This window comes from Planctomycetota bacterium, assembly GCA_018242585.1.
Taxonomy (GTDB): domain Bacteria; phylum Planctomycetota; class Planctomycetia; order Pirellulales; family PNKZ01; genus JAFEBQ01.
The window spans coordinates 1-57,671 of the sequence record JAFEBQ010000002.1 but is presented as its reverse complement, the minus strand read 5'-3'; the positions used below and the strand labels follow the sequence as shown (position 1 = coordinate 57,671).

The following is a 57,671-nucleotide window of genomic DNA, read 5'->3' as shown; positions in this document are numbered from 1 at the left end:
GCGGCGGCGTGGGAATCCATCGTTCCGGTTCAAGCGTGCTCAATTCAGGCCTCGCTTCGTGCGTGCGTGTGCGGCGTGGCGGTCCAGCGGCCCCGGGGCGTCGCTAGCGGCCCGCCTGGGGCGGACGGCGACGCGCCGGTGACCCAAGGGCCTTTCTATTATAGGTCGGCACGGCAAAACCGGCCCAGGCCGACTGGCGGCCCGGCGGTGACGAACAGAGCAGAAATGCCGAGAAAACGGCCGACATTTTCCGGTTCCCTCACGCCGACCCGGCAGAAATCCTGACCAAAAAATAACCGCGGCCGCTAGCGTCTAATCGGCCTTGGATCACATTACAGGTCTCGATACAATCCCCGCCCTGACTGGGACCAAGGATGGAATCAGTCAGATGCCAGCGGCCGCGGCGCGACGCAACTCGCCCGGCAAATGGCGGACATGGGGGATGGCGCACCGAGGCGTGCTGTCGAGCATGGAGGCAAACGTGGATAAGCTGTTGTTGACCGGCGCCGAGACGCTGGTTGGCGCGAATCTTGCTTTGGCGCTGCGCGATCGTTGGCAGGTGACGACGCTTGGCGCCGACCCCAGCAACTCGGTCGAAGGTTGTGCATTCCAGAGTTGCGATCTGGCCGATGCCGACGAAGTCGCCGCGGTTGCCTCGAACGTGTCGCCGCGCTGGATCGTGCATTGCGGCGCCCTGTCGCAGAGTTCGTGGGATCTGCAAAGCCAGGACTCGTTCGACACCGCCGGCGAGATGCAAATCGTACAAGCCTTGATGGCGGCCGCCCATCGCTCGGGCGCGCAACTGGCCGCGCTCACCACCGACGCGGCCTTCTGTGGGCCGCGAATGTTCCACGCCGAAATCTCGCCCGCCACCGGCGCTAGCCCCGCCGCCGACGCGGCCCGGGCGCTCGAACGAGCCCTGTTGGGGAACGCCTCGCTGGTGATTCGCAGCCATGTTTATGGTTGGAGCCCGGCCGGCACGCCAGCTTCGTTCGCCGAGCAAGTTTACGAACAACTCAGCCAAGGGCTCCCCTGCCCGGTCGATGCCCAGAACTACGCCACGCCGATCCTGGTCACCGATTTGGCCGAACTGATGCACCGCGCGCTGACCGTCGACCTGCGCGGCGTTTATCATCTGACCGGCGCCGAGCGCACCAGTCAGTACCGGTTCGCGGCCGAGATGGCCGTCGCCTTTGGTCTGACCGGCAAGCAAGTCCGCCTGGAACCGCCAGCCCGGCGTTCGACCACGCGGGCATACCATGACGAAACGTCGTTGAACACGGCCTTGGCTCGACGCGAGCTGCGCGTGCCGTTGCCGATGTTGCGCGAAGGGCTGTTTCGCTTTGCCGAGCAAACGGTCAACGGCCACCGCGAGTCACTGCTCACTCCGTCGCGTCACGACTTCCAGCACGCGGCGTAAGCGCCGCTTCGCATTTCGAGAGCTTCGCACTGGGTGCCACTGGTGGGCTAGTCCACCAGTGCGAACCGCCAACCGGCGTCACACCTGGAACACGCCCAGCCGGAACGCCTCGGCTTCGACATGTCGAGTCACGATGTCGAGTGACGTGATCAATTCCTCGCGCGTGCGGGCCGGCTCGATGATCTGGTCGACCCACTGCCGGGCCGCAGCGTAGCGCACGTCGGTCTGTCGCTCGTAATCGCCGCGCACTCGTTCGCGCAAGGCCGACAGTTCCGCCGCGTCGACCTTGTTGCCCTGCCGCTCCAGACTCTTGACCGTCACGTCCAACAGCGTGCTGGTCGCCTGGTCGGCCCCCATCACGGCGCAGCGGGCGCTGGGCCAGGCCAGGATCAAGCGCGGATCAAAGGCCTTGCCACACAGGGCGTAGTTGCCGGCCCCGAACGAGCCGCCAAGCAGGATCGTGATCTTCGGCACCCGGCTGTTGCTGATGGCGCTGACCAGCTTGGCCCCGGCCTTGATAATGCCCGAGCGTTCGCTGTCGCGGCCAACCATGAAGCCGTTGACGTCTTGCAGGAAGATAATCGGCAGCCAGTCCTGATTGCAGTTCATCACGAACCGCGCGGCCTTCTCGGCGCTGTCGACGTACAGCACGCCGCCGAACTGGATCGGGCCGTCGGCCGGGCGGACGTGGCGATGCTGGTTGGCGACGATGCCGACGCTGTAGCCGCCGATTCGCGCCGTGCCGCACACGACCGTCTGGCCATATTCCGGCTTGTACTCGTCGAACGAGTCCGCGTCGACCAGACATTCGAGCACTTGGCGGATGTCGTACTCGTGGCGTGGCCCACCAGTGCAAATCTTGTCGAGTTCCGCCGCCGAGCGTTTGGGCGCGGCGGCAGTGGTACGAGCCAGTGGCGAGACCGGAGTGGTCGCGTCGGCCGGGCCCAGCGCCAGCAGTCGGCGTAATCGCTCCAGGCAACTGGGGTCGTCCGGGTCGCGATAGTCGATCGTGCCCGAGACTTGAGCGTGCATGGCCGCGCCGCCGAGTTCCTCGCTGGAAACCTGCTGGCCGATGGCGCTGCGCACCAGGGCCGGGCCGGCCAGGTACAGGCCGCTCCCCTCGGTCATCAGCAGCTTGTCGCAAAGCACGGGCAAGTAGCCGCCGCCGGCGACGCAATTGCCCATGATGGCGGCGATTTGCGATAGTCCCGCCGCCGACATCACGGCGTTATTGCGAAAGATGCGGCCAAAGTCGTCCTCGTCGGGAAAGACGTCCTCTTGCAGCGGCAAGAAGACGCCGGCCGAATCGACCAGATAGACGAGCGGCAGCCGATTCTGGAACGCGATCCGCTGCGCACGGAGCACTTTTTTGGCGGTGGCTGGAAAGAACGCGCCGGCCTTCACCGTGGCGTCGTTGGCGATGATCATTTGCCGCCGACCGGCAATCGTGCCGACGCCACAAACCACGCCCGCCGCCGGTGCGCCCCCCCACTCTTCATACATACCCCAGGCGGACCAGAGCCCCAACTCGAACCATTCACTGCCCGGGTCGAGTAACTGGGCGATGCGCTCGCGAGCGGTCAGACGACGCTTGGCGTGTTGCCGGTCGATGGCGTCGGGACCGCCGCCGAGTTGAAGCGATTGTTCCTCTTCGGCGATTTGCGACCAAAGGGCTGAAAGGCTGGGGGATGCAGATCGGTCGGCCATGATTCCTCGTGTTCAATTCAAGCGTGGCAATGCGTCGTGTGCAGCCGTTAGCCCCCGGCGGGTCGCCGGGGGCCTTGTGGCGTCTATCATTCTACGGAAAGGAACCAAATCAGCGCGAGTCAGCGAGCCGTCGTGCAACGCGCTGGCCACTAGTGCGAGGTCGCAGCCCGATTCGGCTAATGTTCGCAGATCGTCGCCGCGGCGCACACCACCACCGGCGATCAATTCCACGCATGGGTATCGTTGGCGGATTTTTGCACACAAAGTCGCGACCGCCGGCCCGCGACCGGTGCCGACCTGGGCCAGATCCAATACGATCAGCCGGGCAAAGCCGAGACTGATCGCTTCGTCGGCGATTGACTCGGCGGAAACCCCTTGCCAGTCAGCGGCAGCCAGCGGCTCGCCCTGCTTCAAATCGAGGCTGAAGATCAACCGCTGACGTGGGAGCGCGGCGGCAATCTGTCGCAATGCGTCGCGCGAGGCAATCGATTCCAGGCCGACGATCAGCGAGGCGTTGGCGTCAATTTGGTCAACCGCTGCCAGTAACTCCTTCGCGCCGGCCGCGTCGCGCACACCCGCGTCGATCCAAGGTGTCAGCCCTGCGGCGGCAATCTGGGCGTAAGCGTCGACCGCTGGCGGGCGGCCAGTAATCGCATCAAGATCGGCGACATAGACCGAATCGAAGCCAAATCGCTCGACGAACGCGGCCGCCACTTCCGCCGGCACGCTCCCAGCACAAAGCGCGCTCGCGATGGGCCGATACTCGGCCCGTCGCCCGGCGACGCCGCGGACCACGTCTCCTTCCCGCAGATCGATTACCGGTACGACATCCATCGCTGCCGCCCTGCCTTGCTCGCCAACTCGATTCTTAAAAACTGTCGTTCACGGCCGTCTTGTCGTAGATCGGCAGATACCGGTAATAGACTTCCAAGGTCAGGATCGCCAGGCAGGTGTTGTAGAGCCGGCCCCCCTTGGTGCTGCTGCCGTGGGCGTCGACAAAGTGCCAACTGCCGGTCTCGTGTCCTTGGCGGCCTTGGGCTTGAATCAGGTATTCGCGCAGCTTGTTGTTCCAGTCGTGCCACTCGATGCCACCCCAGTGGTGCATGACCTGCGTGGCGTAAAAGTTGTAATACATATCGTCCTTTGACGGACCCTGGCCGATCAGGTAGCGCACGCCGCGGGCCATGGGCGGGTGATCGCGCCGCCAGCCGTTGTACATCCGGCTCAGCAAACCGACCGCGGTGCTCACGGGTTCGCGCCCGGGGCCTAGGTAGCCGTACGTTGCCCCTTGGTCCTCGCCCATCGTGTCCAGGAAGCCGACCGCCGCTTTCACGTTCTCGGCCGGAACCTTCAGATAGTTCATCTGGCCGCAACGCAGGGCCATCAGTTGCCAGCCGGTCACGGTCATATCGCCGGGCTGGCCCGGCGTGTACCGCCAGCCGCCCCCTTTTTTATCTTGCGCGAACAGGATGAATTCGATCGCTCGTTCGGCCGGCTCGCGCAGCGATTGATCGCCGGTCATGCCCAGCGCCTCGGCCAGACAGATCGCCGCCATCCCTTGCGCGTACATCGTCCCTTCCTGGAAATCCGAGCCGTGCGTGACCTGCCGCCCGCGACCTCGCAAGTAATACAACCCCTGCTCGACGGTCAGTTGGTAATCGCCGGTTCGGTGCGTGTGTCCGGCAGCCAGGAACGGCAACAGGGCAAGCGCAGTGGCCGCCGTGGTCGAGGATGAACTTCCGGGCTGGCCGCACTGGCCGTTGCAGGCGGGGCAGTCGTGGTGATTGAAATGCCAACTGCCATCGCGGTTCTGGTGTGTTTGCAGCCAGCGCAGGCCGCGGGAGACGGCTTCTTCGCTATGGGGCGTCCCCCCTTCCGAGTCGATCAGCCCGGCGCGCTGCACCGGCCCGCGCCCGGCCAGACTGCCAGCCATCGTGCTGTTGGTGCCGCCGACCGAGTGCAACAGCTCGCCGGCCGAAACCAGCGCCAGGGGGTTCGTCTCGACCGGGACCAGCCGGCTCGCGGCGGGCGATACACGTTGAGGGATGGCCACCAGCGAATCGGCCGAAATCGGCACCGAGGTTTCGGTCACGGTCGATTCTTCGATCGTGACGTCGACGGCCATTTGTTGCGGTTCACCGGTCGGGCCGTCGACGCGGGCAATCAGTGTCACCGGCTCGGCCAGCGGTGTGATCGGCGTCGTGGAGAGTCCCAGCAAGATGAACGTCACGCAGTGGACCACGGCGCTGGTCGTGAAGCTGATCAAGGGCGTGTTGCGCCGGGTCAGCCATCGCTGTCGTGCGCGGAACCAGATGCTGGCCTGATTGTTCGCGGCCGCGTCGAGCGAGTCGACTTCCGTGGCGCGCGGCACCACGGTGGGAGGGGCGGCGGGGGCTGCGATTTGAATCTCGATCGGAGGGGCCGTGACCTGGGCGGTCAGGACTTCGATGGGCGGCGCCGCGATGGGCGCGAGGCCGTCCAGTTCGAGGCCGACGTCCAGCGGACCCGGCTGCGGTGACGCCGACTTTGCCGGTAGATGATCGAGTTCGAGCCCCACCTCGCGCGCCGACAACGCGGCATCGGCCGGCATGGCGTTCGAATCTCCGGTGGAGACACTCATCGGACTACCGCGGAAGGTAGCGCGCGGCCGGGCCGTTTTTCCAACCCAGATGGGCCGCTCGCTTTGCCAATTATAGCTCACGGCAACGTGTCGGTCGCCCTGGGGCGGCGAAATAACCGGTTGATTCGTAATGGGTTACGGCGAGGCTGGCGAATGATTTGCGGATCGTCGGGGACAGCCCGACAGCGGCAGTGGCAAGCTAGATTTGCGCTGGATGCATTGCAGGCCACTTCACGAGCGCCGTGATGACCGGTTGGATTGTACCGCTGTTGCTCTGTGCAGCGCTGAGCGGAACGCCCGAGGTGCGCGACGTGGTGGGGCAAATCCAGCGTGTCGAGGTCGGCGACGACGAGCAATTGCTGGTCGTGGCGTTTTTAGGGGTCGAGTGCCCTTTGGCCCGGTTGTACGCCGTGCGGCTCAATGAACTTGCCGCGGAGTATCAGCCGCGCGGAGTGCGCGTGCTGGCGATCGATTCTCATGCACAGGACAGCGTCGCCGAGCTGCGCCGGTTCGCGGCCGAGCATCAACTCGCGTATCCGATCGCCAAAGACCTGGGGACGACGCTGGCCGATCGTTGGCAGGTCGAGCGGACGCCCGCGATCGTGGTACTCGACCGCGGCGGTCAGGTGCGCTACCGTGGCCGCGTTGACGACCAATACCAGCTTGGCACGCGGCGCGCGGCGGCCGAGTCGCACGACCTGCGCCGCGCGCTCGATGAACTACTGTCCGGCTGGCCCGTGACCGTGCCCGAGACGCCGGCGACGGGCTGTTTAATTGCCCACGGGGTATCGCAGGCTGGCGAACAGCGCATCACGTACGAGGAGCATATTGCGACGATCGTAAAATCGCACTGCATGCGCTGTCACCGCACTGGCGGCATGGGGCCGATGCCGTTGAATCGTTACGAGGAAATGGTCGGCTGGGGCGCGATGATCGCCGAGGTCGTCGGCAATGGCCGCATGCCACCCTGGCACGCCGATCCGCGGCTCGGACACTTCGCGAACGACGCCAGCTTGACGGTTGGCGAGCGTGAACAGATCGCGGCTTGGGTGGCGGCGGGATGTCCGCGCGGGGATGTGGCGGCGGAGACTGAGGTGAAGAAGGACGCGGACACAGTTGCGATAGGCAATTGGGAGATCGGCCAGCCGGAAGCAGTCATCGCGATGCCGGTCGAGTTCCGTGTACCAGCGACTGGCATGCTGGAATATCAGACGTTCGATGTCGACCCAGGCTTGGCAACTGATCGTTGGGTGACCGCGGTCGAGGTGCGGCCCAGCAATCGGGCCGTAGTCCATCACTGCAACGTGTTCCTCTGCCCGCCGAGCAGCGACGACGTGGTCGAAGCCGGCGCGTTCGGCTCGGTCTGCCTGGCGGCGATGGCCGCGGGGACTGGCGCGACCGAGTTTCCGTCGGGGATGGCCAAGCGCCTGCCCGCCGGGTGGCGCGTGCGATTCGTCATGCATTACGTCCCCAATGGCGTCGAGCAAACAGATCGCACCGAGTTAGGGCTGAAGTTCTGCTCGCCCGAGCGCGTGACTCACGAGGTTGCCACGCGGCTGGTGGTCGATGAACAGCTAAGGATTCCGCCTGGCGCGGCCGCACACCGCGTGGAACATGCCGCGCCGTGCGAGCGTGAGATGCTGTTGCTGGCGATGTTTCCGCACTTGCACCTGCGGGGCAAGTCGTTTCGGTACGAAGCGGAGTATCCTGACGGCCATCGCGAGACGCTGCTTAGCGTGCCGCGCTGGGATTACAACTGGCAGCATCGGTACGAACTGGCCGAGCCGAAACGCTTCCCGACCGGTACGGTGCTGCGTTGTTCGGCCGTGTACGACAACTCGGCCACGAATCCAGTGAACCCTGACCCGACGGTCGAAGTCCGCACCGGTTCGCGCAGCGAAGACGAGATGTTCAACGGCTATTACGACGTGGCGATCGAGCGTACGTCGGCCGACGTGACACAACCGTGGAGCGTGTGGCTGGCGCGCGGGGCGCTGCTGTCGATGGTGGGCGCCGTGGCGTGGCGGCGCGCGGTGCGCAAGAAAAAGCCCAGGGGTTGAGACCCCTGGGCTTGTATGAGGTAGCGTTCAGGACAACTCGTGTACGAATCGACTTAGAAATCGTCGTCGGTCGAGTTCTTCTTGTACAGCGGCAAGTGCCGGTAATAGACCTCGAGGGTCATCACCGACAGCGACGTGCAATAGAGCCGGCCGCCCGCTTCGTTGGCATGCCCGCCCGCGTAGAACCAGCTACCGACCTGATGGCCGTCTTTGGCCTGGGTGTTAATCAACTGGTCGCGCATCTTCTCGTTCCAGAGCGTCCAGAGTTCCCCTTCGTAGTGGTGGAGAACCTGCGTCGCGTAGTAGTTGTAGTAGATGTCGGTGGGCGAAGGACCGCGTTTCGAGAGGAACTGCACGCCCTTTTCGAGCGCCGGTTCGTCGCGCTTCCAGCCCAGGTACATGCGGCACAGCAAGCCGACCGCCGTCGTCCCCGGGCCCTTGCCCGTGTCCGTGTAGCCGTAGAAAGCGCCGCCGTCGGCCTGCACGGCGTTCAAGAACTTGATGGCGTTCTTCACCGTGTCACCGCGGACACTCAGATGGCTCATGTGGCCGCTCTTAAGCGCCATCAATTGCCAGCCGACGACTGACGTGTCGCCGGGCTGGCGCGGGCCATAGCGCCAGCCGCCGCCCACCGGGTCTTGCGCGTACGAGATGTAGTTCACTGCCAACTGCGCCGCCGCCCCCAGCGATTTATCCTGGGTCAACGCATACGACTCGCACAGCGCGATCGAGCACAGCCCGTGCGAGTAGAGCGAACCTTGCGGGTCCGAGCAGTCGCCGCCGTTGGGCGTGACCTTCATGTTGCGGGTCAGGAAGTCCAGGCCGCCCCGCACGTTCTGGGCGTACTTGCCGGTCTTGTGCGTCTGGCCGGCGCCGAGGAAGGGCAGGATGCCGAGCGCCGTGGCCCCCATGCGGGCCTGGGTGCGGTTACCGGGATCCTTGCACTTGCCGCCGCACTTGGGGCATTGGCCTGGGTCAATGTTCCAACTGCCATCGGGCATCTGGTGCTCGGCCAGCCAGGCCAAGCCGCGGGCCACGGCCGCTTCGCTGGCGTCGTTGCCGCCGCGGGCTTTGACCGACGCCATCTTGTTCTTGTTGTCGCGCGAACCCGAGAGGGTCGTCGCGCCACCACCGGCGCCGATCTTGCCAACCAGTTCACTTACCGCCAACGGTGACCCAGCCACCAAGTCAGGGTTGCCTAGCGTGACGGCCGAGATGTCCATCGGCAAAGCCGATTCGACCACGTCGGTCACCATTTCGGTCTCGACGGGGAGTTCCGTGATTTGATTATCAACGTCCAACGGGACCGCTTCTTCCAGAACGTCGACTTCGCCAGTGTTATCAGCAACCGCGGCCACCAACTCGCGTGGCACTTCCTTGGTCGGTGTCTGACTCTTCACCAGCCCCAGCGCGATCAATGCCACGCAGTGGACCAACAAGCTGACCAGCGTGGCAGGCAGAATCTGGCGCACGCCCAGCGAGCCGGCGGCCTTCATCTCCTCGTACTCATCGAGGATGCTTATCGGCGTTGGGGCTTGTGCCACCCGAGCCTGAACTGGGGCCTGACGTTGCACCGCCGCCGTTTGAGTCGGCGCCGCACCATTGGCGGGGGCGGCCTTGGTCGCCGCTTGAGCAACCGTCTTTGCGGAAGTTGTCGTTGTCTGAGCAGGTGTCTCAGCCATGCGTCTCGATCTCCCGATGTCGATTGCAAAACTGCAGCCCATCACAAGGCTGCCGTCGGTAGCAACGCCCCCGTTCAACGACCCTGCCCGGCCATCGTGGCCTCCGGGGCCTGACGATCGCGCTACAAACCCAATGGTAACCATTTTGTCGCGCGAAACAACACTGTTCCTGGCAAAGTGTTGCGTCGCGGAGCAGGCCGACAAGACTGCTGTTCAGCGACCTTATCTTTGAACGGCAACTCGAGTGCCCCGCGATCAGATTCAGTTCGCGTCGGCAACAAGTGAATCCAGTCTCGCGAAACCGTCGCGAAATGACGGCTTGCCGACGGCAAAGGCCCGCGAGTCAATGGATGGCCGGTCGTGATCAGCCGGTCTATTTCGGTCTCGGGGGCTGTTTCGCTCAGGCCTGTCGCACCACGGTCGGCTGCCAGGCCAAGGCCACTCGGGTCACGGAGATTTCAGACTTTTTAGGTTGAACAACCACCGGTTCGAGTTCCAGTTGATCGGCCCCAAACTGGTCACGGAGCTTGCCGGTCTCGGCTTCCAGTTCCTCGTTGAGCGTGTTGATCTGGCTTTGGACCGCTTCGACGTTTTCTTCGGCCTGAGCCACGTCGCCACGTTGCGCGGCGACTTTCCCGGCCGAACGGATCGAACTGGCGGCGCGGGTCACGTTCGAGGCGCTGGTCAGTTTGCGCCCCAATAGCGCCCCGACCAGCGTCGTGCCAAAGCTGACGGCCGCGTGCATCATTTCCTGGCTCGATTGAGCCTTTTCCTTTTCGACTTTCTGCCCTGCTTTGCGCAGTCGCTCGGCCAGCGCGTTCAGCTTGGGAGCGTACTTCTGGCGCAGCTTGTCGATCGCCGAATCGCGGGCTTCCTTGCCGGCCTGGGCCATGCGAATGCGGAAGTCGGCTTCGGATTCTCCGGGGCGCGACGCCTCGCCCACGGCCGGGCAACGCCACAGCGTCAGCTTTTCGTTCTGGTACAAGTGGGTTTGCACCGCCGTGCCCAGGCTCTTGAAGTTCTTGGCCAGACCGAGCCCTTTGGGAAGCGGCGAGAAGCCCGCGCCCGCGACCGGCGCGGCTTCGCTCTCGGCATCATCCAGCACCTCGGCCGACTCCCAATCGACACTGCCGTCGTCGGCCGGCGTGGCCAGCAACGTGACTTCGCGCCACTGGTCGACGCCTGACTTGGCCTGATTAAAGCGCAGCTTGGCCTGGGCCAGCACGCGCGGCTCGTAGACGACGTTGTCCCCTTTGCCGGCCGCCTGACGCGACAATAAAAAGCACTCGTTGACTTCCGGCGGCAGCATCGGCCGCGGGTGGGAACTGGCCGGTGATGGTGCGATCGGCGCGGCGGGAATAGGCGTCGATTGCGGCGCCGGGGCGCTGGCTGTGACGGGCGAAGCCGACGTCGCGGCCGGCGCGCGTTGCTTGGTCAACTCGTGAATCTGGTCGCGAGACAAGGGGCCGCGCAGATACGACAATGTCCAGCGGGTCTGAAACACGACCGGGGCGTCTTCGTGGACGTTGTTCATCAAGAAGACGCGGCTGCCGAGTCCAGCGAGCGTGGCTTCCATCTTGCCGCGATTGAACGAGTGGCCTGCCGCTGCGCTGGCCCCTTCGAGCCCTTCGAGCACGCGGGCCTTGTCACGTTCGGTTTGCAGCCGGCCCAAGAACCAGGTGCCGGCGTTCGACAGCCCCTTATAGTCGAGATCGACCGGGTTTTGCGTGGCCAGCGCGATGCCCAGCCCGAACGCGCGGGCCTGCTTCAGCAGCGTCAGCATCGGCTGCTTGCTCGGCGGGTTCGCCGTCGGCGGGAAGAAGCCGAACACCTCGTCCATGTAGAGAATCGCCCGCAGGCTCGACGTGCCGGGCTGGCTGCGCATCCAAGCCAGTACTTCGTTGAGCAAGATCGTGACAAAGAACATTCGCTCCGAATCGGACAGGTGAGCGATCGAGATGACCGACAACTTCGGCTTGCCGTTGGATTGATACAGCAGCTTGCTGACGTCGAGCGACTCGCCTTGCATCCAGCCCGAGAAGCCGGGCGAGGCCAGCACGTTGTTCAACTGCATGGCCAGCTCGAACCGTTGCTTGGCCGGGAAGAATGTTTCGAGGTCGATCAGGCCCACACGCTCGACCGGCGGCTGTTGAATATCGCGAATCAGCCCACCCAGGTCCAAGTCGCGTCCTTCGCGCCACGCCCGATCGAGCAACGTGGCCAGCAGAATATGCTCGCGGCTCTTGAGCGGATCGGCCTCGATGCCCACCAGCGCCAACAGCCCGGCCACCGAGCCGTTGATTCGCTCGCGCAGCGCGTCGCCGTCGGCCACCACGGCCGCCGACGGCGCGTTGAACGAGCGCAACACCGTCAGCGGCACGCCGGCGCTACTGCCGGGAGTGTAGATTGTCATCTCGACCGAATCGCGGAACCGCTGGATGCGGGCGCCGTCCTGGCCCCAAGCAGCCAGGCCGTCGCGCCACTGAGTCGCTGTCTTCGCGGCCAACTCGTCAGGGGTGATCCCGCGTCGCGTGGCGTCGGCCGGATCGACCCACGGGCGGAAATCCTCGGGGCGCAATTGCGGAAACGTCAGGAGCAGGTTCCCCAGATCCCCTTTCGGGTCGATGGCAATCGCCGGCACACCGTCGATGGCCGCTTCTTCGAGCAGCGACAGGCAGAGGCCCGTCTTGCCGCTGCCGGTCATGCCCACGCAGACGGCATGAGTGGTCAGATCCTTGGCGTCGTACAGCAGCAACTCGTCGCGCAGCTTTTGGCCGGCCATGTCGTACTGCTTGCCCAGGTAAAACACGCCAAGCTGCTCGAAGTCGGGCATGATACGCCCTCCGCGCATGAGATGAGATCGCCCAGATGCGCGGCTCATTATAGCCGCTGCGGGGGCGAGGGCGAGCAAGTTGCCGGCGTTAGCCCAAATCGAGCTGCGTGCCGATCTGCGGCGGGCGTGAAGCCTGGGGCAGGATCACCTGCCGCCAGGCCTGTGACCCGGTGAGTTGGAAGTTCCACGTGACCGGCGCACTGTCAGCCGACGTGCGATCGCTGCGCGACATCAATCGTTCGACGCGCCGCAGCGCCGGCTGCCACCAGCGGCGGCGGCTGACCTCGTCGGCCCGCAGCCAGGCGTCGAACTTCGCCGTAAATGTTTCCACGTCTTCGGCAAACCGCACCGGCACCGGCCCGCGACAACCCACGGCAAAGACGGTCAGCGGACGATTCGCCCGGTCGACGCGCCAGCCGACCAGCAACCCATCGAGCGATTCGAACAGCCGGCACAGACAATGAGGCGTCAACCGCCAATAGTCCCAAGGGTAGCCCGGCGACGGGCCGCTCATGCTGGCCGCCACGAACACCAGGCCGCCCGGGGTGAGAATGCGGAGCATCTCGGCCACGGCGGCTTGCACCTCGAAGATACACTCCAGCCGTTCCAGGCAGACCACGGTCGCGGCCGATCGGCTGGGCAGGCTGAGAGCCGCGAACTCTTCCACGCGATCAACGCCGTGACCTTGGCGATCGTCGATGCCCAGGAACGTGCGACCGGCGAAAAGCTCGCGAACCGGCGTCAGGTGGTCCTGATCGACTTCGCGGCGCGAGCCAAGTTGGCAGACGGTCCCTTCGATGGTGAACACGCGGCTGGCCAGCTTGATAAATGCGTCGACGTCGGGCTGCATGATGCGGTCGTCCTTGACCAAAATGCGAGGAATTGCCCGGTGCCCCAGGGCGAATGCGCGCGATGCATTCAGCGGAGGACGAATTTACCGATTTCCGCACGAATCGAGCAATGGCAACCGGCGCTGCTGGCGGTGCTGGCGTTGAGATTGCGGGTCCGCAACGCCGACATGGAGTCAGCGCGGGCAAATGCCGAAGTCAGAGAAGACGGCAGTCGCGCGATGCACCCGGTCAAGGATGGCCCGGTCGGCGACCCCCCGAGCGCTCCGGCAAACTCCACGCCCATGTCGTTTTTTGGCGGTTCTTCCAACGACGATCGACGCCGACGTGTGTTGACCGACGAAGTGATCGGTGCGCGCCACGAAGTCAACGAGGGGGCGACGCCGCGTCGTCGGGCCACCGATCGGCCCGCCGCCCCCGGCACGCATCCGAGCGTGATCGACCTGATTCCCCAGCGCTACAGCGTGATCGCGCTGTTCACGACGCTGGGGTTGCTGGCGGTGGCGGCGCTGGCGGCGGGGCATTATTTCATGCCCGAGATCGCCGCCTTTGCCGGCACCACGCACTTGCCCGCGTTTGACATCGACGGGGCTAATAGCCTGGCCGTTTGGTTCTCGTCGTTCACGCGCGGCGCGGCCGCCGTCGTGGCGCTGCTGATTTACATTGTGCGACGCCACAAGGCCGACGACTACCACGGCCGGTACCGGATTTGGTTGTGGGCGGCGGCGGGCTGGCTGCTGCTCAGCGTCGATGCCGTGGCCCATCTGCACGAGACGTTCGAGATCGTCATGGTCCACCATGCCGGCGACCTGGGGCCGGGCACTGGCTTTATCTGGTGGGTGGCGGGCTATGCGCTGTTGCTGGGGCCGATTTGCACTCGGCTGGTGCTCGACATGCGGCGCTGCCGCTCGTCGACGACGGTGTTAACTTTGGCCGTGACTTGCTATCTGGCCTCGACCGTGGCCAAGATCGGTGTGCTGTTCCCGCAAAGTGACGTGACGGTCATCCTGGTCGAAGGGGCCGGGCAGTTGCTGGGGAACGTGTTGCTGCTGTTGGCCATGACGCTTCACGCCCGGTATGTGATCCGCGACGCCTTGGGATTGCTTCCGCCGGAAACGAAGACAGCCAAGGAAAAGAAAGCCGCGGCCAAGGTCAAAGCCGACACTTCGGCCAGCTCGTCGTCGAGCGCGGCCAAGCGAAGCGATCTCGACACGCCGAAATCGGCGACAGCCGCCTCGTCATCGAGCCGCAGCCATCGGGAAGAAGATGACGACGACTACGAGGACGACACTCCCCAGCAGGGCCAGCAGCGCTACCGGGTCGACGACGAGGACGACTATTCCCCGGGGCGCAAGTTGAACAAGTCGGCCCGCAAGGTAATGCGCCGGCAGAAAGAACAGCAGCGCCGCGGCGACCACGACTAGGTTTTCGTCGAACTGGTCAGCACACCCAAGTGACCACCTCAGGGGCTTCCGGCCACGCCCAGTTGCCGCAGATTCCGCCCCAGTCGGAAGTGTCGCGCCACTCGGCACTCTCGCGTGCGTTTCGCATTCACGGCCAACGACTTGCGCGCGGTGGAAGGGGCCATATGGTTCCTTGACAAAACGCAGGTCGGAAGATACTAACAAGTCTGGGGGGACGCTTCTCGGGTGACATTATTGACGCTCGGCAGGTTCGCCTTCTTGCCAGCCCGCATGGCCGGCATTCGTGGCGCGGTCTCCAACGTCGTACGCTGTCCAGGGTTTCGTGGCGTCGGCAGTATTCAACGAATCGAGGATCAAACCGATGGCGTCACACGACGACGACGATGACGATCTGGAAGAAACGACCAGCGAGCCCGCGGCCGAGGGGGCCGCTCCGGTTCGTCGTCCGCCGATCATCAGCGAACCTGATGCGCGCAATGATATCGAAGAATTTGAAGTCGCCGAGTTTGACGAAGAGTTTGACGAAGATTACGAAGCCGACGACTCAGACTTCCGCGACTTTGAAGAGCAGTTGAACGCGCCTGAAAAGGCCGACACGGCTACCGGCGAGGAAGACGAAGACGGCGCCGACTTCGAGGACGAAGAAGATTTCTAGTAGCGAAATCGCTCGATCAGGCTAGGCTTAAGGTAGGCGCGGTGAAGTGCATACCAGCGGCGCGTGGCGTGGTTTTTCCTCGATCGTGGTTTATTCTCGATACTGTGGCGAGTGCGTTTGATGACCCTGCCCGAGAATCCCGACGGCGCTCATGACTCGCTCGGTCGTTTGCCCGAGAGCGTCTTGTCGCGCGCCGGCCATCGCAGCCAAGTCGATTTCGATATCGCGTTCTACGGCGCGATCCTGGAGCGTTCGCCCAGCTATCTGGACGTGCTCCGCTGCCTGGGTGAATTACTCGCCCGCAAAGGACTGCATCAGCGCGCGTTGGAGATCGATCGTCGACTGGTCATCTTGGCGCCGAACGATCCGGTGGTGCATTACAACCTGACTTGCAGCCTCTCGTTGAATGGTCAGGTGGACGAGGCGCTCAAACACCTGGGTCGCGCGCTCGACTTGGGCTACGACAACCTCGAGCATCTGCAAGCCGACACCGACCTGGATCCGCTGCGCGAGCACCCCGGCTTCGCGGCTCTATTAGCGCCATATTTGGCCGAAGCCGGCGAAGAGTAAGCGCCCAGTCAACGGTGCGCCTCTTTTTCGCGGCCCCTGCTATCTTCAGGGTGCCACGGGTGGCTTGCCGACCAGTGCGAAGCTCTTGCGACTTTGCACGCAATTTGTTCTTTAGGCGTGCAATGCTTACCGCATTTCCATTAGCCTCCGGTCAATGACCGGGGGCGAGTGATACCGCGCCACGGAAGCGATTGACCGCATGTTGGGCGGCGCTTAGGGAGCCCTTGCTGCGGCAATGTCGCAAAGCGGTGCGGCGCGTGAACGAAATGGCAAGCACAAGGCCCCCGGTCATTGACCGGGGGCTAATGATCGATATTCGCAACTCACAATAGTGCAATCACAACAACGACATCACGCCCATGCTTCACCTGCACGATCAAATCCAAGCCGCCGCTCAGCACATCCGCGGCCAGTGGCGCGAGACGCCACGCGCTGGCATCATCTTGGGGACTGGCCTCGGCGGCCTGGCGGCCGAGATTACCGACGCGGTGAAGATCGACTACGGCTCGATTCCCCACTTCCTGAAGTCCACCGCCGTCAGCCACGCGGGACAGTTGGTCTGTGGCCGGCTGGCGGGTGTGCCGGTCGTGGCCATGGAAGGACGCTTTCACGCCTACGAAGGATACTCGTACCAGCAGATCACGCTGCCGGTTCGGGTGATGAAGGCACTAGGGGCCGAACTGCTGATCGTGTCGAACGCTTGTGGAGGATTGAATCCTCAGTTCCGCGCCGGCGACATCATGGTCATCGACGACCATATCAACTTGATGGGTGGCAACCCGCTGGTTGGCATCAACGATGACCGGCTGGGACCGCGCTTTCCCGACATGTGTCGACCCTACGAGCCGGCGTTGATCGACGAGGCCTTGTCCATCGCGCGGCAGGCGAATTTTGCCTGCCATCGGGGCGTGTTCGTGGCGGTGCTGGGGCCAAACTTGGAAACCCGGGCCGAGTATCGCTTCTTGCGCCAGATTGGCGCCGACGCGGTCGGTATGTCGACCGTGCCCGAGGTGCTGGTGGCGGTTCACGCGGGCCTGCGCGTGTTGGGGCTGTCGGCGGTGACCGATCTGTGCCTGCCCGACGCGCTGGAGCCAGTGGCGATCGAAACCATCCTGGCCCACGCGGCCGTGGCAGGACCGAAACTCCGCGCGATCGTCCTGGGCGTGCTCAAAGCCGAAACCGCTCGGCGGAAGACTTAGCCACGGAGACACTGAGGCACGGAGGATTACACGGAGAAGAAGGTAGAGAAGGAGATAATGACCAAGTCCCAATGACCAATGTCCAAGGAGGATAGCATGCGAGGCGCGAGTTCCCTTGCTTGCTTTAATTGGTCATTGGGATTTGGGCGTTGGTCATTCTTCTCCGTGCCTCCGTGCCTCCGTGGCTCCGTGGCTAATCTTTCTTCGGCTCCCCGGCCCCATTTGCAAAAAACCCCCGCACGTGGTTTACTTCGGGTTTCAATTTTGGCTCAGATTCCCCCGGCGGTTGCTCGATACCCATGGCGTTTGAACCGGTCGCAGGCTCGGTCAGTTTTCCCAAGCTCGAAGAGCACATCGGCCGGTTCTGGCTCGACCGCGACATCTATCGCAAGTCGCTGGCCAAGGACTCGCCCCGCGGCCCCTTCATTTTCTTCGAAGGCCCCCCCACGGCCAACGGCATGCCCCACCCCGGGCACTGTCTGACTCGCGCGATCAAGGATCTGTTTCCTCGCTACCGGACCATGCGCGGCTATCGCTGCGAGCGGAAGGCCGGCTGGGACACGCACGGGCTGCCCGTCGAGGTTGAAGTTTGCAAAGGGCTGGGCATCCACTCGAAGGAAGAGATCGAAGCCTACGGCGTCGAGCGGTTCATCCAACTGTGCCAGAAGAGCGTCTGGCGCTACATGCAAGAGTGGGAACGGCTGACGCGGCGGATTGGCTTTTGGGTCGATCTGGATGCCGCCTATGTGACCTATCACCAAAGCTACATCGAAAGCGTCTGGTGGTCGCTCAAAGAGTTGTTCGACCGCGGGCTGTTGTACCAGGGACACAAGATTGTCTGGTGGTGGGCGCAAGGTGGCACGGCCCTCAGCTCGGGCGAAGTTGGCCAGGGTTATCGCGAAGTGGCCGACCCGAGCGTGTACGTTCGCTTTCCGATCGTAGCCGACGAGCGAGCCAAGCAACTCGGCCTCGACGGCAACACCAGCCTGCTGGTCTGGACGACGACACCATGGACGCTGCCCAGTAACCAGTTCGCGGCGGTGAATCCGAGAATCTTCTACGCGCTGATCGAGGAATTGGATGGACGGAAGACGATCGTTGCATCGAGCCAGGATATAATCAGTGACTTGGCGAACAAAGCAAAAATTTCCAATCCTCACGTCGTAAAGCAATTCCGTGGTGAAGAACTTATCGGATTGCGATATGCGCCACCTTTCGATTGCTATTATGCAAAACTCGGTTCGGCTACAGGCCGGTTCCGGGATGACGTGGCGGGTGTCAGAACGCGCGAGTTGTTCTATTCAAACTTCTACTACTTGTGCGGTGACAAAGAGGTCCAATTGGCGGACCTGATGGCTGCCTCCAGTGATTACGTTGGCTGGCGGGTAATCCCAGGTGAATTTGTGACGACCGACACTGGGACAGGAATAGTGCATGTTGCGCCTGCATTCGGCGAGGTCGACTACGACGCCTTGCAGCGTCAAAAAGCTCTCTTTGAAAGTCCAGATACGCCACCGCTGATTTGCTGTGTCGGCCCGGATGGCAAGTTCACCGACGAAGCGCCCGAATACGTTCGCGGACGTTGGGTCAAGGAGTGCGATCGCGACATCACCCGCGATCTCAAGGCTCGCGGCTTGCTGCTGCACCAGGAGCAATACCTGCACGAGTATCCGTTCTGCTGGCGGGCTGAAGAGGACGCGCTGATTCAATATCCGCGTCGCAGTTGGTTCATCAAAACCAGCGAGTTCAAGGATGCCATGCTGGCGAACAACGCCCGCATCAACTGGCTGCCCGAACATATCCGTGACGGTCGCTTTGGCAACTTTCTGGCCACGAACGTCGACTGGGCTTTGTCGCGCGAGCGTTACTGGGGGACGCCGCTGCCGATTTGGGTCTGTGACCAGACCGGCAAGATGGAATCGGTGGCCAGCTATGAAGAGCTGTTGAAGAAGCCCGGCGCTCGCGGCGCCGACGTCTGGGAAGCTGCCAAGAAAACGAACCCCGAGCTGCCCGATGACTTGCGGGTTCACAAACCGTACATCGATCAGATCACGTACGACTCGCCGTTCGCCAAGGGGGCGCGGATGCAGCGCGTGACCGAGGTGATCGACTGCTGGTACGACTCGGGGGCGATGCCGTTTGCCCAGTGGGGTTACCGCGGCGAACGGGCCGATGCGGCCGCCAAAAAGTTCAACAGCCAGTTCCCCGCCGACTTTATCAGCGAAGCGATCGACCAGACCCGCGGTTGGTTCTACAGCCAACTGGCAATCAGCACGTTGCTGTTCGGCGAGCATCAGCAGTCGGTCCAAAATCGCGACTACCCGCACCCGTTCAAGAACTGCATCGTGCTGGGACTGATGCTGGCCGAATGGTGGGAGTCGAAGGACGGCAAGCAAGTCTTCCTGACCGAAGAGGACGCGCAGCATGCCTGCGGCACCGGCGGCTTTGCGCAAAAAGTCGGCAAGATGTCGAAGAGCAAGCGGAACTACCGCGAGCCGTCCGAAATCTTCGACCGCTACGGCGCCGACGCGCTGCGTTGGTACTTCTATGCCAATCAGCCGCCGTGGACCAGCATTCGCTACGTCGAGCAGGCCATCAAGGATAGCGTGCCCGAGTTCCTGCTGCGGCTCTGGAACGTCTATAGCTTCTTCGTGATCTACGCCGACATTGACGGGTTCGACCCGGCCGCCGAGTTGAAGGGCCCAGTCGGCGACCTGGGCCCCGAGGTCTTGGCCCGTGGCAAGTCGTACCGCCCGGTCAGCCAGCGGGGCGAACTCGATCGCTGGATCATCAGCGAGTTGCACCGCACGACCAGCGATGTGATCGAGCGGATGGACGCTTACGACAATTACGCCGCCTGCCAGCGGATCACCGCCCTGGTCGACGCGCTGAGCAACTGGTACGTCCGCCGCAGTCGCGACCGGTTCTGGAGCAGTAACAAGCGCGACCGTGATAAGCTCGATGCGTACTGGACCCTGTACGAATGCTTGTTGACCACGGCAAAACTCGTGGCGCCGTTCGTGCCGTTTTTGGCCGAAACCTTGTGGCAGAATCTGGCCGGCGCGGGCACGGGGGGCAAGAGCGGCGGCGCGACCGAAAGCGTCCATTTGGCCGCCTTCCCGGAGCCGCAGACCGAACTAATCGATCGCCGGCTGTCGAGCGAAATGGAAGTGGTGCGCGAGATCGTCTCGCTGGGCCGCAGCGCTCGCACGGCCGCCAAGTTGAAAGTCCGCCAGCCCTTGGACAAGGTCGAAATCGTGTTGGCCGATCCGGCGCATGCCGAGTGGCTGGCCGGGCATACGTCGCTGGTACGCGAGGAGCTAAACGTCAAGCAGGTCGAGTTCGCCGCCAACGCCGATCAATACGTCACCTACACGGTGCTGCCTGATCTGAAACGTCTGGGCCCCCGGCTGGGCAAGCAACTGCCTCAATTGAAGCAAGCCCTCGGCACGGCCGACGCGGCCAAGCTGTTAGCGGAAATGCAGAGCAATGGCCACGTGAAGTTCGCGCTCCCCGGTGGCGAAGTAACGCTCGATGCGGCCGACTTGCAGGTGCGATTACAGGCCAAGTCTGGCTGGGCGGCGGCGCAAGGGGCCTCGGCCGTGGTCGTGCTGGCCACCGAGTTGACGCCTGAACTGGTGGTTGAAGGCTGGGCTCGCGAACTGATCCACGCCATTCAAAGCGTCCGCAAGGACATGAACTGCAATTACACTGACCGGATCGAGGTGAGCATCGTCGGCGCGACCGGCGACGTGGCCCAGGCGATCAAGGATTTCGGCAAGACGATCTGCAGCGAGACGCTCGGCGCCGCGCTGCACGAGTTGCCCGTGTCGGGCGTCGAGGCGGTGAGCGTCTCGCTCGCTGGTCACGACTTGAAGCTATTCGTCAAGGTGGTGGGGTCATGAGCCCGCCCACCTTGCCGACCGAACTGTTGCGGATGGTGGTGCTGATTTCCGGCGGCGGCACGACGCTCAAGAATCTTAATGAGCAAATCGCCGCCGGGCGATTGAAGGCCCGCGTCGATCTGGTCATCAGCAGCACGCCCACCGCCCGTGGGTTGCAACATGCTGTGGCCGTCGGCGCGCCGAGCCAGGTCTTCGGTGCCGGCGATTACGCCACGCCCGAGGCGTACAGCGACGCCGTGTTCGCCGCGATCCGGGCCGTGAACCCGCACGTGGTCGTGATGGCCGGGTTCCTGAAATTCGTGCCGATTCCCGACGATTTCTTCGGCCGTGTGATCAACATTCACCCGGGCCTGATCCCGGCTTTTTGCGGCCTGGGTATGTACGGCCATCACGTCCATCAGGCGGTGCTCGACTACGGCGCGAAGATCTCCGGCTGCACGGTCCACTTTGTCGATAACCAGTACGATCACGGGCCGATCATCTTGCAGCACGTCGTGCCGGTCGTTGAAGGAGACACGGCCGATACGCTGGCCGCGCGGGTCTTTGAAGCCGAGTGCGAAGCCTATCCCGAGGCGCTGCGGCTGCTGGCCGCCGGGCGGTTGCGGGTTGATGGCAGAGTCGTTCGCGTCGCTCCTTGAAGACTTGCCACGGAGGCACGGGGACACGGAGCTTTGCACGGAGGGGGGATGTGAGGGAGGAGAATTGTGCCTCCCATTGTCCTAAACGCAAAGCAGCTCGCGCGATAAACACCCCTCCCTTTCAGGGAGGGGCTGGGGGAGGGTAAGGACGTCGCCGGCCAAAAGAGATGGCGGTCAGGCAAATGCAGGAGCGAGTCATACGCCGTCATTCCCGCCTGCGCGGGAATGACGGAAGAATAGCCCGAATCAGCCGCGCGCAGCTGGACTTCACGGATTACATCCTCCCTGGCCCCGCGCGCTTCTGCCCCCCTACCTCATCAAACCCAAGCGACTCGTAGAGTCGCAACGCCGCCAACCAGGCGCGATGCGTCTCGAGCATGATCGTCCGCTGCCCGTCGTCCCAAGCGACCTGTAGCGCCGCAGTCACGAGCGCACGGCCAATACCGTGTCGTTGCCATTCGGGATCAACCATCAGCGTTACTTGATTGGCCAGCAACCTCGGCCACCCAGCAGCGCTCGGCGCGCCACCAAGGCTGGCTGCTGAGTTCGCGCGCGAAGTCTTCTTTCTCCCAAGTTCGCGCCGGCGCGGCCTGCCCAGCAAAGGCTGCGACGCGCAGCGCCAAATACGCGGGTACGTCGTCGGGCAGGCGGATAGGGCGCAACGTGACGCCGTCGGGCACGATCAGCATCGGCCGCTCGTGAAGCACCAGTTGCATTTGCACGACATTCATTGCCTCTCCCACCGCTCACGCGTTCCATTACTTGCGGGTTTCATGGGAACCGATTGATGAGATAAGTCCAAACCCCACATCGGCTTGTGGCGATAATTGTTCGCAAATGAGCATGTGAACGAGACATATTGGCAACAATCTTTCACAGTATTGATTGCATACGGTCACAGTTCTGGTAAAAATTGTGCTTATAGCTAGCTATTCGTTGGGCGAAAGTAACCATGTCGGGCGAGTCCAGACGCAGCCGATTGTTGGAACTTATTCGGCGCACAGGGTTTGCATCGTTGCCGAACCTGGTAGACGAGCTGCAAGTCTCTGAATCGACCGTCCGGCGCGATTTGGAAGCCCTCGAGGAGCAAGGGGCGGCCCGACGCACCCACGGCGGCGTTTTTTACACCGGAACGTCGCCGCGGCTTCCGCATTTTGAAGAACGGCAACCAGCGCAATGGGACAAGAAGCACGCCATCAGCCAGCGCGCGGCCGAACTGGTCGAGGACGGCGACAGTGTGCTCCTGGACGGCGGCAGCACGACGTACGAAGTGGCGAGGCTGCTCTGCGATCGTCGCCTGCAAATAGTCACCAACTCGCTGCCGGTGGCGAATCTGTTTGCCACCAATCCAAGCGCCGACCTGGTCTTGGTCGGCGGCTATGTCTATCCGCGAACCGGCGTCTCGCTGGGACCGCACGCCAACAGCATGCTCGCGGCCGTCAGTGTGCGGCGCACGATTCTCAGTGTGGCCGGCATCAACGATCGGGGCTTCTTCAACAGCAACCTGCTGCTGGTCGAAACCGAGCAGGCGATGATGCGCGCCGCCGACGAAGTGATCGTCGTGGCCGACAGCACCAAGTTCGGGCATCAAAGCCTGGCCCATCTGTGTGCGCTGAATGCCGTGGACGTGCTGGTGGTCGACTCGGGCATCAGCCCCGCCTGGCGCAAGAAAATCGAAGCCGCGGGAGTTCGTGTGCTGGTGGCCGAGACACCGCCAGCCGCCGTTGAAGTCGCCACGTCGAAAGCCAATTCAAACTAATCACCACTTCAACGTAATCGCACCATGAGCATTGTCGCCACGCCGCTTGATCGGACCCAAATCGAATCGATCGTCCGCCAGATTGTGTTGGCCCGCGCTGGCGCGAAGGCCACCGAGCCGAACCTGGTGGTCAGCGTTTCGGCCCGGCATTGCCATCTGACCGACGAGCACGTCGAGATCCTGTTTGGCGCGGGACACAAGCTGACGCCGCACAAGAACCTGTTTCAAGACGGCTTTTACGCCGCCGAGGAAACGGTGATGGTCGTGGGCCCCAGCAAACGGCGGATGTTGCCGTCGGTTCGCGTCCTCGGTCCCACGCGCCCGGCCAGCCAGGTCGAATTGGCGTTCACCGACAGCATTAGCCTGGGCATCGACATTCCGGTTCGCGCCAGCGGCAAGATCGACGGCACGCCCGGTTGCATCCTGGTCGGGCCGAAAGGCGTCGTCGAGTTGAAACAGGGATTGATCCGCGCCGAACGGCACGTCCACATGAGCCTGAAGGACGCCGACTACTACGGCGTCAAGAACGGCGGGCGGATGAAGCTGCGGATCGAATCGACCTGCACCACGGTCTATGAAGATTTGCTCGTGCGGGCCGACGCGACCAGCAAGCTGGAAGTGCATATCGACACCGACGAGGGGAACGCCACCGATCTGGATCACGCCACGCGGGTCGAATTGATCAAGTAACATTCGAGACTTTAGCAGAGTGAAACGCGCGCCGACTTGTTGCCGGCGACGCTTGAAAATGGGTTCGATGGGTTTTCTTTTTGGGAGTGTTTCATGGCGAAAGCGAAGGCAATGGAAGCGCTCGGCATGATCGAAACCAAGGGGTTCATCTCCTTGGTCGAGGCCAGCGACGCAATGATGAAAGCGGCAAATGTCGAGTTCCTGGGTTGGGACAAGGTCGGCAGCGGCCTGGTCACCGCCTTTGTGACGGGTGATGTGGCCGCCGTGAAGGCCGCCACCGATGCCGGCGCCGCGGCGGCCGGTCGGTTGGGCGAAGTGGTCAGCGTCCAGGTTATTCCGCGTCCGCACGACGACTTGAACATCGTGCTCCCCAGCGGCGTGGTGTCGAAGGGCGCCGAGTAGCGTGAACGACCGGGCCACGTATTTTCCATTCATGTTAAGGACCATTACAGCAATGAACGATGCAATCGGATTGGTAGAGACCAAGGGTCTGGTGTCGCTGGTCGAAGCGACCGACGCGATGGCCAAGGCAGCCAACGTGCAAATTGTGAAGCGGATTTCCATCGGCGGCGGGTTGGTGACGACCGTCGTCCGTGGCGACGTCGGCAGCGTCCGCGCGGCCGTTGAAGCGGGCGCTCAGGCCGCTACGCAGATCGGTGAGCTGGTTGCCAGCCACGTCATTCCGCGTCCGGCCGACGGACTGGTGAAGGCGTACCTGTAAACCGTATGGGCGACTGTTCGTCGCGCGCGTAATCGTGCGTTTCGACAGCGCTACTTTTATCCGCAGTCATGGATGCAGAAGATGAAAATCTTGGTCGCGAATCTCGGTTCCACCAGTTTCAAGTACCGCTTGTTCGACATGGTCGACGAGCGGCAGCTTGCGCGGGGTGGGACCGAGCGGATCGGCTCGGCCGAAAGTCGGTGCTTTGTCGAAATTGGCGGCCAGCGGCGCGAGCTGACGGCCGCGGTGCCCGATCATGCCGTGGCGGTGAAGCTTTGCCTCGAACAGTTGACCGACCCGCAAAGCGGCTGCCTGAAGTCGGCCGCCGAAGTGGCGGCCATCGGCTTCAAGGCGGTTCACGGCGGTCGCTACAGCGGTGTGCAGCGGGTGACGCCCGACGTGCTCGACGCCATGGAAGCCATGCGTCATGTCGCGCCGGCGCACAATCCGCCGTACATCGCGGCCATGCGGCTATTGAGCGAGAAGCTGCCCGAGATTCCGCTGGTGGCGGCCTTTGAAACAGGCTTTCACCAGACGGCCGCGGAGGCCAATCGCTACTACGCCGCGCCGTACGAGTGGGCCGAGAAGTACCAGGTCAAGCGCTGGGGTTTCCACGGCGCTAGCCATCGGTACATCGCCGGTCGCACGGCCGAGCTGATGGGACGCACCGATTTGCGGGTCATCTCGTGTCACCTGGGAGGCTCTAACTCGTTGTGCGCCATTCGCAATGGCCGCAGCGTGGCGAGCAGCCTGGGCATGAGCCCGCAGAGCGGCCTGTTCCACAACAACCGTGTCGGTGACTTCGATGTGTTCGCGCTGCCGGTGGTGATGGAAGCGACCGGCCGTTCGCTCGAGCAACTGCTCGACGAGCTGGCGAACAAAGGTGGATTGTTGGGACTGAGCGGCACGAGCGGCGATGTTCGCGACTTGGAACAGGCGGCCAGCCGCGGCGACTCGCGAGCGCAATTGGCGCTCGACTGTTTTGCCGCGTCGATTCGTCAGTACTTGGGAGCGTACCTCGTCGAGCTGGGTGGCGCCGACGCCATCGTGTTCACCGGCGGCATTGGCGAAAACAGCGTCAGTGTCCGCTCGGCGGTTTGTCGCGAGCTGCAAGAACTGGGGATCGTGCTCGACGAGCAACGGAACCAGACGGCCCGCGGCGAAGGAACAATCCATTCGACCGAGAGCCGGACACAGATTTGGATCGTCCCGACGAATGAAGAGATCGTAGTAGCCCGACAGGCAAAGGAGTTGCTAGTTGCTGGTTCCTAGTTGCTAGTGAAGGCAACTATCTACTGACAACGGACAACTGACCTCGGACCAACTAACAACCAGCAACTAACAACCAGCAACTAACAACCAGCAACTTTCCCATGTTTGTCGCCAAAGTAACCGGCAGTGTGGTGGCCACGCAGAAATCCGCGGCCATGGTCGGCCACAAGCTGTTGATTGTCGAGCCCTATCGCATTGACGGATCGGCGCGCGATCGGCTGGTCACGACCGGCCGGACGTTCGTCGCGGTCGATACGGTCGGCGCCGGCCAGAATGAATTTGTTCTGATCGTGCAAGGTTCGAGCGCCCGACTGACGCCTGAGACCAAAACCCTGCCGGTCGATGCCACGATCATCGGCATCATCGACACCGTGCAGGTCGATGAGAAGTGCGTGTTTAGCAAAGAAAACTCCTAAACCCCGACGTCTATTTGACAACTATGCAAGCCACCGAAGACTTGATCCGCAGCGTTGTTCAGCAGGTGCTTAGCCAAATGGGCAATAGCGCCGCGCCGGTCGCTCCACGCAGCTTTGCCGGCCGGCACGGCATCTTCACGTGTGTCGACGAGGCCGTGGCCGCCGCCACCGAAGCCTTTGACCAGCTTTCCGAACGGTCGCTGGCGGATCGCAAGCGAATCATCGATCACATCCGCCGCATCTCGATCGACAGTTGCGTCGAGTTGGGCACGATGGAGATGGAAGAGACCAAGATTGGCCGGCTGGCGCACAAGATCGAAAAGCTCAAGACCCTGGGTGAGCGGACGCCCGGCGTCGAGTTCATGAAGAGCGAAGTTTTCAGCGGCGACCACGGGCTGGCCGTGATCGAGTACGCGCCGTTCGGCGTGATCGGTGCGATCACGCCGGTGACCCATTCGCTTCCGACGATCACGGGCAACGCGGTCAGCATGATCGCCAGCGGCAATACCTTGGTCGTGAACCCGCACCCCAGCGGACGCAAGGTCGCGGCCGAAGGTGTCCGCCGTTTTAACCAGGCGATCTATCGCGACCTGGGCATCGATAATCTGATCTGCCTGATCGCCGAGCCGACCCTGGAATCGGCCGAACAGATATTCAAGCACCGGGGCGTGAAGATGATTTGCGTCACTGGCGGGCCAGCCGTGGCGCGGGCCGCGCTGAACAGCGGCAAGCGGGCCGTCGTGGCCGGGCCGGGCAATCCGCCGGTTGTGGTCGACGAGACGGCCGACCTCGATCGTGCCGCGCGGTGCATCATCCAAGGGGGCGCGTACGACAACAATCTGCTCTGTATTGCCGAGAAGGAAGTCTTCGTCGTCGATTCGGTCTTTGACGCGATGATGAGCGCCATGGAGCGCGCCGGTGCCGCGCGGTTGAACGCCCGCGAGATCGACGCCTTGACGTCCAAGGCGATCGTCAGCGTCGGCGAACCGGGGCACAAGCACGACGCTCCGGCCAAGGAATTCTTGGGCCAGGACGCCAAGGTGCTGGCCCGCGCTGCCGGCAAGCAAGTTGCCGGCAGCGTCGAATTGATCTTCGGCGAGACCGACGAGTTCAACCCGTTCGTGCCTGTCGAGCAGATGATGCCCTTCATCCCGTTCGTCCGTGTCAGCGATGTGGACGAGGCGATTGCCAAGGCCAAGTTCTACGAGCACGGCTTCCGGCACACGGCCATCATCCATTCGAACAATGTTCGCAACATGACCAAGATGGGGCGCGCCATGGACACCACGCTGTTCGCCAAGAACGGCCCGTGCATGGCGTCGCTAGGCCTGGGTGGCGAAGGGTACTTGTCGTTCTCAATCGCCACACCGACCGGCGAAGGGGTGACGACGCCGCTGACGTTCACGCGGCAGCGCCGCTGCTCGCTGATTGACGATCTGCGAATCTTGGGTAAGTAAGCGGCAATTGCTATGCAAAACGGCTTGGTGATTGGTACCGCGACTGCCACGGTGAAGCACGAGTCGATGCGCGCAACGAAGTTGCTGGTGGTCCAGATGTTGCTGGCCGACGGCCGTTCGCCCGACGGCGAGCCGGTGTTGGCGGTCGATCAACTGGGAGCCGGGGCGGGACAGATCGTGATGTTGACGAGCGACGGCCGCGGCACGCGGGAAATGTTGTCGAGCAAGACGACCCCCGTCCGCTGGCATGTGCTGGGAATTCCCGACGCATGAGCACGCCCGCCGGTGACATCAGCAAGGAACAAATCGAGCGAGTGGTGCGCGAGGTGCTGGCGCGGCTGATGCCTGCGGCGGCTGGCGAGCACGTCGCGAGCGAGACGAAGCCGAAGACGCCAAGTGACACGGTGAGCATTGCCGGCCAAGTGATCACCGTGGCGGCGCTGGACGGGAGGCTGACGGGAAAGAGCAAGCTACAGGTCAACGCCAAGGCGGTGATTACTCCGGCGGCGCGCGACCTGTTGAAAGCGGCCGGGGTGACGGTGGTGCGTGGCACGGCCGGCGCGGCGGCATCCGCGGCATTGAACGTCGTGATCGGCCGGGCCCAAAGCCGGGCCGATGCGGCGACACTGGTGGCGGCGCTAAGAAGTCAAAAACTGAACTTGGAACAAGTGGCCCAGACTGGGCTGGTCGATTCGGTCGGCGCGCTGGCGATCGAGGCGGCACGAGGCGGGAAGTTGGCGGTGTTGGTCACCGAAGCGACGAGCGCGGCTCTATGCCTGGCCAATCGACGGGCCGGCGTGCGAGCGGCACTGGTCGATGGGCAAAGCGATGTGAACGAATTGGCCGGCACGCTGGGTGCGAACTTTTTGATCGTCAGCCTGCGAGGCGCGAGTGCGTATCAGCTAGGCCGAGCCATCGCCGCGGTGGCCACTTGGCCCGGCGAGCGAGGCTGCCCGAAGTTGCTGGCGGCGCTGGACAAATCCTAGCCACGGAGGCACGGTGACACAGAGGACTGCACGGAGAAGAGTGGAAGAAAAAGAGACAAGGCAGAAAGACCGAATCGAAACCGTTTTCTCCGTGCTTCTCTCCGTGTCTCAGTGCCTCCGTGGCTAATTAAGCGAAACGAAAATGAGAATTGCGAAAGTCATCGGAACCGTCACGTTGAGTCGCTGGCACCCGTTGCTGACGGGGGCGACGTACAAGCTGGCGGTGCCGCAAACCTGGGCCGAGTTGGCCAGCGGTGAAACGCCCGCCGGCGAGGCGCTGGTGGTCTATGACGACCGCGGCGCCGGACTGGGACAGCAAATCGCCGTCAGCGAAGGGGGCGAAGCGGCCCAGCCGTTCGAGCCCGAGTTGAAGCCGGTCGACGCTTACAACGCCGCCCTGCTCGATACCGTACACATTGCCATCAAGCCGCCGAGCGCGAAGCCGGCGAAGTAACGAACCATCTTCCAGTCAACGATCCGCCCTCACGCGAAAGTGAAGCCGACATGAATTTGCACAAGCTCAAGCAAGAGATCTGCGACATTGGCCGCCGGATTTACAACAAAGGATATGCCGCCGGCAACGACGGCAACATTTCGTTCCGGCTGGCCGAGAACCAGGTCTTATGCACTCCGACGATGATCTCGAAGGGGTTTATGACCCCCGAAGACCTGTGCATCGTCGACATGGAGGGGAACCAACTGTCGGGCCGCCGCAAGCGGACCAGCGAGATCATGTTGCACCTGGCGATCATGAAAGAGCGTCCGGACATCAAGAGCGTGGTCCACTGCCACCCGCCGCATGCGACCGCCTTTGCCGTCGCTCGCGAGCCGATCCCGCAGTGCGTGCTTCCCGAGATCGAAGTCTTTCTGGGCGAGACGCCGATCACCGTCTATGAAACTCCGGGGGGGCAGAAGTTCGCCGACACCGTGCTGCCGTTCGTCAAGAAGACCAACGTCATCATCCTGGCCAACCACGGCACGGTCAGCTTTGGCGAGTCGGTGGAGCGGGCCTATTGGTGGACCGAAATCCTCGACGCCTACTGCCGGATTCTGATGCTTTCCAAGGACCTGGGGCGCGTGACCTATCTGAACGAAGAGAAGTCGCGCGAGCTGTTGGACCTGAAGGCCAAGTGGGGCTGGAGCGATCCACGCTTGGCGGCCGGCATGGAGAACTGCGACATCTGCGCGAACGACATTTTCCGTGACAGTTGGAAGGCTACCGGTGTCGAGCGCCTGGCGTTCGAGGCTCCGGCGCCTGCCAATAGCCGCGCAGTGGCCGCGGCGGCCAAGGCCACGGTGTCGGCCGCGCCGGCAGCCGGAGGTGGCGACCAGGAAGCGCTGATTCAAGCGATCACCGATCGTGTGATGGCCGCTTTGGCGCAGAAGTAATGTCGAAAATCAGATCAGCCGTAGGTCAGGTACCCCGTGCCTGACAACTGGTCATGGTTGTTACACACAATTGTCAGGTACGGGGTACCTGACCTACTTAAGACGACTTGCAAACACATCCAGGAACATCATCCATGAAGGTCAGCATTATCGGGGCGGCGGGGCTGGTCGGGTCATGCACGGCGTTTGCCTTGCAGACTGGCAAGGTGGTCCGCGAAATCGCCCTGTTGGACGTTAACGCCGAAGCGGCCGGTGGCCAGGCGCTCGATCTGCTTCACGGCGCCAGTCTGATGGCCGATCAGCGCATCGTTTCCGGCGGTTATGAGCACATTCCGTCAAGCGACGTGATCTGCATCACCGCCGGCCTGCGGCGCAAGCCCGACGAAAGCCGGTTGGACCTGATCAATCGCAACACCGACTTGTTCGTGGGCATCCTGACCGAAATCGCCAAGGTCGGCTACAAGCGCGAAGCGATCGTCGTCGTGGTCTCGAACCCGGTCGACGTGCTGACCTATCTGGCGGCTCAGCGGCTTGACTTGCCGACTGAGCAGGTGATCGGCCTAGGAACAGTGCTCGACACGGTGCGGTTCCGCAGCCTGATCGCCGAAAAGATTGAAGCCGCGCCAACGCAGGTGGCGGCCCTGATTCTGGGGGAACATGGCGACACGATGGTCCCCATCTGGTCGAGCGCCACGGTGGCGGGCTTGCCCCTGGAAAAGTATCCGGGCTGGTCGGCCAAGCTGGGCGAGGATCTGTTCGCGCGGACCAAGGGTTCGGGGGCCGAAGTGATCAAGAAGAAAGGTGGCGCTGGTTTTGCCGTCGGCTTGTCGATTCAAGAAGTGATCGAGTCGATCGCCTTGGATCGCCAGCGCGTGTTGCCGGTGTCGAGCGTGCAAAAGGGTTGTTACGGGCTGCGCGACGTGGCCCTGTCGGTGCCGACGGTGGTCGGACGCAAAGGGGTCGTCAAGACTCACGAGATCGAACTGTGGCCCAAGGAACTGCAAGCTCTGCGGCGCAGCGGCCAGGTGCTGCGCGGCACGATCGACACCGTGTTGGCGCGCCTGGGTGGTCAGAAGTAAGCGGGGCCACGAGTTCGCGCATTGTTTGCCAGAGGATACCTCATGCAGAAATCACTAGACCGGAAGTTGGCGGCCATTCATGCCGATCCCTCGGGCGCGCGCGAGTTTATCCTGGCCGACGCCAAGGACGCCGACATGGCGTTCGGCATTGGCTCGGCGGGGCGCAGCCCCGAAATGCACGCGGGCGAGGGACGGATGCGGACCCTGCCCGAGTATCGGGCCCAGATTCGGCAGATCGTCGAACAAGGGCTGGTCGACATTATGTTGATGTCGTCGAGCACCAACGATCAACTCGCCCACCAGGAAGGTCTGTTCCGTAACAGCCACATCACGCCGGCCGCCCGAGCCAACGACGCGACCGACATTTTCGCGGTACGTCATGGGCGGTACGTGGTCGAGCCATCGCGACCATTCCGAACCGCGTCGCTCGATCATATTCAATGCGGACATCTCGATTGCCGCGATGACGAGCGCGAGCAAGGGACGAACCTGGGGCTGTACAGCGTCACGTTCAACAACCGGCTGGATGAAGACCTGGCTTCGCTCGAAGCCTACAACCAATTCCGCGAAGAGGCCGAGCGGAAAGGTTTTCGACATTTCCTGGAAGTGTTTGATCCGAACGCGCCGGCGGGCCTGGAGGGGGAAAAGACCGCGCAGTTCGTCAATGACTGCATCACTCGGGCGCTCGGGGGCGTTGCCCAGGCCGGTCGCCCGGTGTTCTTGAAGATCGCCTATCACGGCCCGCGATCGTTGGAAGAGTTGGTGGCGTACGATCCCCACCTGGTCGTGGGCATTCTCGGCGGCAGCGCCGGCACGACCTACGACGCATTCAAGCTCTTGTCCGAGGCCAAGAAGTACGGCGCGCGTGTGGCCTTGTTCGGCCGCAAGATCAACAACGCCGAGAACCAGTTGGCGTTCGTCGAGTTCTTGCGCATGATCGCCGATGGACAGATCGCGGCCGAGGAAGCCGTGCGGGCGTACCACGCCGTGTTGCAGAAGCTGGGTATTCGTCCCACGCGAGCGTTGGCCGACGATCTGACGCTGCAAAGCGGCGTGACGAGTTATCACGGTTCGAGCGGTTCGGTCCCGGCCTTGCCGGTGGCCATGCAGAAGAAGGAAGCTGCCGCGGCGTCAAAAGAGGATTGTGGCTGCGGCGGCACGCCGACGGCTTGCGCCTGTGGCACTCACGGCGCTGGGCATGGCCACGATGAGCACGATCATGGCGCGTCGAAACAGATCACACCGGCCGAAGTGGCCAAGATGACGCCGGCCGAGAAGCTGGCCTGGAACAAAGCCAAACGCGATCGCATCTTCGGCAAGTAATACGCCAACGGCTCAGTTTCGCGCCGAGGCAAATTGTCACTCGTCGCACATCTCGGCCAGATTGCGCAGATAGTCGAGCGCTTCGTCCACCTCGGGGGCGTCGCCACCGGCCACTCGGCCAGCGCGATCGCAGCGGGCCAAGAGCATCAACTCTTCGTAGTGTTCCGAGTCTTCCAGCCGCTTGCGGGCTCGGCTCCCCAGTTGACCGTCGAGCCAAGCGGCGGCCGCTGGCCGATTTTCGATCAACCACAGGCAGCGCTCGGTGACCAGATCGGTCAACAACTCCAGCGTGGCCAACTGCGGCTGCCGCGGCTCGACCGCTTTGCCCACGTCGTGCAACAGCGCCGCCAACAGGAACTCCTCGTCGTAAGGCAACTCACGTCGAGCCAACTCAAAGACTTGCAGGCTGTGATAAAGCGCGTCCCCTTCCGGATGTTTCTCCGGCGAAAGACGTACTTCTTCCAGCGGCATCAGCAGCGCGCGATAGGCCTCGAACCGATCGTCGGTCGTGGGACGTGGCAGCAACCGCTCGTCAGTCTCGTGGTAATGCCGCGAGAGAGACTCAAGCTCATGGCGAATCTCGCGATGACTGGGCAGGCGTCGCGGGTGAACCCAGCCGCCGGCCAATCGTCGCGCCGCTTCGATCTTGGCTCGATGAAAAGAGTCGCGGCGCTCGTACATGAGACGCGCCGCTTCCCAAGCAATCTGCTGTCGCAGTTTGTCTTGCGCCATGTTTCGCGGCCTAGAAAGGCCGTGGGTGGTGGCGATAGGCCCTCGATTACAGCCCGCTCGTCAAGGAACGCGCCGCTCGCTTGGCCGGGGGGATTATATGCAAGCCGGTTCCGCAGGGTAAAGGTCGACCTCGGCGGGCGCTCTTTTAGCCGGCTAACGAGGTAACTCATTTGCCCGTCTGGCTCACGCCCCATGCTTGCGCCACTTCGGCCTGACGCTTCACGTACTCTTCATAGTCTTCTAACACACGCTCGGAGTACGCTTGGGCCAGCGTCGTCACGCGGCGCACGAAGCGATCGGTGTGACCGTGCAGGGCGGCCATGATCTCGAAGCCGGGAGGCTGGTCCGCGCGGCGATCGTCCCCTTTGACGTGACACTTGGCCAGCAGCTTGCCGAACAGGCGGCCTAGCGACTCGAACTCCTTGGTCTCGTGCAGCACTGCAACGTCGAGCCGCCCGTTGCGCGGGCCGATCTCGCGGACCTGGAACGTGGCGTCGCCGTCGGCCGCCCAGCCTAGGTAGCGGTTGCTGACCGTTTGCATGGCGCGCTCGACCGCCACGACTTCCGCGGCCCGCGGCTGGTCTTTCTCCTCGGTGATGCCGCGCACGCGGTCCCACGCGCTAGGGAGCGATTCCTTGAACTCCAGCAGCACATTCTTGGCGGCCTTGCTACCATCGCCATTCAATAGCGCCACGAACCGATAGCGCCCCAGGCTGCCGCACCCCGAGACCCGTCCGCACGAATCGATCAGTTGATAGAAGTCATCCTGCTCGCGCAACTTGGGATCGAGCCGTTTGACATAGTCGGTCAACAGTCGCGTCACTCGCTGTTGATCGTCGGCGGTGATGTCGAACCAGCGTTCGTTGCGGGTGATCTTTCGGTCGTGACCGGCTCCGGTCGTGAGGTGTTCGATGAACTCGGGGCGCTTGGCGGCCACGGCGTCGAGAATCAACTTTCGCGCGGCCGGCAACTGGGGCAGGTTCTGATCCGAACAGCCGAACTTCTCCGCTTGGTCACCGGGAGCCAGCTTGTTGATCGCCTCGACGTAAGCGCCGACGAAGGATTCGGTCATGTCGACGGCTTGGCTCAACGACCAGTTCAACGGCCCGCCCAGCAGGAACAGGCTGATCGCCCCGCGTTGCACGTCAAGCGCGAAGTTGCCGCGAGCCGTCTCGTCGAAGTCGTCGATGTCATAGCGCACGGTGCCATCGGCCGCCTTGTAGGTGCCGAAATTTTCGCTATGCACGTCGCCGATCAGCCGCGACTCGATGTCTTTCCAAGGGGTCGGCACCCGCAGGTCGGAAAAGCCCCGTTGCTGGTCCGAGGCAAACAGATGGACCGTGCCGCGGAAGAAGCTGAAGGCATCCTTCCCCAGTCGCGCCAGCTTGGCTCGCAGCAAGATGGGATAGCGCCCCACGAAGCGGCGGTTGCTATCAATGATTTCAGCGACAGGATCGCGCTGGTTAGCGTCGGTCATGGCTTTAGGTAACCCGCAGTCGACTTGGCAAACTAGGCGGCATTCTAACAGGCGATTTCGCCACTGCTAGCGACGATAGACTCAGGCCAAGCTACCAGATTTAACGTGTGCCGCCGGTCTGCGGTTCAAGCTTTGTAATCGATGAAGCCGATATTACCCGCAACATTTCACTCTCTTTCGTCTTTTAACACGGTCTGGCGGCGAGCGAGGTCCTATGAGTTTGCACCTGCTCAAGCGGATCCTGGGCATGGGGCTGTGGCCCACGCGCACAGCAAGCGCGCGGGGCTTGCGCGTGGTGTTAGCGCTGGCAGTGAGCTGCCAGTTGGCCGCGCCGCCGTCGTTTGCCGAGCAACCGCGCGAGGCCGTGGACAGTGCGCCGCACGTGGGGCGCGTCAGCGAGCTTTCGGGTGGTCGACTGACCGATGTTCGCGCTGGTAGCCAGCAGCAGCTTTCAACCGCGCAGATTCGTCTGGCCCAGCAACCGGGGCAACCTCCGTTGATCGTCCCTGCTCCGCCAGCCCCTGCCGGCGCGAACGAATCGCCACCCACGGCGATCAACAATGCCGATGAGTTCGGGCCCGGCGCAGTTCGGATGCCCCTGATGGGCAATCCGGCTGGCTTTGGCAACACGCCCCAGCCCACGCCGCAAGTCGCGCAGCAGTTCAACCAATTCGTCGAACGGACGATTGACCCCGAAAACACCTTCGACCTGGTGATTCATCGGCCGCGGTTGCTCAAGCTGAAGCAAGCGCCGGTGCGTATCCAAGTGGCCGACGAGCGAGTCGTGAACTACTTGCTGATTACCGATCGCGAGTTCTCAATCACCGGCAGCACGGTCGGCAGCACGGTGCTGAATCTTTGGTTCGACCAGCCCGGCGCGCCTGGCGGCCAAAAGGTACTCAGCTATCTGGTCCGCGTGTTGCCCGATCCCGAGGCCAAGCTGCGTCTGGAAGCGGTTTACAAGGCGCTCGAAGACGAAATCAATCGGAACTTCCCGAACAGCTCGGTCCAGCTTTCGCTCGTCGGCGACAAGGTCGTCGTCCGTGGCGAAGCCAAGGATATCGTCGAGGCCTCGCAGATTCTACAAGTCGTCGGCGCCAACACCCGAGGAGGCAATCAACAAAGCCAAGGGGTGCGTCCCGCCGGCGGCTTACAAGCCAATCAACTGGGCGACGTGCCGCTAACGCAGGCCGGCTATTTCGGTAGCGCCACGTCGATCCCCGAGGCCCAGGCCATCTCGTCGGAAAACGCTGTTTTCAACCAGGTGCTGACCAGCGCGGCCAACATCATCAATTTGCTGCGCGTGCCAGGCGAGCAACAAGTCATGCTTCGCGTCACCGTGGCCGAAGTCAACCGTACCGCCGCCCGCAGCATTGGCATGAATATCTCGGCCTACTCGCCGAACCCCTCGGCCAACGCGGCGCCGTTGTTCCCTTACGTCTTTCAAAGCGTGGCGGGCGGTATCGGCACCGGCAACCTGCCGGCGCTACTCGACAATGGGCAGATCTCGCTGGCGATCAACGCGCTGCGAACCTTGTCGCTGGCCCGCTCGCTGGCTGAACCGAATCTGGTCACCACCAACGGCCAGCGCGCTAACTTTCAAGCAGGTGGCGAGTTCCCCGTGCCGGCCGCCTCGCTCACCTTTGGCGCGGTCGGTCAGGGGGTCAGCTTCGTGCCGTTCGGCGTTTCAGTCAGCTTCATCCCCTACATCACCGATCGGGACCGGATTCGATTGGTCATGATGTCGCGCGTCAGCACTCGCGACGCGTCGCTGGGCACGACGGTCAGCGGCTCGTCGGTGCCGGGGCTCCAATCTCGCACCTATACGACCACGGTGGAACTACGCGAGGGCCAGACCCTGGCAGTGGCCGGCCTGATTCAAAACAATTTTGGCGCCAATTCCAGCCGCATCCCGCTGTTCGGCGACTTGCCGATCATCGGACAGTTGGCCGGCTCGAACAGCACTTCGTCGGCGGAACAGGAATTGATGATTCTGGTCACGCCCGAACTGGTTCACCCGCTCGAAGCGTGCCAGACGCCGCCGGTCCCCGGCGCCGATGTTTTCGAGCCGGGCGACGTGGAGTTCTTCCTGTGCAATCGACTGGAAAGCCGGCGCAACTACGATTTCCGCGCCTCGGTGCGAACCGATTGGGCTCGACTGCGGCGTTACGAGCGGTGCGAAGATCAATTGATCGTCGGCGTGCAAGGGCGGACCTACGGGTGCTGTGACCCGTACGCTGGCAAGGCCCAGTGTCCGACCCCCGCCACGGGGCACGTGCCAACCGAGGCGATTCAACCCGGCGTGCCGAGCGGGCCGGTCCTCTCGACGCCGCCGGTGATCGCGCCGCCGCCGACCGAAGGCGATTCGTTTTCACAGCGTGCGAACACCGCCACTCCGATAGCCAGCACGGTAACGACGACGGGCGTTCAGGTGGTGCCGGTCGCGGCCAACTTGCCGTTCGTTCCGCCTCAATCGCAACCGCCTGCCGCTCCCTCGAACGTGGGGCAGTGGTCAGTCGGCATTCAGGGAACGTCGTATCCGGCGTTCGATCCGCGTCAGCACAGCAACCCGCCGCCGGCGTATCAGTCGGTGAACATTGAAGCCAATCTGAGCCGGCCGGCCGCGCCAGCGCCGACCGCGCCTGTGTCCGCGCCGCCTGCTCTGCCTGTGCCCATCGCGCCGCCAACCTCGCCTTATCCAGTCACGGGGGGACGATAACCGTGAGTATTCACTTGCCCAAACCCGAGTGGTTGCGCTCGGTCGCGACGACGGCCGGTACGCTGTTATTGGCCACGTCGCTGGTCGGCTGCAATTGCTGCAAGCCGCATCGAAAACACTGTCCACCACCGCCCAACTCATGCCCTGACCACGGGCTGTTGGACTGCGACAAGTGTGCGTCGATTCCGAATGGGGCCATTCCGCCGCCGGCGGGAACTTATAACTGTCAATGGCAGCATGCCCAGATGGATCGGGGCGAAGCCTCGAAGTTCGTCGTATTCCAGAACGAATGGTACATGCGTGGCAAGACGCTCGGACCCGATGGGCATCGTCACGTGGTGAAAATCGCCAAGACGCTCGACTCGGTTCCCTATCCCGTGGTGATCGCCACCAGCGATGACGAGGGACTCGACGAAGAACGTCGCGTGTTCGTCATCCAAGCCCTGGCCGAGAACGGTTACACCGGCTCGCCCGAACGCGTTGTCGTTGCCAAACCCGAGCAAGAAGGATTATATGGCCAGGAGTCGGCCCTCTATGGTCTACGCCGCGCGATGGGTGGTGGCATGGGGATGGGCATGGGTGGCATGGGTGGCATGGGTGGCGGCGGGATGGGTGGCATGGGCGGCGGGATGGGGATGGGTGGCTCGATGATGGGTGGTGGCATGGGTGGCATGGGTGGCGGCATGGGCATGTTCTAATTGGTCCGTTGTCAGTGGTCCGTTGCTTGTTACCTACACGACGCGGTTCTTTACAACTGACTACGGACATTTTGTCTAATCGCTAACCGCTAGTGGTTAATCGCTATGAGTCTCCTCCGCATCTCGCTCGCGTTCACGTTCCTCCTGGTCGGCTTCTCGGTCCACGCGGCCGAGCCTCCGCAGAAGTTGTGGCAGAAGATGATGGCCCCCAAGCCGTCGATGCCCCAGGGGTTGAGCAAGCGGACCAAGCAGGTGCCGACCGAGCTGCCTCCCAAGGAGGCGGCCCAGGCTTGCATCAAGACGGCCGAAGATTTGATGCAGAACGGCTACGACCGCGAAGCGATTCAACTGTTCGAGCGCGCTCGCCAACTCGATCCCAAGCAGGTGCAAGTCTGCCGGCTGCTGGCGGTCTGCTATGACCGGCAAGGGGATTCGATCCACGCCTTGCAAGAGTTCGAGAAGGCGCTGAAGCGGATGCCCAAGGACGCCGACCTGCTGAACGACATGGGCTACTACTATTACCACCGCGAAGATTACAAGCAGGCCGAGCACTGGTTTCGCCAGGCGCTCGAACGCCACCCCGACCTGGAACGGGCCAAGATCAATTTGGCCCTGACGCTCGGCTATCAGGGGCGCTTCAACGAGGCGTACGATCTGTTCGCCGAAGCAGTCGGGCCGGCGGCGGCTCATTCCAACGTCGGCGTGCTGCTGGCCCGCGCGGAACGCAAAGGGGAAGCGATCGACGCCTTTCATCGGGCGCTCGAAATGCAGCCCGATCTGCCCCAAGCCCGCGCTTGTCTCGAAGCGTTGACCAAGCCGAAACCGTTGCCGGCGCCGCCGGCCGCCGAACGCAGCTAAGCGGTCAATCTCACGCGCGCTCTCAAACGATGGGTGGCCCAGACAACTTGCTTGTCTGGGCGGCGTAGCCGCAAGAGGGAGTAGGGCAGTTATTCCATTGCCCTCTTGTCGCTGCGCGACACCGACAACAAGTTGTCGGTGCTACCCAAATTGATGCTCGTCGTGACGAGCCGCAACGTCAGATTGGCCCGAGTTGAAACGACGACTCAACAGAGCATAAACGTCGTCGATGCTCGCCGAGGAGCCTTGAGGGCTCACGATCTTCGGCTCGAAAACGACGTGGCTCGCCTCGGGAAGTTCCACTGGCTCGGTGGGCTTGAAGACACCATTCTCGTAAATCGCATGAATGGCTTTCACGGTCGTTGTCCCCAGCGTTGCTCCGATACAAAAGTCTCGCGAGATTCATTCTACCCACCACGCCAGACACTCGCCAATCGCGAGACGCTCCCGGTAACATGCTGTCAATTACGTATTAAGCATTCCCCGCCCCGCCCTTTTCCCGTAGAATCCGCCCAGCGATGGCCGCGACTACGGAAGGGTTACAGCAGTCGGCCGCCCCCCTTGGGCCCCTGGTGGGACGGTTATTCGAGGCCGAGGACTTCGGCGCGGTTTTGGCCAGCCTCCAGGCTGGCCACAGTGCCACGCTCGACGGAGTCCGGGGCTCATCGTGCGCGCTGGCCGCGGCAGCCTTGGCCGAGCGCTGTGCGGCGACACTGGTCATCGTCTGTCCGCATCAGGCCGAAATCGACGAAATGGTCGACGACCTGCTCCTCTTCTCGCCACGCGAATCGGCGCGGTTTCCGGCCTATGACACCCTGCCCAGCGAGCAGTCGGTGCGCGACGAAGTCTTCGGCGACCGGCTACGGGTGCTGAAGCAACTGCGCGACGAACGCCCGGGCCAGGTGCTGGTCACCAGCATTCAAAGCTTGTTGCAGCCGGTTCCCTCGCCCGAGCGCTTGGCCGGGCAGGCGCGCCGGTTGGCCGTCGGTCAAACCCTCGACGTCGAAGAGCTGGTCCGCTGGCTGGTCGAGCAAGGGTTCCAGGGGATGGCCGCGGTCGAGTTGCCGGGCGAGTTCTCGCGACGCGGCGGGATCATCGACATTTTCGCCGCCGACTGGTACGACCCGATTCGCATCGAGCTGTTCGGCGACACGATCGAATCGATCCGCGAATTCCAGGTGTCAAGCCAGCGCAGCCTGGCCACCATGGAAACAGTCGAGCTGACGGCCCTGGGGCCGTCGACCGGCGACAGCGCGGCGCTGGCCGACCATCTGCCGCGAAACAGTTGGTTCCTGATGATCGAGCCGAACCAACTCGAAGACGAAGGCCGCCATTACCTGAACCGCCTTGACCATCCGCGAGGCTTCTTTTCGGTCAGCGCCGCGCTCGAGGCGGCCTATCGGTTCCCCTCGGTCACCGCGGCGTCGTTGTCGGTCAGTTCGATGGAGACGACCTACCGGATGAAGGTCGAGTCGGTCGAGCGCTTCAGCGGCGACATCGCCAAAGTTCGCAGCGAACTCGACGCGGCCGGCCTGGGGCAGGATGTCTACATCGTCTGCCAGACCGAGGCCGAATCGCAACGCCTGAGCGAGCTGTTCGCCGACACGCAACTGGCCAAGCAAGGGAAGCTCCACTTCCCGCAAGGGCACCTGCGTGCTGGCTTCCGGCTGGTCAACGACCGGGTCGTGCTGATCAGCGGCGGCGAGCTGTTCCATCGGGTCGACGTGGCGCGGCCGTCGCGACGACGACTGACGCGGATCATCGACAGCTTTCTCGACTTGCGCGAGGGGGACTACGTGGTCCACGTCGCGCATGGCATCGGCAAGTACCGCGGCCTGCGACAGCTCGAAGCGCACGGCCAGACCGAAGAACACCTCGAGATCGAGTTCGACGGTCAGACGCGGATGTACGTCCCGGCCTCGAAGATCGAACTGGTGCAAAAATACGTCGGCGGCAGCAAGGCCCGCCCCACATTGGCCAAGATCGGCGGCCGCAGTTGGAGCCGGCAAAAGGCCGACGCCGAGCAAGCAGTGGCCGATCTGGCGGCCGACATGCTCGAACTGCAGGCGGCTCGAGCGTCGCGCCCCGGCATCGCCTTTCCGACCGATAGCCTCTGGCAGCAGGAGTTCGACGCCTCGTTTCCGTATCAAGAGACGCCCGATCAATTGGCCGGCATCGCGGCGATCAGGCAGGACATGACCGCGGCACGGCCGATGGACCGGCTGGTCTGTGGCGACGTCGGCTACGGCAAAACCGAACTGGCCATGCGCGCGGCGTTCAAGGCCGTCGACGCCGGTTACCAAGTTGCGGTGCTAGTGCCGACGACGGTGCTGGCGGCGCAGCATGGCCGGACGTTTCTGGCCCGGATGTCCGAGTTCCCCTGCCGTATCGCCGTTCTCAGCCGCTTCTGCTCGGCCAAGGAGGAACGGGACATTCTGAAAGGGATGGCCGAAGGGAAGATCGACATCGTCATCGGCACCCACCGGTTGGCGTCGCACGATATTCAATTCAAGAACCTGGGCCTGTTGGTCATTGACGAAGAGCAACGCTTCGGTGTCGGTGTCAAGGAACGGCTCAAGGCCTACCGGCATATCGTCGACGTGCTGACGCTCACCGCCACGCCCATCCCGCGCACCTTGCACATGTCGCTACTGGGGCTGCGCGACATCAGCAATTTGGAGACGCCGCCGGCCGACCGGCTGGCCGTGGAAACTCGCGTCACCCGGTTTGATGACGACCTGATCCGGCAGGCGATCCTGCGAGAGTTGAACCGCAACGGGCAGGTCTTCTTTGTCCACAATCGCATCCACGACATCGAGAAGCTGCAGTGGCGCTTGCAACAGATCGTGCCCGAGGCCAGCTTCGGCATCGGCCACGGCCAGATGGGCGAGGACGCGCTGGAAGAGGTGATGCTCGACTTCGTGGCCCACAAGTTCGACGTGCTGCTGTCGACGACGATCATCGAAAGTGGCCTCGATATTCCGAATGCGAACACGATCTTTATCGACGATGCCGAGTCGTATGGCCTGGCCGATATGCACCAGTTGCGAGGCCGCGTGGGGCGTTACAAGCATCGGGCCTATTGCTATCTGCTGCTCGATCCGCGCAAGTCGCTCACACCCACGGCGGCTAAGCGGCTGACGGCCATCGAAGAGTTCAGCGCCATGGGGGCCGGCTTTGCCATTGCCATGCGCGACCTCGAGATTCGCGGCGCGGGCAACATTCTGGGCACCCAGCAAAGCGGTCACATCGCGGCCGTTGGCTACGAGATGTACTGCGATTTACTGGATAAGACGGTTCGCCGCCTGAAAAAGCTGCCGCCGAAGCCCAATTTGGAAGTTACGCTTACCTTGCCGGGCGAAGCGCTGCTGCCGCGGCGCTATGTGCCCGACATGCGGCTCAAGATCGACCTGTATCGGCGATTGGCCCGCGTGAGCACACTGGCCGAGTTGAGCGACCTGCGCAATGAGATGGTCGACCGGTTCGGACCCATGCCCGAGGAGGTCGATCGGCTGTTGCGGCGAACCGAAATTGGCGTTTTGGCCAAAAACTGGTTGATCGACTCGATCCATTTAGAGGAAAATCATATTGTCTTCGGCTACTCGTCGCGACCAAGGATCGACCAATTGGTCCGACGCCAGCCGAAGCGCCTTAGAGTCGTCGACACGCGAACTGCTTACGGCACGATATCGTCAAGCAAGCCCGACCCCGACGCGCTACTGAGCTTGATAAAAACACTGCTCCAGTCGGATTGATTGTTTTCAACCCTCGCCCCTTGTGGGAGAGGGTGGTTCGCATAGCGAACCGGGTGAGGGGTAAGAAACTGACACCAGCGCAACCCACTCACCCGACCGTACACGCCCTGCCCCGCCTGCCTACCGTTCATCTCCACGCCGGAAGGATGTCGCATGTCCAAAGCATGGCACTATTGGCTGGCTGTCGTTGTTACTTGCTTCGTGACCGACACCGCCATCTCCGACGAGCCCCCCGCCGCGCCGCCGGTCAAGGTGAGCGATCTGCGCGTGCCCGAGGGGTACACTATCGAGCTCGTCGCCGGCCCGCCGCTGGTCGAGCATCCGACGATGGCCGGCTTTGACGATCAGGGGCGGTTGTACGTGTGCGACGGCCCGGGCCAGAATCTGCCGGCCAAGCAATTGATGGCCGAGCTGCCGAACCGGATTCTACGATTGGAAGATCGCGATGGGGACGGCCGCTTTGATCACAGCGTGGTCTACGCCGACAAGATGACGTTTCCGATGGGGGCCTTGTGGCACAAGGGAAGCGTCTACACCGCCAGTCCACCGCACATCTGGAAGCTGACCGACACCGACGACGACGGCGTGGCCGACAAGCGCGAAATCCTGGTCTCGGAGTTCGGCTTCACGGGCAACGCGGCCGACATTCACGGTTGCTTCCTGGGGCCTGACGAACGCTTGTATTGGTGCGACGGCCGGCATGGGCACAACTTTGTCGACGAGAACGGCAAGCAAATCAGCAAAGGTCTGGCCGCGCGACTGTTCCGCTGCAAGCTCGACGGGAGCGAGGTCGAATCGTTCGCCGGTGGCGGCATGGACAACCCCGTGGAGGTCTGCTTCACCGAGGCGGGCGAGCCGATTGGCACGGTGGCGATCTTCGATGTGATCGATGGCCGGCACGACGCCCTGGTCCATTGGGTCTACGGTGGCGCCTACCCGCGGCAGGATCAACGCTGCGTCGAGGAGTTCAAGCGGACGGGCGAATTGATGCCGCAGGTGATTCGCTTTGGCGGCGTGGCGCCGTCGGGCGTGATGCGAGCCCGCGGGGCCCAGTTCTCGAACCCCGGCGTCGAGACGATTTTTGCCACGCACTTCAATCCCCACGCGGTCGTGCGTTGCAAGCTGACTCGCGACGGCGGCACGTTCAAGGGAGAAGAAGAAGCGTTCCTCACCTGCGACCATTCCGACTTTCACCCGACCGACGTGTTGGAAGACGCCGACGGCAGTTTGCTGGTGATCGACACGGGCGGCTGGTTCCGGATTGGCTGCCCATCGTCGCAAATCGCCAAGCCAGGCGTGCTGGGAGCGATTTATCGTGTGCGGAAGAACGACGCGGCCACAGTCGACGACCCGCGGGGGAAGCAAATTGAGTGGCAGAAGCTGGACCTCGCGAAGTTGATTGAACTCGTTGGTGATGAGCGTCCTGCGGTGCGAGATCGCGCAATGTATCGACTTGTTGGTGGGAGCGAATTCGCGGCAGCAGTGATTACTAGCGCGTTTCCAACGATTACTAGTGTAGAAGTTCGCCAACGATTGGTTTGGGTATTGTCGCGCATCGATCGTAAGGAATATTTTGGGATTCACCTCGCGCTTGAAGATAAAGATTGCCGAGTAGCGCAGGTTGCAGTCAGCGTGGTTGGGCTTCAACACCGGACAGGGGCATTAAAGAAGTTATTAGAACTCGCATTGTCGCCTGACAGCGATTCAGCTTTGCGGCGTGAAGTATATTCGGCCTTGGGACGCATTGGCGATCACGAAGCGGTGCCGACGTTGCTTATGGCAGCTAATAAACCCCACGACCGGTTTGTCGAGCACGCGCTGATCTACGCATTGATCCAACTGAACGATCCGGCACAAACTGCCAAGGGGCTTGAAAGCGAACTCACCTCGGTACGGCGCATGACGCTGATCGCCCTCGATCAAATGAATGAGCAGACGCTCAAACGCGCCCAGGTCGCGGCGCTGCTTGACACCACCGATGCGCCGTTGCAACAAGCGGCGCTCGATGTCTTGCGTCGCCGTAGCTGGAGCAGCGAGGCCCTGCCGCTCGTCGATCGCTGGCTGGCTGACAAGAATACCAGCAATGAACGGCTGGCGGCTTTGCGCGGTGTGCTGCTGGCGTTCTGCCGCGACAGCGACCTGCAAGCGAGCGTCGGCAAGCGATTGCTCGACGCCCAGGCTCCTCTCCCACTACGGCGGACGCTGATCGAAGTGATCGCCGAGTGCGACCTGGAAACATTGCCGGTCGGCTGGCGGCAAGCGGTGATCGAGACGCTCGGCGGCAATCAGCCGGAACTGGTCAGCCGGGCCATCGAGGCGGCCGCCACGCGCGGCTCGGCCGAGATGGAACCGGCGCTGTTGGCCGTGGCCGCGCGCGATGGACTCGCCCCCGACGTGCGGGCGGCGGCTTGGATTGCGCTGGCCCGGCGCAGCAAGCCGGTGAGTGATGCTGGCTTTGACATGCTAATGGTCCGTTTGGGCGAAGATCGGTTGCCGGTCGATCGACTGGCCGTGGCCCAGGCGTTGGGCGCGGCCGCGCTGACCGAGAAGCAGCAACAAGCGATGTGTGACGCACTGGTGAAGGCCGGACCGCTGGAACTGCCCGCGCTCTGCCGCGCCTATGAACGGCCGGTATCGGTCGAGGTCGGCCGGGCCATGCTGGCGGCGCTGGCCAAATCGCCGGGGCGCGACGCGCTGGCGGCGGCGTTCTGGCAAAAGCTGGGCGAGACCTTGCCCGAGGAATTGCGGTCGACGGCCCGCGAGAACCTGGCCCGCTTGGAAGCGGCCGTGGCTTCGCGCCGCAGTGAGTTGGCGTCATTGGCCCAGTCGTTGCAAGGGGGGGATCCGAAACGCGGGCGCGACGTCTTCTTCGCGGCCAAGAGCACCTGCGCGGCCTGTCACAAAGTGAACGGCAACGGCGGCGCGATCGGACCCGACCTGACCAAGATCGGCGGCATTCGCTCGCAGATCGATCTGCTCGAATCGTTGATCTATCCGAGCGCGTCGCTGGCCCGCGGCTATGAGAGCTATACGATCGTGACCCAGGACGGCCAGGCCTACACGGGCATTCTCAGTCGCGAGACGAACGACGCGGTCTATCTGCGGATGGCCGATCGGAAGGAAGTGCGGGTGTCGCGGCGGACGATCGAAGAGATGGCGCCGAGCCCGCAGTCGATCATGCCGCAAGGGTTTGAGCGGTTGCTAGGTCCGGAACAAATCCGCGACGTGATCGCGTTCTTGCAGTCGTTGAAGTAATATCCCCTCGCGTCGATCACGACAAAGGGAGGCGGCGCGAGCGATAAACACCCCTCCCTGGCAGGGAGGGGCTGGGGGAGGGTAAACGCATGGCGGGCCTTAAATGTCTCGAGTAAGGCGAGCGTGAAGCAAGCTCGGCGCGAATTGGCCTGTCACGTTTTCACCCTCACCCGCTCACTTTGTGAGCGACCTCTCCCATCAAGGGAGAGGTGTCAATGCGCGGCGATCGCTGCCTACTTCGCACGCCGGCTGCGGCGGGCCACGGACAGTTGGGCCCGGGCTTGCGATTCGAGCCGGTCGCGGATTTGCTGCAACTCGGGCGTGGTGATCGGCCGCTTGTGCGCGGCGGACAACGCTTCGCTGGCCACCTGCGGGTCGATCTTCTCGGCCGGCAGCGAACGATGGGTGAGAATCGACACCACGTTGTCGACGACTTGCACGAAGCCGCCGTCGATGTAGTAAGCCGTCGTCTTGTCCTCGGGCGAGGTAAGCCGCATTTCGCCAAAGCCCAGCCGGCCGATCATGGCGCTGTGTCCCGGGGCGATCCCCAATTCACCGTCGAACAGCGGCACGACAATGAAGTTGGCGCTGGCCTCGACGACCGTGGCTTCGGGCGTCACGACCAGGCACTGCAACACGCCGCCGTGTTCCGACGTCAGTGCGCGCCCCGGAGTTGCTGTCGACTGTTCCATGGTGGAATGCTTAATGCGAAATGCTTAATGCTTAATAAATGCGGCCGCTGCGCGGCGGCGGCCCGGACAAGAATTACTTCTTGGCGGCCATCTTCTTGGCTTGTTCTTCGGCTTGTTCGATCGCGCCGACGTACATGAACGCCTGCTCGGGCAGGTGGTCCCACTTGCCATCGGCGATTTCCTCGAAGCTGCGGATCGTGTCGGCCAGCGGCGTCAGCTCGCCCTTCTTGCCGGTGAACACTTCGGCCACCAAGAACGGCTGGGACAAGAAGCGTTCCATGCGGCGGGCACGATGCACGACCAGCTTGTCCTGTTCGCTCAACTCGTCGACGCCCAGAATCGCGATGATGTCCTGCAACTCGCGGTAACGCTGCAACGTGCGCTGCACACGGCGAGCGATCGCATAGTGCCGGTCGCCGACGTATTGCGGGTCGAGAATGCGGCTCGACGAAGCCAGCGGATCGACCGCCGGATAAATGCCCTTTTCCGAGATCGAGCGTTCCAAATACAAGAACGCGTCCAACTGGCCGAAGGCCGTGGCCGGCGCGGGGTCGGTCGGGTCGTCGGCCGGGACGTACACGGCCTGAACGCTGGTGATGGCCCCCTTCTTGGTCGAAGCGATCCGTTCCTGCAGCGCGCCCATTTCGGTGGCCAACGTGGGCTGGTAACCGACGGCGCTCGGCATACGACCCAACAAGGCCGACACTTCGCTCCCCGCTTGCGAGAAGCGGAAGATATTGTCGACGAACAACAACGTGTCGACGCCGGTCGTGTCACGGAAATACTCGGCCATGGTCAGGGCCGACAACGCCACGCGCAAGCGTGCTCCGGGCGGCTCGTTCATCTGGCCAAAGACCATGCAGGTCTGCTCGATAACACTGCGGCCGGTGTCGCCGATCTTGGCCTCTTGCATTTCGATCCAGAGGTCGGTCCCTTCGCGGGTACGCTCGCCCACGCCGGCGAACACCGACGAACCACCGTGCGAGCTGGCCACGCGGGCGATCAGCTCTTGCAGAATGACCGTCTTGCCCAGACCGGCGCCGCCGAACAACCCGGCCTTGCCACCGCGGACAAACGGCGTGAGCAGGTCGATGACCTTGATGCCCGTCTCGAACAACTCGGTCTTGGTGGACAGATCAGTGACCGGCGGGGCATCGCGGTGGATGCTGCGATACTCTTCGGCGTCGACCGGACCGCGGTTGTCGATCGGCTCGCCGATCAGATTGAAGACGCGGCCGAGCGTGGCCTTGCCGACCGGCACTTGGACCGGGTTGCCGGTGTCGACACAGTCCTGGCCACGGACCAGGCCGTCGGTGTTGCCCAGGGCGACACAGCGGACGCGGCCGCCCCCCAAGTGCTGTTGCACTTCGCCGACCAGGTTGACCTTGATCCCCTTGTGTTCCGACTGCACGCGCACGGCGTTGTAAATGCCCGGCAGTTGGCCTTCGGGATATTCGACGTCGAACGTCGAGCCGATGACCTGCGTGATCTTGCCCACGCCAGCTTTGCCGGACATGTGCGATGAAGAACTAGGAGCGGTTGCGGTGGCCATGAGTGATTCCAATGACGAATGACGAAATCCGAATGACGAATGTTTTTGCGGTTAGCCCTTCAGCGCTTCGACGCCGCCGAGGACTTCCATGATTTCCGAGGTGATCTGACTTTGCCGAGCGCGGTTGTACTGCATGGCCAACCGCTTGATCAGCTTGTCGGCGTTTTCGGTGGCCGCCTTCATGGCCACCATGCGGGCGATCTGCTCGCTGACCGCGGCGTCGAGAAAGCACTTGAACAACTTGATCTTGAAGCTGGTCGGTACGACCTCTTCCAAAATGCTTTCGGCCGACGGCATGAACTCGTACATCCGGCTGCTGTGGGACTCGCCGCCGCTGTCAGCGCCGGTGAGCGAGCCGAGCGGCAACAGCGTTTCGACCACGGCTTGTTGGCGGGCAATGTTCGTGAACTGGGTGTACACCACGTCCAGCCGGTCGATCTTGCGGGTGATGAACTCTTCGAGGTACTGGCTGGCCAGGGCGTCAATTTCCTCGAACGTCGGCTTGTCCTCGAACTGGGTGTAGCTGACGTCGGGCGTAGCGCCGCGGAACTTGAAGGCCGAGATGCCGCGCTTGCCCGAGACTTCGAGTCGCACGTTGGGGATCGAAGCTTTCAGTTCCTGGTAGCGAGCCAGACCGGCGCGCTGGACATTCGAGTTATAACCGCCGCACAGGCCGCGATTGCCGGTCAAGACCAGCAGCGCCACGGTCTTGGTCTCGGGCCGCGCATCCAACAAGGGATGGCTGACCGTCAGGCCGCTGTTCGCCAGATCGGCCACCAGCGCGGTCATCCGCTTGGTGTAAGCCGTGGCGGCGTGGGCGCGGTCCATGGCCTTTTTGAATCGCGCGGTGGCGATCAATTCCATGGTCCGCGTGATCTTGCGGATGTTCTTGACCGACTTGCGTCGTTTATCGAGAGCGCGAGCTTTTGCCATGTCTGTCGTTTAACGCGTTAGTTACTTAATCAGACGAATCGTCAGCGGATATTCGTACATTTCGCCGTTATTTGCTTTCATCGCAGCCATGATCACGAAGACCGCGGCTGCCACTTCAATCGCCAGACCCAATACCACGACTATCGGAAGCAAAACGCAGGTAATGGCCCCAATAGCAATCATCACCAACAAATACAGCGTAATGGAGATCTGAAAGTTCAGAGACTCCTTGCCATGTGCATCAACGAAACCTGATTCATTTCGCTTAATCAGCCAAATCACCAACGGACCAATCACGTTGCCAACGGGAACCTGAAGCAGAATTGCCAACGCGGACAAGTGAGCAAACGTCGCCCACAACTTCTCGTCATTCGTTAGCGATCCTGTCGGCATGACCTCAGGTTCCAATGGTGGAACCGGAGGGATGTCGTTGCTCATGGCTGTTGGTCCCTTGCCGTCAGATTTGCTGGTAACCCAGTTTCGCTGTCGCCAAAGTCATTCCGCCTGGGAGCTTCCCCTGACCTTGCTTACTTCTTGCCGTGGGCGGCCGCGTACTGCTTCTGGAAGGCCGCGATGGCGGCTTCCAGGTCGGCACTCGTGTCGGTCGCCTTGTCGATTTCGAGCTTCTTGGTTTCCTTTAGCTTGGTCATGAACGCGGCCTGGTTGGCGTGCATGTACTGGTGGAACTCGCGTTCCCATGTCGCCACCTGGTCGCGGGGCACCTTGTCCAGGTGACCGCGCGTGCCGGCGTAAATGCTGAGCACCTCGTCGAGCACATCCAGCGGCGCGTACTGACCTTGCTTCAACAACTCGATCATCCGGTAACCGCGATCCAACCGCTGTTGCGTGGCCGGGTCCAGGTCGGTACCCAACTGGGCGAACGCTTCCAACTCGCGGAAGGCCGCCAGTTGCAGACGCAAACCGCCGGCCACGGTCTTCATGGCCGGAATCTGAGCGGCACCGCCGACGCGCGACACCGAGATACCGACGTTCATGGCCGGACGCTGGCCGGCAAAGAACAAGTCGGGCTGCAGGTAAATCTGGCCATCGGTGATCGAGATGACGTTCGTCGGGATGTACGCCGAGACTTCCCCTTCCAGGGTCTCGATGATCGGCAAGCTGGTCAGCGAGCCGCCGCCCAGTGCGTCGCTCAGCTTGGACGAGCGTTCGAGCAACCGGCTGTGGGCGTAGAACACGTCGCCCGGGTAGGCTTCGCGTCCGGGGGGACGACGCATCAGCAGCGACAACTGGCGATAAGCCTGGGCCTGCTTCGACAAGTCGTCGTAAATGATCAGCGAGTGCTGCCCGTTGTACATGAAGTATTCGGCCATCGCCGTGCCCGCGTAGGGGGCGATGTATTGCAGCGGGGCCGGGTCGCTGGCGCCGGCGACGATGACCGTCGTATAGTCCATCGCGCCGTGGTGGCGCAAGGCTTCGATCACGCCGGCGACGGTCGATTCCTTTTGACCGACCGCGACGTAGAAGCACTTCACGCCCGAGTTCTTCTGGTTGATGATCGCGTCCAGGCCGATGGCGGTCTTGCCGGTCTTGCGGTCACCGATGACCAATTCGCGCTGGCCGCGGCCGATGGGCGTCATGGCGTCGATGGCCTTGAGCCCGGTTTGCAGCGGCTCGCGCACAGGCTGGCGCTCGGCCACGCCGGGGGCCATGCTTTCGACTGGGCGGCGCTCGCTACTGGCGATCGGGCCCTTGCCGTCCAGCGGGTTGCCCAGCGGATCGACCACGCGACCCAACAGGGCGTCGCCGACCGGCACGCTGAGCAAGCGGCCCGTGCTGCGGACCTCTTCCCCTTCGCGAATGCTCAGATAGTCGCCCAGGATGATCACGCCAACGGAGTGCTCTTCCAGGTTGAAAGCCAACCCTTGCACGCCGTTGGGGAACTCGACCATTTCGCCGGCCATCACGCCGCTCAGGCCATAGACGCGGGCAATGCCGTCGCCGACCTCGAGCACGCGACCGACTTCGCGAACGTCGATTTGCGACTGGTAGTGCTCAATTTCCTGCTGCAGAACTGAAGCGATCTCGTCGGCTTTGAATTTCATGGACGCTCCTATTGATCATCTGTTGGCGAATCCGGTTGAGCCGCGAGGCCACGGACCCGTCGTATACGGTGTCTCCGACGCGGAAGACCGCGCCGCCGATCAGCGCCGGGTCGACTTGCGACTCGATCACTGGTTCGGCGCCCAGCTTGGTGCGCAACTGGGCGATGATGTTATTGCGAGCCGCGGCGTCAAGCGACGCGGCCGTGGTGACGTGAACGCGGACTCGGCCGCGCAACTGATCGACCAGGTCGAGCAGCGCGCGGTGCATGGCCCGCAAGCAGTTGCCGCGTCGATGCTCGACGACGACATGTAAAAAGTTGAGCAACAGCGGCGAGATTTGCCCTTTGAGCGCGCGATCGAAGATCGCCCGCTTTTCCTCGGCCGCGATCATCTCGGACGACAACAGATCGACGAACCGGGGCAACCGATTGACAACCTCGGAAATTAGCGCGTCGAACTCGGCCACGATGTCGTCGACCTTGCCGGCCGATTGGGCCGCCGCCAGCAGCGCGTTGGCATAGACCAACCCGACGTGGTAGGCGCCCACGTCGATCTGGTGCGATTCGACCGAGGACGACAGGTGCTCGTCCTGGTCTTGCTGATCGGCTGGGTTCAAGTGCTCGGCGTTGCTCATCGACTAACCTTGCTCTTCGACTCGAATGACCTAGGTTGGTTGCCCGACGGTTCAGTGCTTGCCTGCCGTGGGGGCCAGGTTCTTCATCGCCTCGTCGATCAACGCGGCATGGTCCGCCGGTTGCAGTTTGCTGCGCACGATCTTGCCGGCCAGGTCGACCGCCAGGTTCGCGCCCAGTTGGGCCAGTTGCTCCAACGCCTGGTCCCGCGCCAGATCGATCTCGCGCTTGGCTCGGGCCATTTCGTTGCTGGCGTCGGTGCGAGCCTTGGCCAGCAGGTCGTCTTGCATCGCTTGCGCGTTGCGGCGCGCTTCGTCGATGGTCTGACGCACTTCGTCCTGGGCCGCGGCCAGCTTGGCCTCGTACTGGGACAACAACTGCTTGGCCTCGGAGTGATGCCGCGCCGCCGCCGCCAGATCGTCGGCCACGCGCTGCTCGCGGGTGTCGAGCGCCTTGCTGATCGGTCCCCAAGCGAACTTGCGGAGAATCAGCATCAGCAGCAGGAACACCACGAACGAGTAAATGGCCAGATCGGTCTTGAACTGTAGCGGGTCGCGAGCCGACGGGTGCTCGGGATCGCCCAAGTGGGCGTGCCCGTGGCCGTGATCGCTCGGCGCATCAGCCGCCAGCAATGACGGCGTCAGACCAAAACTGACCAGCGTTAGCCACAACGCAAAGACAAATCGCAACATAGCAGCAACCTTCAAGGTTCAGTGAACCGCGGGCGATCGAAGCGAACGAGTCGACGCTTAGCCAGCGGCCGGCCAGGGGTTCTGACCCGAGCAGACGATCAGGGCGTAGAACGTGAAACCTTCGATCAACGCCGCCGCGATGATCATGGCGACCTGCAAGTTGGCGGCCACTTCGGGCTGGCGAGCCATGCTCTCGAGCGCGGCCGAGGCCAGCTTGCCGATGCCGTAGGCGGCGCCGATCACGACGAGGCCAGCGCCGAACGCGCCGCTGAAGCTGATGGCCGAGCCGTCGGCAGCCATGGCCGGGGCGGCAATCAACAACATACCGAACACCAGCGAGGTCAAGCTTGCGAACTTATTCACGTTAACCATCTCCTTCTACGAAGTAAGAACCATGCGATCAAAAAACGGTTTCGGACGCGACTAGTGCCGATGCATGGCCGCGCCAATGAACAGGGTCGATAACAGCGTGAACACATAGGCCTGGAGGAAAGCCACAAACAGTTCCAGGCAACTAAACAAAGTCGAACCAACGACGCTGGCCGCGGTGACGCCGGCCCACATGCCGGTCGAGGCCGTGGCGGCCCCGACGATCAACGCCATGATTCCCAACAGCACCAGGTGGCCGGCCACCATGTTGGCCAACAGACGCACGCTCAGGATCAGGTGCTTGATCACCAGCCCCAGCAACTCAATCACCAGAATGCCAAGTTTCAGGGGCCAGACGTACCAGGGGAGGTCCATCTTGGGCACCTGGTACCACCACCACTTCAGCGGGCCGAACGTCATCATCCCCAGCGACAACGTCGCGGCGAACGTGACACAGGCCAAGCCGAACGTCACACCGAGCTCGCTGGTTGGCGCGCCAAGCCAGGGAATCATCCCCAACAGGTTGCACATGAGAATGAAAAAGAACATCGTCCAGAACAACGGCAACAGCCGGTCGGCGCCGTGGCCGACCTTGGGAACCGCGTGGGCCGCATGGTCGGGCACGGCGGCAAGCTTGTGCTCACTGTGCGCGAACTCGTGGCCGGCTTCGTCGCCGTTCAGCACGCCGTGGCTGTGCAACGCATGCCCTTCATGATGGCCTTCGTGGCTCTCGTCATGGCCGTGCTCGTCGTGATGATGCTCGCCGATGACCGGGCGCACGATCTGGTCGCGCACAAACAGCAACATCGATTCGAGCAGATTGACCGCGCGGCCCTTGGGCAGTCCTTCGCGCGCAATCCGGTTGGCCAGCCGAATGAATAGCCAACAGACAATTGCCGCGGCCAGCAGTTCGAGAAGCATGTACTTCGAGATGGCGAAGCCGCTCTCTTTTTCGTACAGGTTCTTCAGCGTGGCGACGGGTTGCGGAATCAGGATTTTGCCGTCGAGGGCTTTGTTGAATTCGCCAATCGATAGATGGTGATCCTGGGCCAGCTTGACCAGGTTGGCATGCCCGATGGGCAGCTTGACCTCGTCATAGCTGTGGAAGTTGTACGTCCAGAGATTCTTCGGAATCTCGAAGAAGTAGGCGTCCTTGATGTGCAGGATCGGGTCAGCCATCGCTTAAGCAACCTTTCGCCGCATCGTCTTGCTGGCGGGGACGCCGCATCGTTTTAATGGCGGGAACACTATGCACGTGAATCCAGCGCCACAGCAACGACGTTTCCACCGCCAGCGCGCACAAGAAGAGTGCGAGTAAATGGCTCATGATGTGGCCCCGGGCCAGCGCGCCACCCTGGGCCTGTAAGATCGCCCCGGCGGCCAGCGGAATGCCCGTGCGAATCAGCGTGCCGCCGAGCATGGCGTGAATGCCCCACGGCGTGTTGTGCAGCAACATGCCGATGATTAGCGCCGTGGCCGCGGCCAGCGTGCAGATGGTTCCGGCCACGATCGCGGCCCGCACGCCTTCGACACCGTCGGCAACGCCGGCGCGCCAGGCGCACACAGCCGTGGCCGCGCACATCACCACGATCAAGACCAATAGCGTGGCGATCATGCCGCCGCGCGCCGGTCGCGATTCGTGAGTGTTAGGCGAGGTGCTCATGCGAGACGTCGTGTCTTGTCGCCGGTAAACGTGCGGTGGTTTTTTTCTACGAGCTTTTCTTAGTACTCAGCAGGGATCGCTTACTTGGGCTTGCCGAGTTTGCCGACCAGCCAGATCAGATAAGCCATCCCGATCAACAGCCCGCCGACGAATCCGACCGTGGCTAGAAAGTGCAAGCCAAACTTGCGGTCGAGCCATTGCCCCAGGAGCCCGGGCCCCACCATCACGATGACCACCGAGAAGATGCGCGAGACCCAATCAAGGGCTTCACCCATCGGTGGTCGAGGAGGCGAGTCGGTCACATGGATGGTCCGACCGGTGGGCTGGCACGAACAGCAACCGGTAAACGGATAGTGTCAACAGAGCAAGAAAACCGCTGCCACGACTTGGCCAGACGAGTGAATATCCCACCTAGCTGGGCTAGTGCTGGCACAAAGGCGGTGCGAGCGTGACAGAACTGTAACGGTCGCAAGTTAGAGTTGTCAACGACCCTGCGAACAAATTAGTGTTTTTTTTCACAAAGTCGCGCCCGCAGCCATAACATGACTGTTTTCAAGGGCTTGAAACGCCCGCTTCTCGACACCAAATCAGCCAAACGAGCCCTGCTATTGAACCAGCGGCGATTCAGCTTTCGTGATCTTAGAATCACGATTCACTGAGAACACACAGGTCGTTCAAGGCACTCCACGACAGGCTGTCGTGCGGCCCTGCTCAACACCAACAGCGGGCACGAAACCCCCTCTATTGGGTTGCTCGTTGTTTGCATATCCGGCACACCACGGTTAAACTCGGAATTAAGCGAATTTTCGCGCGTCCCGAATTGGGAAACCGCTGTCGCGGCTGGCCCAAAATGGACGACGGAAGCTCGCCGGCAAGTCTCCTGTCTTTGGTTGCCCGTGGTCACCCCGCTTTGGACCACACGCCACGATAGCCCTTTGATCGTGATGGGAGATCAGGTCGGTTGTCAGGGCACGAGAGTTTTGAATCCCAGGGCCGCGCAGGTGTCGTGATGACGCGAGACAGTCAAGCGCCCAGGGTCGAACTGCTCGCGGAACTCTGACCAGCGCCACCTGATCTCGACCCGCTTGTGACCTCGCCTTCGCTGTCGAGTCGTCACGACGCTAGCGCCCACCGAATATTAAAGTTTCACCGAATCGTCACGCAACGCTGTTTGTCTGCCATGACCGACGATCAACCAAGTCGAGTGATCGTCGACCGCAGCGTGCGCGCCGTTAGCTAGGGAGAATCGCCGCCCATGACTGCAGAAACGCTCAAAACGTATACCGCCAAGAATCTGGCCGAGTTGGCACGCAAGCATGGCGTGCAAGGTTGGCACGCCATGCGCAAGGAGCAACTCGTCAAAGCGCTGCTGCGCGTCTCGAAGTCGGTCGATCGAGCGAAGAGCGGCGCTACCATGCATCTGGCCAAGCCTATCGCGGCCAAGGCTACGTCGATCGCTCCCATGCGTGCCGCCAGCGCGCCGATCGCGCGCAACGGCGCCACGCCAATGGCCGCCAAGCCCGCCGTACGTCCGACTGCCAAGCCGGCCACGCCGAAAGCCGACTCGGCCGCTTCGCGCCGTATTCAGTTGGCCAAGCTGGAACAGCAGCGGTTCAAGAATCTGTCGTCGAACACGCCTCAGAACAAGCCGGGCGGCGTTAAGGATCGCCTGGTGGCGATGGTCCGCGATCCGTACTGGCTGCACGCCTATTGGGAGCTTAGCCGCACCGGTGTCGAGCGGGCCGAAGCCGCCCTGGGCCAGGAATGGCACAGCGCCAAGCCGATTCTGCGAGTGCTCGAAGTCTCGGAAGGTGGCACCACCAGCGCCGCCGAAACCAAGCTTCGCGACATCGACATTCACGGTGGCGTTAGCAACTGGTACATCGACGTCAAGAACCCACCGTGTTCCTACCGCGTGGTGATCGGCTACCTGGCCACCAGCGGCCGGTTCCACGCCCTGGCCCGCAGCAACGTCGTCAGCACGCCGCGCCCCGGCTCGAAAGATTCGCTCGACGAGAATTGGAGCGCCGTGGCCGAAGACTGCGAAAAGATCTACGCCATGAGCGGCGGCTATAACGTCGATGGCGACACGACCCAACTCCAAGAGCTGTTCGAAGAGCGCCTGCGCCGGCCGATGGGCTCGCCGATGCTCACGGGCTACGGCTCGGGCGTCCAGGCCGCCGTGCCGCGCCGCAAGAGCTTTACGTTCGAGATGGACGCCGAACTGATCGTTTACGGCACCACCGAACCCGACGCCCACGTCACGCTGCAGGGCGATCCGGTTAAGCTCCGCGAAGATGGCACCTTCACGGTTCGTTACAGCATGCCGAACTGCCGGCAGGTGATTCCGGCCGTGGCCTGCAGCGCCAATGGCCTGGAACAGCGCACCGTCGTCCTGGCCGTCGAACGAAACACCAAGGTCATGGAACCGGTGGTCCGCGATTCGAGTGACTGAGAGAAGTTGCTAGTTGCTGGTTCCTAGTTGCTAGTGAAAATGCAAAACCGCCAGCGTCGCTGAGAATCGTCTCGCGGCGCTGGCGGTTTTTTGTCTGCTCTAGCAACTAGGAACCAGCAACTCGCAACTTCTAGATCTGATAATTCAACTCTTCCTGCATCTCTTGGATCGATTCGGCGCGCATCCGCAGCTTGGGCTTTTCGAGCGTGACGGTCGTGTGCGGGTCGATGCTTCGCGTCAGCCACACGCTCGAGCCCACGACCGAGTCGTGGCCGATCACCGTCGCCCCGCCCAGAATCGTGGCGTTGGCGTAGACCACCACGTTGTCTTCGATGGTCGGGTGCCGCTTCAGCCCGCGGACCAGGTTCCCGTCCGAGTCGGTCGCAAAGCTGAGCGCGCCCAGCGTCACGCCCTGATACAGCTTGACGTGGTCGCCGATCTCGCAGGTTTCGCCGATCACCACGCCGGTGCCG

General features: G+C 62.7%; 50 protein-coding genes. 27 read left to right on the top strand and 23 right to left on the bottom strand.

Translation table 11 applies throughout. The features are described from left to right. The first annotated feature begins 388 nt into the window (after positions 1-388). Entirely contained in the window at positions 389-1,420 is a 1,032-nt protein-coding gene (locus JSS27_00730) for a sugar nucleotide-binding protein (protein ID MBS0207453.1), read from the top strand. Positions 1,421-1,498: 78 nt separating this feature from the next. On the opposite strand, the gene JSS27_00725 is transcribed toward JSS27_00730, so the two are convergent. From JSS27_00725 to JSS27_00715, 3 genes are read right to left on the bottom strand one after another with little or no spacing between them, the layout of a single operon-like run. Beyond that, positions 1,499-3,127: an acyl-CoA carboxylase subunit beta gene (locus JSS27_00725; GenBank protein MBS0207452.1), complete on the bottom strand. Its 1,629-nt coding sequence runs from the start codon at positions 3,125-3,127 to the stop codon at positions 1,499-1,501. 12 nt (positions 3,128-3,139) lie between these two features. After that, a complete protein-coding gene (locus JSS27_00720) occupies positions 3,140-3,961 on the bottom strand; it encodes a hisA/hisF family protein (protein ID MBS0207451.1) in 822 nt (273 codons plus the stop codon). A gap of 34 nt (positions 3,962-3,995) precedes the next feature. After that, entirely contained in the window at positions 3,996-5,747 is a 1,752-nt protein-coding gene (locus JSS27_00715) for a hypothetical protein (protein MBS0207450.1), read from the bottom strand. Positions 5,748-5,992: 245 nt separating this feature from the next. On the opposite strand from JSS27_00715, the gene JSS27_00710 reads away from it, so the two are divergent. Further along, on the top strand, positions 5,993-7,807 hold the full coding sequence (locus JSS27_00710; GenBank protein ID MBS0207449.1) for a redoxin domain-containing protein: 1,815 nt from the start codon (positions 5,993-5,995) through the stop codon (positions 7,805-7,807). 53 nt (positions 7,808-7,860) lie between these two features. Here JSS27_00710 and JSS27_00705 read toward each other — a convergent pair whose 3' ends face one another. The 3 genes from JSS27_00705 to JSS27_00695 form a co-directional block, all read right to left on the bottom strand. Then, positions 7,861-9,351, bottom strand: a complete 1,491-nt coding sequence (locus JSS27_00705; protein ID MBS0207448.1) for a terpene cyclase/mutase family protein — start codon at positions 9,349-9,351, stop codon at positions 7,861-7,863. 538 nt (positions 9,352-9,889) lie between these two features. After that, positions 9,890-12,322, bottom strand: coding sequence for an ATP-binding protein (locus JSS27_00700; GenBank protein ID MBS0207447.1), 2,433 nt, complete (start codon positions 12,320-12,322; stop codon positions 9,890-9,892). 88 nt (positions 12,323-12,410) lie between these two features. Continuing rightward, positions 12,411-13,172 (bottom strand): hypothetical protein, encoded by a 762-nt coding sequence (locus tag JSS27_00695; protein ID MBS0207446.1) that lies wholly within the window; start codon positions 13,170-13,172, stop codon positions 12,411-12,413. 282 nt (positions 13,173-13,454) lie between these two features. Between JSS27_00695 and JSS27_00690 the strand changes: the two genes are divergently transcribed. The 6 genes from JSS27_00690 (at position 13,455) to purN (ending at position 21,561) form a co-directional block, all read left to right on the top strand. Then, positions 13,455-14,594 (top strand): hypothetical protein, encoded by a 1,140-nt coding sequence (locus JSS27_00690; GenBank protein ID MBS0207445.1) that lies wholly within the window; start codon positions 13,455-13,457, stop codon positions 14,592-14,594. Between the two features lie 361 nt (positions 14,595-14,955). After that, a complete protein-coding gene (locus tag JSS27_00685; GenBank protein MBS0207444.1) occupies positions 14,956-15,249 on the top strand; it encodes a hypothetical protein in 294 nt (97 codons plus the stop codon). A gap of 120 nt (positions 15,250-15,369) precedes the next feature. Beyond that, on the top strand, positions 15,370-15,819 hold the full coding sequence (locus JSS27_00680) for a hypothetical protein (GenBank protein MBS0207443.1): 450 nt from the start codon (positions 15,370-15,372) through the stop codon (positions 15,817-15,819). Between the two features lie 359 nt (positions 15,820-16,178). Then, the gene (locus JSS27_00675; GenBank protein MBS0207442.1) at positions 16,179-17,018 is read left to right on the top strand and encodes a purine-nucleoside phosphorylase; all 840 of its coding nucleotides are present in this window, start codon (positions 16,179-16,181) and stop codon (positions 17,016-17,018) included. Positions 17,019-17,317: 299 nt separating this feature from the next. After that, positions 17,318-20,923 (top strand): isoleucine--tRNA ligase, encoded by a 3,606-nt coding sequence (locus tag JSS27_00670; protein MBS0207441.1) that lies wholly within the window; start codon positions 17,318-17,320, stop codon positions 20,921-20,923. Beyond that, positions 20,920-21,561 (top strand): phosphoribosylglycinamide formyltransferase, encoded by a 642-nt coding sequence (gene purN, locus JSS27_00665; GenBank protein MBS0207440.1) that lies wholly within the window; start codon positions 20,920-20,922, stop codon positions 21,559-21,561. Before JSS27_00670 ends, purN begins: the two co-directional genes overlap by 4 nt. Before the next feature lie 274 nt (positions 21,562-21,835). Here purN and JSS27_00660 read toward each other — a convergent pair whose 3' ends face one another. Further along, positions 21,836-22,033 carry a GNAT family N-acetyltransferase gene (locus tag JSS27_00660; protein ID MBS0207439.1) on the bottom strand — a complete coding sequence of 66 codons (198 nt, stop codon included), beginning with the start codon at positions 22,031-22,033 and terminating at the stop codon, positions 21,836-21,838. Further along, positions 22,026-22,292, bottom strand: a complete 267-nt coding sequence (locus JSS27_00655; protein MBS0207438.1) for a hypothetical protein — start codon at positions 22,290-22,292, stop codon at positions 22,026-22,028. Before JSS27_00655 ends, JSS27_00660 begins: the two co-directional genes overlap by 8 nt. 221 nt (positions 22,293-22,513) lie before the next feature. Here JSS27_00655 and JSS27_00650 point away from each other — a divergent pair, with 221 nt between their 5' ends. The 13 genes from JSS27_00650 to JSS27_00590 all read left to right on the top strand — a co-directional run bounded on the left by JSS27_00650 (position 22,514) and on the right by JSS27_00590 (position 32,653). Next, the gene (locus JSS27_00650; GenBank protein ID MBS0207437.1) at positions 22,514-23,320 is read left to right on the top strand and encodes a DeoR/GlpR transcriptional regulator; all 807 of its coding nucleotides are present in this window, start codon (positions 22,514-22,516) and stop codon (positions 23,318-23,320) included. A gap of 24 nt (positions 23,321-23,344) precedes the next feature. Continuing rightward, positions 23,345-24,010, top strand: coding sequence for a phosphate propanoyltransferase (locus JSS27_00645; GenBank protein MBS0207436.1), 666 nt, complete (start codon positions 23,345-23,347; stop codon positions 24,008-24,010). Between the two features lie 93 nt (positions 24,011-24,103). Next, positions 24,104-24,412 (top strand): BMC domain-containing protein, encoded by a 309-nt coding sequence (locus JSS27_00640; GenBank protein ID MBS0207435.1) that lies wholly within the window; start codon positions 24,104-24,106, stop codon positions 24,410-24,412. Between the two features lie 52 nt (positions 24,413-24,464). Then, positions 24,465-24,731, top strand: coding sequence for a BMC domain-containing protein (locus JSS27_00635; protein MBS0207434.1), 267 nt, complete (start codon positions 24,465-24,467; stop codon positions 24,729-24,731). Between the two features lie 81 nt (positions 24,732-24,812). Then, on the top strand, positions 24,813-26,003 hold the full coding sequence (locus JSS27_00630; protein MBS0207433.1) for an acetate/propionate family kinase: 1,191 nt from the start codon (positions 24,813-24,815) through the stop codon (positions 26,001-26,003). Positions 26,004-26,104: 101 nt separating this feature from the next. Next, positions 26,105-26,419 carry a EutN/CcmL family microcompartment protein gene (locus tag JSS27_00625; protein MBS0207432.1) on the top strand — a complete coding sequence of 105 codons (315 nt, stop codon included), beginning with the start codon at positions 26,105-26,107 and terminating at the stop codon, positions 26,417-26,419. A 23-nt stretch (positions 26,420-26,442) separates the two neighbouring features. Beyond that, positions 26,443-27,876 carry an aldehyde dehydrogenase EutE gene (locus tag JSS27_00620; protein ID MBS0207431.1) on the top strand — a complete coding sequence of 478 codons (1,434 nt, stop codon included), beginning with the start codon at positions 26,443-26,445 and terminating at the stop codon, positions 27,874-27,876. A 12-nt stretch (positions 27,877-27,888) separates the two neighbouring features. After that, positions 27,889-28,149: a EutN/CcmL family microcompartment protein gene (locus JSS27_00615; GenBank protein MBS0207430.1), complete on the top strand. Its 261-nt coding sequence runs from the start codon at positions 27,889-27,891 to the stop codon at positions 28,147-28,149. After that, positions 28,146-28,862 carry a hypothetical protein gene (locus JSS27_00610; GenBank protein MBS0207429.1) on the top strand — a complete coding sequence of 239 codons (717 nt, stop codon included), beginning with the start codon at positions 28,146-28,148 and terminating at the stop codon, positions 28,860-28,862. Before JSS27_00615 ends, JSS27_00610 begins: the two co-directional genes overlap by 4 nt. Before the next feature lie 142 nt (positions 28,863-29,004). After that, positions 29,005-29,316 carry a carbon dioxide concentrating mechanism protein CcmL gene (locus tag JSS27_00605; protein MBS0207428.1) on the top strand — a complete coding sequence of 104 codons (312 nt, stop codon included), beginning with the start codon at positions 29,005-29,007 and terminating at the stop codon, positions 29,314-29,316. A gap of 50 nt (positions 29,317-29,366) precedes the next feature. Then, positions 29,367-30,251: a class II aldolase/adducin family protein gene (locus JSS27_00600; GenBank protein ID MBS0207427.1), complete on the top strand. Its 885-nt coding sequence runs from the start codon at positions 29,367-29,369 to the stop codon at positions 30,249-30,251. A gap of 134 nt (positions 30,252-30,385) precedes the next feature. Continuing rightward, positions 30,386-31,330, top strand: a complete 945-nt coding sequence (locus tag JSS27_00595) for a lactate/malate dehydrogenase family protein (GenBank protein ID MBS0207426.1) — start codon at positions 30,386-30,388, stop codon at positions 31,328-31,330. Between the two features lie 42 nt (positions 31,331-31,372). Next, entirely contained in the window at positions 31,373-32,653 is a 1,281-nt protein-coding gene (locus JSS27_00590) for a hypothetical protein (protein MBS0207425.1), read from the top strand. Between the two features lie 36 nt (positions 32,654-32,689). On the opposite strand, the gene JSS27_00585 is transcribed toward JSS27_00590, so the two are convergent. Beyond that, positions 32,690-33,385 (bottom strand): HD domain-containing protein, encoded by a 696-nt coding sequence (locus JSS27_00585; protein ID MBS0207424.1) that lies wholly within the window; start codon positions 33,383-33,385, stop codon positions 32,690-32,692. Between the two features lie 166 nt (positions 33,386-33,551). Beyond that, positions 33,552-34,862: a DUF2252 family protein gene (locus tag JSS27_00580; GenBank protein ID MBS0207423.1), complete on the bottom strand. Its 1,311-nt coding sequence runs from the start codon at positions 34,860-34,862 to the stop codon at positions 33,552-33,554. A 214-nt stretch (positions 34,863-35,076) separates the two neighbouring features. Between JSS27_00580 and JSS27_00575 the strand changes: the two genes are divergently transcribed. The 3 genes from JSS27_00575 to JSS27_00565 all read left to right on the top strand — a co-directional run bounded on the left by JSS27_00575 (position 35,077) and on the right by JSS27_00565 (position 39,137). Continuing rightward, a complete protein-coding gene (locus JSS27_00575; GenBank protein ID MBS0207422.1) occupies positions 35,077-37,581 on the top strand; it encodes a pilus assembly protein N-terminal domain-containing protein in 2,505 nt (834 codons plus the stop codon). Between the two features lie 2 nt (positions 37,582-37,583). Then, positions 37,584-38,279 carry a hypothetical protein gene (locus tag JSS27_00570; GenBank protein MBS0207421.1) on the top strand — a complete coding sequence of 232 codons (696 nt, stop codon included), beginning with the start codon at positions 37,584-37,586 and terminating at the stop codon, positions 38,277-38,279. A gap of 105 nt (positions 38,280-38,384) precedes the next feature. Further along, on the top strand, positions 38,385-39,137 hold the full coding sequence (locus JSS27_00565) for a tetratricopeptide repeat protein (GenBank protein ID MBS0207420.1): 753 nt from the start codon (positions 38,385-38,387) through the stop codon (positions 39,135-39,137). A gap of 141 nt (positions 39,138-39,278) precedes the next feature. On the opposite strand, the gene JSS27_00560 is transcribed toward JSS27_00565, so the two are convergent. Then, positions 39,279-39,494, bottom strand: coding sequence for an antitoxin family protein (locus JSS27_00560; protein MBS0207419.1), 216 nt, complete (start codon positions 39,492-39,494; stop codon positions 39,279-39,281). Positions 39,495-39,655: 161 nt separating this feature from the next. On the opposite strand from JSS27_00560, the gene mfd reads away from it, so the two are divergent. Together mfd and JSS27_00550 are read left to right on the top strand one after the other, a co-directional pair. Next, on the top strand, positions 39,656-42,892 hold the full coding sequence (gene mfd, locus JSS27_00555; GenBank protein MBS0207418.1) for a transcription-repair coupling factor: 3,237 nt from the start codon (positions 39,656-39,658) through the stop codon (positions 42,890-42,892). Positions 42,893-43,045: 153 nt separating this feature from the next. Next, the gene (locus JSS27_00550) at positions 43,046-46,147 is read left to right on the top strand and encodes a HEAT repeat domain-containing protein (GenBank protein ID MBS0207417.1); all 3,102 of its coding nucleotides are present in this window, start codon (positions 43,046-43,048) and stop codon (positions 46,145-46,147) included. 233 nt (positions 46,148-46,380) lie between these two features. On the opposite strand, the gene atpC is transcribed toward JSS27_00550, so the two are convergent. From atpC to JSS27_00495, 11 genes are all read right to left on the bottom strand, one after another. After that, a complete protein-coding gene (gene atpC, locus JSS27_00545; protein MBS0207416.1) occupies positions 46,381-46,839 on the bottom strand; it encodes an ATP synthase F1 subunit epsilon in 459 nt (152 codons plus the stop codon). Positions 46,840-46,912: 73 nt separating this feature from the next. Further along, the gene (gene atpD / locus JSS27_00540) at positions 46,913-48,355 is read right to left on the bottom strand and encodes a F0F1 ATP synthase subunit beta (protein MBS0207415.1); all 1,443 of its coding nucleotides are present in this window, start codon (positions 48,353-48,355) and stop codon (positions 46,913-46,915) included. Positions 48,356-48,442: 87 nt separating this feature from the next. Beyond that, positions 48,443-49,324 carry an ATP synthase F1 subunit gamma gene (gene atpG, locus JSS27_00535; GenBank protein ID MBS0207414.1) on the bottom strand — a complete coding sequence of 294 codons (882 nt, stop codon included), beginning with the start codon at positions 49,322-49,324 and terminating at the stop codon, positions 48,443-48,445. Between the two features lie 21 nt (positions 49,325-49,345). Then, positions 49,346-49,717, bottom strand: a complete 372-nt coding sequence (locus JSS27_00530; protein MBS0207413.1) for a DUF4870 domain-containing protein — start codon at positions 49,715-49,717, stop codon at positions 49,346-49,348. Between the two features lie 134 nt (positions 49,718-49,851). Next, positions 49,852-51,387 carry a F0F1 ATP synthase subunit alpha gene (locus tag JSS27_00525; protein MBS0207412.1) on the bottom strand — a complete coding sequence of 512 codons (1,536 nt, stop codon included), beginning with the start codon at positions 51,385-51,387 and terminating at the stop codon, positions 49,852-49,854. After that, on the bottom strand, positions 51,338-52,021 hold the full coding sequence (atpH, locus tag JSS27_00520) for an ATP synthase F1 subunit delta (GenBank protein MBS0207411.1): 684 nt from the start codon (positions 52,019-52,021) through the stop codon (positions 51,338-51,340). The genes JSS27_00525 and atpH overlap by 50 nt, the downstream gene beginning before the upstream one ends. 51 nt (positions 52,022-52,072) lie before the next feature. Continuing rightward, positions 52,073-52,711 carry a F0F1 ATP synthase subunit B gene (atpF, locus tag JSS27_00515; GenBank protein ID MBS0207410.1) on the bottom strand — a complete coding sequence of 213 codons (639 nt, stop codon included), beginning with the start codon at positions 52,709-52,711 and terminating at the stop codon, positions 52,073-52,075. A gap of 57 nt (positions 52,712-52,768) precedes the next feature. Continuing rightward, positions 52,769-53,035, bottom strand: a complete 267-nt coding sequence (gene atpE, locus JSS27_00510; protein MBS0207409.1) for an ATP synthase F0 subunit C — start codon at positions 53,033-53,035, stop codon at positions 52,769-52,771. A 99-nt stretch (positions 53,036-53,134) separates the two neighbouring features. Then, positions 53,135-54,259: a F0F1 ATP synthase subunit A gene (atpB, locus tag JSS27_00505; protein MBS0207408.1), complete on the bottom strand. Its 1,125-nt coding sequence runs from the start codon at positions 54,257-54,259 to the stop codon at positions 53,135-53,137. Next, positions 54,252-54,743: a hypothetical protein gene (locus tag JSS27_00500; GenBank protein MBS0207407.1), complete on the bottom strand. Its 492-nt coding sequence runs from the start codon at positions 54,741-54,743 to the stop codon at positions 54,252-54,254. Before JSS27_00500 ends, atpB begins: the two co-directional genes overlap by 8 nt. An 80-nt stretch (positions 54,744-54,823) precedes the next feature. Then, positions 54,824-55,018, bottom strand: coding sequence for a hypothetical protein (locus JSS27_00495; GenBank protein ID MBS0207406.1), 195 nt, complete (start codon positions 55,016-55,018; stop codon positions 54,824-54,826). Between the two features lie 1,064 nt (positions 55,019-56,082). On the opposite strand from JSS27_00495, the gene JSS27_00490 reads away from it, so the two are divergent. Beyond that, the gene (locus JSS27_00490) at positions 56,083-57,198 is read left to right on the top strand and encodes a DUF4912 domain-containing protein (protein MBS0207405.1); all 1,116 of its coding nucleotides are present in this window, start codon (positions 56,083-56,085) and stop codon (positions 57,196-57,198) included. A gap of 130 nt (positions 57,199-57,328) precedes the next feature. Here the strand turns inward: JSS27_00490 and JSS27_00485 are convergent. After that, a partial coding sequence (locus tag JSS27_00485) for a serine acetyltransferase (protein ID MBS0207404.1) occupies positions 57,329-57,671 on the bottom strand: 343 nt, incomplete at its 5' end.

Excerpts from the sequence above, each read along its gene's own strand:
- JSS27_00730 (MBS0207453.1), top strand. The coding sequence starts at position 389 with ATGCCAGCGGCCGCGGCGCGACGCAACTCGCCCGGCAAATGGCGGACA.
- mfd (MBS0207418.1), top strand. The coding sequence starts at position 39,656 with ATGGCCGCGACTACGGAAGGGTTACAGCAGTCGGCCGCCCCCCTTGGG.
- JSS27_00600 (MBS0207427.1), top strand. The coding sequence starts at position 29,367 with ATGAATTTGCACAAGCTCAAGCAAGAGATCTGCGACATTGGCCGCCGG.
- JSS27_00525 (MBS0207412.1), bottom strand. The coding sequence starts at position 51,387 with ATGAAATTCAAAGCCGACGAGATCGCTTCAGTTCTGCAGCAGGAAATT.
- JSS27_00675 (MBS0207442.1), top strand. The coding sequence starts at position 16,179 with ATGCTTCACCTGCACGATCAAATCCAAGCCGCCGCTCAGCACATCCGC.
- JSS27_00585 (MBS0207424.1), bottom strand. The coding sequence starts at position 33,385 with ATGGCGCAAGACAAACTGCGACAGCAGATTGCTTGGGAAGCGGCGCGT.
- JSS27_00700 (MBS0207447.1), bottom strand. The coding sequence starts at position 12,322 with ATGCCCGACTTCGAGCAGCTTGGCGTGTTTTACCTGGGCAAGCAGTAC.
- JSS27_00640 (MBS0207435.1), top strand. The coding sequence starts at position 24,104 with ATGGCGAAAGCGAAGGCAATGGAAGCGCTCGGCATGATCGAAACCAAG.
- JSS27_00550 (MBS0207417.1), top strand. The coding sequence starts at position 43,046 with ATGTCCAAAGCATGGCACTATTGGCTGGCTGTCGTTGTTACTTGCTTC.
- JSS27_00680 (MBS0207443.1), top strand. The coding sequence starts at position 15,370 with ATGACCCTGCCCGAGAATCCCGACGGCGCTCATGACTCGCTCGGTCGT.
- atpG (MBS0207414.1), bottom strand. The coding sequence starts at position 49,324 with ATGGCAAAAGCTCGCGCTCTCGATAAACGACGCAAGTCGGTCAAGAAC.
- JSS27_00615 (MBS0207430.1), top strand. The coding sequence starts at position 27,889 with ATGCAAAACGGCTTGGTGATTGGTACCGCGACTGCCACGGTGAAGCAC.
- JSS27_00635 (MBS0207434.1), top strand. The coding sequence starts at position 24,465 with ATGAACGATGCAATCGGATTGGTAGAGACCAAGGGTCTGGTGTCGCTG.
- JSS27_00685 (MBS0207444.1), top strand. The coding sequence starts at position 14,956 with ATGGCGTCACACGACGACGACGATGACGATCTGGAAGAAACGACCAGC.
- JSS27_00490 (MBS0207405.1), top strand. The coding sequence starts at position 56,083 with ATGCGCAAGGAGCAACTCGTCAAAGCGCTGCTGCGCGTCTCGAAGTCG.
- JSS27_00605 (MBS0207428.1), top strand. The coding sequence starts at position 29,005 with ATGAGAATTGCGAAAGTCATCGGAACCGTCACGTTGAGTCGCTGGCAC.
- JSS27_00725 (MBS0207452.1), bottom strand. The coding sequence starts at position 3,127 with ATGGCCGACCGATCTGCATCCCCCAGCCTTTCAGCCCTTTGGTCGCAA.
- JSS27_00610 (MBS0207429.1), top strand. The coding sequence starts at position 28,146 with ATGAGCACGCCCGCCGGTGACATCAGCAAGGAACAAATCGAGCGAGTG.
- JSS27_00530 (MBS0207413.1), bottom strand. The coding sequence starts at position 49,717 with ATGCCGACAGGATCGCTAACGAATGACGAGAAGTTGTGGGCGACGTTT.
- JSS27_00655 (MBS0207438.1), bottom strand. The coding sequence starts at position 22,292 with ATGAATGTCGTGCAAATGCAACTGGTGCTTCACGAGCGGCCGATGCTG.
- JSS27_00715 (MBS0207450.1), bottom strand. The coding sequence starts at position 5,747 with ATGAGTGTCTCCACCGGAGATTCGAACGCCATGCCGGCCGATGCCGCG.
- JSS27_00565 (MBS0207420.1), top strand. The coding sequence starts at position 38,385 with ATGAGTCTCCTCCGCATCTCGCTCGCGTTCACGTTCCTCCTGGTCGGC.
- JSS27_00690 (MBS0207445.1), top strand. The coding sequence starts at position 13,455 with ATGTCGTTTTTTGGCGGTTCTTCCAACGACGATCGACGCCGACGTGTG.
- JSS27_00575 (MBS0207422.1), top strand. The coding sequence starts at position 35,077 with ATGAGTTTGCACCTGCTCAAGCGGATCCTGGGCATGGGGCTGTGGCCC.
- JSS27_00670 (MBS0207441.1), top strand. The coding sequence starts at position 17,318 with ATGGCGTTTGAACCGGTCGCAGGCTCGGTCAGTTTTCCCAAGCTCGAA.
- JSS27_00660 (MBS0207439.1), bottom strand. The coding sequence starts at position 22,033 with ATGGTTGATCCCGAATGGCAACGACACGGTATTGGCCGTGCGCTCGTG.
- purN (MBS0207440.1), top strand. The coding sequence starts at position 20,920 with ATGAGCCCGCCCACCTTGCCGACCGAACTGTTGCGGATGGTGGTGCTG.
- atpF (MBS0207410.1), bottom strand. The coding sequence starts at position 52,711 with ATGTTGCGATTTGTCTTTGCGTTGTGGCTAACGCTGGTCAGTTTTGGT.
- atpE (MBS0207409.1), bottom strand. The coding sequence starts at position 53,035 with ATGTTGTTGATTGCCGCCCCGGCCATGGCTGCCGACGGCTCGGCCATC.
- atpC (MBS0207416.1), bottom strand. The coding sequence starts at position 46,839 with ATGGAACAGTCGACAGCAACTCCGGGGCGCGCACTGACGTCGGAACAC.
- JSS27_00710 (MBS0207449.1), top strand. The coding sequence starts at position 5,993 with ATGACCGGTTGGATTGTACCGCTGTTGCTCTGTGCAGCGCTGAGCGGA.
- JSS27_00720 (MBS0207451.1), bottom strand. The coding sequence starts at position 3,961 with ATGGATGTCGTACCGGTAATCGATCTGCGGGAAGGAGACGTGGTCCGC.
- JSS27_00590 (MBS0207425.1), top strand. The coding sequence starts at position 31,373 with ATGCAGAAATCACTAGACCGGAAGTTGGCGGCCATTCATGCCGATCCC.
- JSS27_00495 (MBS0207406.1), bottom strand. The coding sequence starts at position 55,018 with ATGGGTGAAGCCCTTGATTGGGTCTCGCGCATCTTCTCGGTGGTCATC.
- JSS27_00595 (MBS0207426.1), top strand. The coding sequence starts at position 30,386 with ATGAAGGTCAGCATTATCGGGGCGGCGGGGCTGGTCGGGTCATGCACG.
- JSS27_00620 (MBS0207431.1), top strand. The coding sequence starts at position 26,443 with ATGCAAGCCACCGAAGACTTGATCCGCAGCGTTGTTCAGCAGGTGCTT.
- atpH (MBS0207411.1), bottom strand. The coding sequence starts at position 52,021 with ATGAGCAACGCCGAGCACTTGAACCCAGCCGATCAGCAAGACCAGGAC.
- JSS27_00625 (MBS0207432.1), top strand. The coding sequence starts at position 26,105 with ATGTTTGTCGCCAAAGTAACCGGCAGTGTGGTGGCCACGCAGAAATCC.
- JSS27_00630 (MBS0207433.1), top strand. The coding sequence starts at position 24,813 with ATGAAAATCTTGGTCGCGAATCTCGGTTCCACCAGTTTCAAGTACCGC.
- atpB (MBS0207408.1), bottom strand. The coding sequence starts at position 54,259 with ATGGCTGACCCGATCCTGCACATCAAGGACGCCTACTTCTTCGAGATT.
- JSS27_00650 (MBS0207437.1), top strand. The coding sequence starts at position 22,514 with ATGTCGGGCGAGTCCAGACGCAGCCGATTGTTGGAACTTATTCGGCGC.
- JSS27_00500 (MBS0207407.1), bottom strand. The coding sequence starts at position 54,743 with ATGAGCACCTCGCCTAACACTCACGAATCGCGACCGGCGCGCGGCGGC.
- JSS27_00695 (MBS0207446.1), bottom strand. The coding sequence starts at position 13,172 with ATGCAGCCCGACGTCGACGCATTTATCAAGCTGGCCAGCCGCGTGTTC.
- JSS27_00580 (MBS0207423.1), bottom strand. The coding sequence starts at position 34,862 with ATGACCGACGCTAACCAGCGCGATCCTGTCGCTGAAATCATTGATAGC.
- atpD (MBS0207415.1), bottom strand. The coding sequence starts at position 48,355 with ATGTCCGGCAAAGCTGGCGTGGGCAAGATCACGCAGGTCATCGGCTCG.
- JSS27_00645 (MBS0207436.1), top strand. The coding sequence starts at position 23,345 with ATGAGCATTGTCGCCACGCCGCTTGATCGGACCCAAATCGAATCGATC.